Genomic DNA, 57,671 nt, shown 5'->3' with positions numbered 1-57,671 from the left:
TCGACGTCCGCCGCCAGCGGCTCTACCTCTACCTGCTGTCCGGACTGTGCTGCGGCATCGCCGCCTTCCTGCTGATCGTCCTGTCCGGCTCCGGCCAGAACACCAACGGCAACCTCTACGAACTCGACGCCATCGCCGCCGCCATCATCGGCGGCACCCTCCTCACCGGCGGCCGCGGCACCATCACCGGCTCCGTCCTCGGCGTCCTGATCTTCACCACGATCACCAACATCTTCGCCCTGAACAACCTGCAGAGCGACGTCCAGCAGATCGCCAAGGGCGCGATCATCGTCGCCGCCGTGCTGGTCCAGCGCCGTACCGCGAGCACGACCTGAGGAAAGGGTTCACCGCCATGCCAGAGATCACGAGCCGCAGAGGACTGCTCTTCGGGGCCGCCGCCGTCTCCGCCGGTGCCCTCATCACCGGGTGCACCAGCAACGAGCCGTCCGACTCCAAGGACGAGCCGGCGGGCGACAACCAGCCGGCCGCCGACGACAAGCCCGGCAAGCAGGTCACCATCGGCTTCGCCGGACCGCAGGCCGACCACGGCTGGCTCAACGCCATCAACGACAACGCCAAGAACCGCGCCGAGAAGTACTCCGACGTCACCCTGGAGATCACCGAGGGCTCCAACGACACCGCCCAGCAGATCGGCCAGATCGAGACCCTCATCAACAAGAAGGTCGACGTCCTGGTCGTGCTGCCCGCCGACGGCAAGGCCCTCACCCAGGTCGGCCTGAAGGCGATGCGCGCGGGCATCCCCGTGGTCAACCTCGACCGGATCTTCAACACCCCGCAGGCCTACCGCTGCTGGATCGGCGGCGACAACTACGGCATGGGCCTGAACGCCGGCCACTACATCGGCGAGAAGCTCAAGGGGAAGGCGAACGCCCGCGTCATCGAACTCGCCGGCCTCGACAACCTGGAGCTGACCAAGCAGCGCACCCAGGGCTTCGACGACGCCCTGAAGAACTACCCCAACATCAAGAAGGTCGCCCGCCAGGCCGCCGAGTTCACCGTCGAGTCCGGGCAGGCCAAGATGGCCCAACTGCTCCAGGCGCAGTCGAAGTTCGACGCGCTGTGGAACCACGACGACGACCAGGGCGTGGGCGCGCTGCGCGCCATCGAGCAGGCCGGCCGCGACGACTTCCTGATGGTCGGCGGCGCGGGCGCCCTGTCCGCCTTCCAGGCCATCGAGCAGGACAACGGCGTGCTCAAGGCGACAGTGCTGTACCCGCCGACCATGGCCGCCTCCGCGATCGACCTCGCCCGCGCCCTCGGCCAGGGCAAGGGCATCGGCGGCATGGCCGAGTTCGAGATCCCCGCGTCCATCACGCTCTACTCGGCCGTCGTCGACAAGACCAACGTCGGCCAGTACATGCCCACCGGCTTCAAGTGATCCGTCCCGCACCCCCCACGTGCGCCACACCGACCAGGACGAGGAGGACACCCGTATGGGACAGCCGCAAGCGCAGTCAGATGGGACCGAGGCAGGCAAGCCACCCTTGCGCGTGGGGATGGTGGGCTACGCCTTCATGGGCGCCGCCCACTCCCAGGGCTGGCGCACCGCGGGCCGCGTCTTCGACCTGCCGCTGAACCCCGTGCAGTCCGTGATCTGCGGCCGGGACGCCGCCGCCGTCCGGGCCGCGGCCGACCGGCACGGCTGGGCGTCCACCGAGACCGACTGGCGTGCCCTCGTGGAACGCGACGACGTCGACCTCGTCGACATCTGCACCCCCGGCGACAGCCACGCCGAGATCGCCCTGGCCGCCCTGGCCGCAGGCAAGCACGTCCTGTGCGAGAAACCCCTGGCCAACACCGTCGAGGAGGCCACCTCGATGGCCCGGGCGGCCGAGGAGGCCTACGCGCGCGGCCAGTTGTCGATGGTCGGCTTCAACTACCGCCGGGTGCCCGCCACCGCCCAAGCCCGCCGGATGGTCGCCGCGGGGCGGCTCGGCCGGCTGCGGCACGTGCGGGTCACCTACCTCCAGGACTGGCTGGTCGACCCCGAGTTCCCGCTGACCTGGCGGCTGCGCAAGGACCAGGCCGGCTCGGGCTCGCTCGGCGACCTGGGTGCGCACATCGTCGACCTCGCGCAGTACCTCGTGGGGGAGCCGCTGGCCGGGGTCTCCGCGCTGACGGAGACCTTCGTCCGGGAGCGGCCGCTGCCCACGGGCGCCACCAGCGGGCTGTCGGCCGTGTCGGCCGCAGGCAAGGGCGAGGTCACCGTGGACGACGCGGCCCTGTTCACGGCCCGCTTCCCCTCCGGCGCCATCGCCTCCTTCGAGGCCACCCGCTACGCCACCGGCCGCAAGAACGCCCTGCGCATCGAGCTCAACGGTGAGCGCGGCTCGCTCGCCTTCGACCTGGAGCGGCTCAACGAGCTGTCCTTCCACGACGCCACCGAGCCGGGCACCGAGGCGGGCTTCCGCCGCATCCTCGTCACCGAACCCGAGCACCCCTACCTGGAGGCCTGGTGGCCGCCGGGCCACGGCCTCGGCTACGAGCACACCTTCGTCCACCAGGCCCGCGACCTCGTCCACGCCATCGCCGAGGGCCGCCGCCCCGAACCCTCCTTCACCGACGGGCTCCAGGTGCAGCGCGTGCTCGCCGCGGTGGAGGAGAGCGCCGAGAAGAACTCCGTCTACACGCCGATCGCGGTCTGAGGAGGCCCCTTTCGATGCCGCGCACCTTCACGCTCTTCACCGGCCAGTGGGCGGACCTGCCCCTGGAGGAGGTCTGCCGCCTGGCCCGCGACTTCGGCTACGACGGCCTCGAACTCGCCTGCTGGGGCGACCACTTCGAAGTCGACAAGGCGCTCGCCGACCCGGGGTACCTCGACGGCCGCCGGGCGCTCCTCGACAAGTACGGCCTGAAGTGCTGGGCCATCTCCAACCACCTGGCCGGCCAGGCCGTCTGCGACGCCATCATCGACGAACGCCACCGGGCGATCCTGCCGGACGCGGTCTGGGGCGACGGGGACGCGGAAGGGGTCCGGCAGCGGGCCGCCGAGCGCATGAAGGACACCGCGCGGGCCGCGGCCGCCTTCGGCGTCGACACCGTCATCGGCTTCACCGGCTCCGCCATCTGGCACCTCGTCGCCATGTTCCCGCCCGCGCCCGACGCGATGATCGAACGCGGCTACCAGGACTTCGCCGACCGCTGGAACCCGATCCTCGACGTCTTCGACACCGAGGGCGTGCGGTTCGCGCACGAGGTCCACCCCAGCGAGATCGCCTACGACTACTGGACCACCCAGCGGGCCCTCGAAGCCGTCGACCGGCGCCCCGCCTTCGGCCTCAACTTCGACCCCTCGCACTTCGTGTGGCAGGACCTCGACCCCGTCGGCTTCCTGTGGGACTTCCGCGACCGCATCTACCACGTCGACTGCAAGGAGGCCCGCAAGCGCCTCGACGGACGCAACGGCCGGCTCGGCTCCCACCTGCCCTGGGGCGACCCGCGGCGCGGCTGGGACTTCGTCTCGGCCGGGCACGGCGACGTCCCCTGGGAGGACGTCTTCCGGATGCTGCGCTCCATCGACTACCAAGGCCCGATCTCCGTCGAATGGGAGGACGCCGGCATGGACCGGCTCCAGGGGGCGCCCGAGGCGCTGACCCGCCTCAAGGCCTTCGACTTCGAGCCGCCCAGCGCGTCCTTCGACGCCGCGTTCAACAGCTGAACCACGCACCCGGCCCAGGTCGGGGACGGGGACCGGCGCCATCGCCGGTCCCCCCTCCGACCTGCACGAATTCTGCTTCGTCCGGTGCCGGGAGAAAGCTCGACCGATCCTGACCCAAGGGGTGTTCGCCCCGGACGGACGCGGTTACCGTCCTTGAAGTGTTCAGGACACACATACCTCCGGGGTGACGGCGCACCCCGGCGTCCGCACCGCACGTCTTCGTACCCACCCGTACGGCCCACCCCCGTTCCCGGAGGGACTTCGTGCACAGAACCAGACTCAGAAGCACCCGCACCCCCAGACGCCCCGCGCTGCGCACCGCCGTCGCCCTGTTCACCGGCCTGCTCCTGGCCGTGGGCACCCCGGCCGGCGTCGCCGGCGCCCACCCCGGCCACCCCGAGCACGACGAACCGGTCGCCGCCGAGGGACAGTTCCAGCAGGTGCCGCTCGCCAAGGGCGAACCCGAGACGGGCGAGCCGATGTCGCTCGCCGTGCTCCCGGACCGCAGCGTCCTGCACACCTCGCGCGACGGCACGCTGCGCCTGACCGACCAGGGCGGCGTCACCAGGATCGCCGGCAGGCTCGACGTCTACAGCCACGACGAAGAGGGGCTGCAGGGCGTCGCCGTCGACCCGGACTTCAAGAACAACCGGGCGATCTACCTCTACTACGCCCCACCGCTCGACACCCCCGCGGGCGACGCCCCGGAGACCGGCACCGCCGAGGACTTCAAGAAGTTCGACGGCGTCAACCGCCTCTCCCGCTTCACGCTCAACGCCAACGGCACGCTGAACCGGGCCAGCGAGAAGAAGGTCATCGACGTCGCGGCCTCCCGCGGCACCTGCTGCCACGTCGGCGGCGACATCGACTTCGACGCGGACGGCAACCTCTACCTGTCGACCGGCGACGACACCAACCCCTTCTCCTCCGACGGCTACACGCCGATCGACGACCGGCCGAACCGCAACCCGGCCTTCGACGCCCGCCGCAGCTCGGCCAACACCAACGACCTGCGCGGCAAGATCCTGCGCATCAAGGTCGCCGAGGACGGCTCGTACACCATTCCGGAGGGCAACCTCTTCGCCCCGGGCACCGAGAAGACCCGCCCCGAGATCTACGCGATGGGCTTCCGCAACCCGTTCCGGATGAGCGTCGACGACAAGACCGGCATCGTCTACGTCGGCGACTACGGCCCCGACGCGGGCGCCGCCGACCCCAAGCGCGGCCCGGCCGGGCAGGTCGAGTTCGCCAAGGTGACCAAGGCGGCCAACTTCGGCTGGCCGTTCTGCACCGGCGACAACGACCCGTACGTCGACTACGACTTCGCCACCAAGGAGTCCGGCGAGACGTTCGACTGCGCCGCCCCGAAGAACACCTCGCCGCACAACACCGGCCTGGTCGACCTGCCGCCCGCGCAGGCCGCGTGGATCCCGTACGACGACGGCTCCGTGCCGGAGTTCGGCACCGGCTCCGAGTCCCCGATGGCCGGCCCGGTCTACCGCTACGACCCCGAGCTCGACTCCAGTGTGAAGTTCCCCGAGGCCTACGACGGAGACTTCTTCGCCGGTGAGTTCGGCCGCCGCTGGATCAAGCGGATCGAGCAGAACGACGACGGGTCCGTCGCGAAGATCAACGACTTCCCGTGGACCGGCACCCAGATCATGGACATGGAGTTCGGCCCCGACGGCGCGCTCTACGTCCTCGACTACGGCGTCTCCTGGTTCCAGGGCGACGAGCACTCCGCGCTGTACCGGATCGAGAACGCCGAGGACGGCTTCTCCCCGATCGCCGAGGTCAGCGCCGACAAGACGTCCGGAGCGGCCGGCTTGAAGGTCGCGTTCACCGCCTCCGCCAAGGACGCCGACTCCACGAACCTCACCTACAGCTGGGACTTCGGCGACGGCACCAAGGGCGAGGGCCTCAACCCCACCCACCGCTACAAGAAGATCGGCACCTACAGCGCCACCTTCACCGCCAAGGACCCCGAGGGCAACACGGGCAACGCCAGTCTCCGGATCGTGGTCGGCAACACCGAGCCCAAGGTACGGATCGACATCCCGGGCAACGGCAGCCTGGCCGAGTTCGGCAAGCCCGTGCCGTTCAAGGTGACCGTCACCGACCCCGAGGAGACCGTCGACTGCTCCAAGGTCAAGGTCGTCTACAGCCTCGGACACGACTCCCACGCCCACGAGCTGACCAGCGAGATGGGCTGCGAGGGCACCCTGAAGCCGCCCCCCGGTGACGGCGGCCACGACCCCAACGCCAACATCTACGGTGTCGTCGGCGCCGCCTACACCGACGGCGGCGCGAACGGCCAGGAGGAGCTGACGGGCACCGCCCGCACCGTGCTCCAGCCGCTGCACCGCCAGGGCGAGCACTTCACCACCCAGTCGGGCGTGTCGGTCATCGACAAGACCGGCGCCAACGGCGGCAAGACCGTCGGCAACATCGACGACGGCGACTGGATCTCCTTCACCCCCTACCGGTTCGACGGGCAGAAGAAGATGACCGTGCGGGCCTCCTCCGGCGGCGCGGGCGGTTTCGTCGAACTGCGCACCGGCTCGCCCGACGGTCCGCTGCACGGCTCGGCGTACATCCCGCCGACCGGCGGCTGGGAGACCTTCCAGAACGTCGACGTGCCGCTGCGGTCGCTGCCGAAGAAGACCACCGACATCTACCTGGTCTTCAAGGGCGGCGCGGGCGCGCTGTTCGACGTGGACGACTTCGAGTTCTCCAAGGAGCCGTTCAAGGGCGGCAAGAAGGTCCTGGTCTTCTCCAAGACCGCCGGTTTCCGGCACGACTCCATCCCGGCCGGCATCGCCGCGCTGAAGGAGCTCGGCGGCCCGGCGGGCATCACGGTCGACGCGACCGAGGAGGCCAAGCAGTTCACCACCACGAACCTCGCCAAGTACGACGCGGTGGCGTTCCTGTCCACGACCGGCGACGTTTTGAACGCCGAGCAGCAGAAGGCGTTCGAGAACTACGTCGCGGGTGGCGGCGGCTACATGGGCATCCACGCCGCCGCCGACACCGAGTACGACTGGGAGTTCTACGGCGGCCTCGTCGGCGCCTACTTCCACTCGCACCCGGCCATCCAGAAGGCCACCGTCCGCGTCGAGGACCACGACCACCCGTCGACCGCGCACCTCGGCGAGGCCTGGGAGCGCACCGACGAGTGGTACAACTACCGCACCAACCCGCGCGAGCAGGCCAAGGTCCTCGCCACCCTGGACGAGACCAGCTACCAGGGCGGCACCATGAAGGGCGACCACCCGATCGCCTGGTGCCAGAGCTACGGCGGCGGCCGCTCCTTCTACACCGGCGGCGGTCACACCAAGGAGTCCTACGCCGAAGAGGCCTTCCGCGCCCACCTGCTCGGCGGCCTCCAGTACGCCACCGGCCAGGTCAAGGCGGACTGCAAGCCGGACAAGGGCTACCGGAAGATCTTCAACGGCCAGACCCTGGACGGCTGGAAGCAGGCCGGACCCGGCAAGTTCGTCGTCAAGGACGGCGTGATGGAGTCCGAGGGCGGCATGGGCCTGCTCTGGTACCAGGCCAAGGAGCTGAAGTCGTACTCCCTCAAGCTCGACTGGAAGATGCGGGGCGACGACAACTCCGGGATCTTCGTGGGCTTCCCGGCCTCCGACGACCCCTGGTCCGCGGTGAACAAGGGCTACGAGATCCAGATCGACGCCACGGACGCGCCCGAGCGCACCACGGGCTCCGTCTACTCCTTCAAGTCGGCCAACATCAAGGCACGTGACCAGGTTCTGCGGCCGCCCGGCCAGTGGAACTCCTACGAGATCAAGGTCCAGGGCGAACGCCTCCAGGTGTTCCTCAACGGAGTCAAGATCAACGACTTCACCAACAAGGACCCCCAGCGGAGCCTGACCGACGGCTACCTCGGCCTGCAGAACCACGGCGCCGACGACCAGGTCTCCTTCCGCAACATCCAGCTCAAGGAACTGCCCGTCCAGGGCCAGTGAACGGCGGCGGGCGGGGGACGCCGGACCCCCGCCCGCCGTCTCCCCCCTCCCCCCGGGTTCGCGTACGACCAGGAGGCTGCCCATGTCCGCGTCCCTTCCCCGACCGCGTGTGGGGGTGTGGCTGATCGGAGCCCGAGGCTCCGTCGCCACCACCGTCGTCACGGGGTGTGCCGCTGTCACCGCGGGACTGCATCCGCCCACCGGCATGGTGACCGAGACCCCCGCCTTCACCGGCAGCGGCCTCCCGGCCCTGTCCGACCTCGTCTTCGGCGGCCACGACACCGTCGACTGCCCCCTGCCCAAACGCGCCGAGACGCTGACCGCCGGCGGCGTCCTGCCACCCGGCGTCGCCACCGCCGTCACCGCCGAACTCACCGCCGCCGACCGGGAGATCCGGCCCGGCGGCCCCACGCCCGGGGACACCAGGAGCGAGGCCGACCTGATCACGGCCTTCGCCGACGACATCCGCGACTTCACGCACCGCCACGCGCTGGAGCGGACCGTGGTGGTGAACGTCGCCTCCACCGAACCCGCCTCCCACGGCCCCGGCGCCCCGCTGCCCGCCAGCACCCTCTACGCGCTCGCGGCCCTGCGCGCGGGCTGCCCCTACGTCAACTTCACCCCCTCCGAGGGCATGCACCACCCCGTCGCCGCCCGCGAGGCCGAGCACAGCGGCCTGCCCTACGCCGGCCGCGACGGCAAGACCGGGCAGACCCTGCTGCGGGCCGTGCTGGGCCCGATGTTCGCGCAGCGGGCGCTGCACGTCCGCGCCTGGTCCGGCACGAACCTGCTCGGCGGCGGAGACGGCGCCGCCCTCGCCGACCCGGCCGCCGCCGCGGCGAAGAACGCCGGCAAGGAACGCGTCCTCGCCGACACCCTCGGCACCGTCCCCGAGGGCGAGGTCCACATCGACGACGTCCCCGCCCTCGGTGACTGGAAGACCGCCTGGGACCACATCGCCTTCGACGGCTTCCTCGGCACCCGCATGGTCCTCCAGACCATCTGGCAGGGCTGCGACTCGGCACTCGCCGCCCCCCTGGTGCTCGACCTCGCCCGCCTCACCGCCCGCGCCCACGAGACGGGCCTGTCCGGTCCCCTCGGTGCTCTCGGGTTCTACTTCAAGGACCCGGTGGGGGACGGGCCCGCCGGCCTGTCCGAGCAGTACGAGGAACTGGTCCGGTTCGGGCGCGGGCTGGGGCAGACCGGGGGAGAGGGCGGAGGCCCGCGGCCGGGGGAGCGGTCCGACGCCCCGGGGGAGACGCGGTGAGGCAGCGCCGGAACTCCTGTGCATGCGCCGGGGGCACGTCGACCGCATGCACCGGGGGCACGTCGACAACCGAGGCTGAGGCCGAGGGTGCTGTGCGGGGCGTGGCCCGCTGGGCGCCTGCGGGCGGTACGTCCACGTCCACGTCCACGTCCGGCGTCCAGGGCACCGCGCGTGACACCGCCCCCTGCGCGTGCGCCGGCCGCCGCTCGCGTCGCAGGCGCGCCTGGGCCGAACTCCTGCGCCTGCCCGCCCTGTTCAGCGTCCCCGGCGACGCCCTGGCCGGCGCGGCCGCGGCCGGGGCACGGCCCGACGCCCGCGCCCTGCTCGCCATCGGTTCCTCCCTCTGCCTCTACGAGGCCGGCATGGCCCTCAACGACTGGGCGGACCGCGACGTCGACGCCGTCGAACGCCCGCACCGCCCTCTGCCCTCCGGCCGCATCCGGCCGGCCGCCGCGCTCACCGCCGCCTGCGCGCTCACCGCGGCCGGACTGGCCCTGGCCGCCCGCGCCGGACGACCGGCCCTGACCGTGGCCGCACCCTTGGCCGCCACCGTCTGGGCGTACGACCTCGGCCTGAAGCACACCCCGGCCGGACCCGTGGCCATGGGCGCAGCCCGAGGCCTGGACCTGCTCATGGGAGCCGCGGCCACCACCGGCCGCACCGGCAGGGCCCTGTCCTCCGCGGCCCTCCTCGGCACCCACACCGTCGCCGTGACGACCGTCTCCCGCCATGAGGCCCGGGGCGGCTCACCCCTGGCCCCGCTGGCGGCCCTCGCGACGACCGCCCTGCTGACCCGTCAGGTGACACACCGGCTTACGGGCTCGGCGACCGGTCGCCCACCGGTGACCACGCGCGGGCCGAAGGACCCCCACTCCGTCCGGCCCGTCCCCGAGCCCCCGTCCGCGGCTGCTCTGCTCACCACCGCGTGCGCGGCCGCTTACGCCGCGACCACCGCCCGCCCCTATGTCCACGCCGCCCTGAACCCGTCACCTCCGCTCACCCAACGCGCCGTCGGCGCCGGCATCCGCGCCACGATCCCCCTCCAGGCCGCCCTCACCGCGCGCGCCCGGGGCACGGCCGGCGCACTTCTCATCGCCGCCCTCGCCCCGCTCGGAGCCAAGTTCGCGAAGAAGGTGAGCGTCACATGAGCCACGAAGCACCCCAGGCGCCGGCCGGCCTCGCGACGGCCACCTCGCCCGCCGAACCCGGCACTCGGGCCTCCCTCCGCTTCGGGTACGGCACCAACGGCCTCGCCGACCTCCGGCTCGACGACGCGCTCGCCCTCCTCGCCGACCTCGGCTACGACGGCGTCGGCCTGACCCTCGACCACATGCACCTCGACCCGCTCGCCCCCGACCTCGCCGCCCGCACCCGCCGGGTCGCGCGACGGCTGGACGCCCTCGGCCTGGGCGTCACCGTGGAGACGGGCGCCCGCTATGTGCTCGACCCGCGCCGCAAGCACGGCCCGTCCCTGCTGGACCCGGACCCCGACGACCGGGCCCGCCGCGTCGACCTCCTCGTACGGGCCGTCCGGGTCGCCGCCGACCTCGGCGCCCACGCGGTGCACTGCTTCAGCGGCATCGTCCCGGAGGGCACCGACACGGACACCGCGTGGAAGCGCCTCGCCGAGACGCTCACCCCCGTCCTGGACGCCGCCGCCTCCGCGGACGTCCCCCTCGCCGTCGAACCGGAGCCGGGCCACCTCCTCGCCACCCTCGCCGACTTCCACCGTCTGCGCCGCGCCCTCGGCGACCCCGAGCCGCTCGGCCTCACCCTGGACATCGGCCATTGCCAGTGCCTCGAACCCCTTTCCCCCGCCGACTGCGTCCGGGAGGCGGCCCCCTGGCTGCGGCACGTCCAGATCGAGGACATGCGGCGCGGCGTCCACGAGCACCTCCCCTTCGGGGACGGGGAGATCGACTTCCCGCCGGTCCTGGCGGCCCTCGCCGCCACCGGCTACCAGGGGCTGACCGTCGTCGAACTGCCCCGCCACTCCCATGCGGGCCCGCACTTCGCCGCCCGATCCCTGCCCTTCCTCCGCCACGCCGAGCGGGTCGCGGCCGCCGCGCCGCCGTCCCCCGCCCCGGCCCTCCAGCAGGCCGCGCCACCCCACGGCGCTCCCTCCGCCACCCCTGAAGGGAGCAGCACCAGATGACCCACCCCCGCGCCACGCCGACGGCGAGAACCGACAGCACCCCGGACGCCCCCAGCACCGAAACCCACCCCGACTCACCCACCCCCGACCCGCCCGCTCCCGACTCACTCGCTCCCGGAACGGCGCCCACCCCCGGCACGGCTCCCTCCACGCTCCCCTCCCTCACCGGCCTCCGCCACCGGTTGACCAGCGACCTCGACCCTGCCGCCCGCGCCTGGCTGGAGCACGCCCTCGACGAGGCCGCCGCGCACCCCGGCATCCACGGGCCCATCTCCGTGTGGGAACTGCGCCTCGCCGAGGCCGGCCGCCGCTGCGGCGCCGCCCACGCCGACGCCGCCCGCGTGCTCATCCTCGACGCGGCCCGCGCCGGCACCGACGCCCTGACCCGGGTCTACTTCCAGGGCACCGCCGACGAGCGCCGGGCCGTCCTGCACGCCCTGCCCCACCTCGTCTCCGGCCCCGGCGCACTCCCGCTCGTCGAGGACGCCCTGCGCACCAACGACACCCGGCTGCTCACCGCCGCCGTCGGCCCGTACGCCGCCCGGCACCTGGCCCCCCACGCATGGCGCCACGCCGTGCTGAAGTGCCTGTTCACCGGCGTCCCCGTCGACCATGTGGCCGATCTGCCCGGGCGCGCCCGCGGCGACGGCGAACTCGCCCGCATGCTGGCCGACTACGCCGCCGAACGCACCGCCGCCGGCCGCCCCGTCCCCGAGGACCTGCACCGCGTCCTGGACCTGACCGAGTCCGTGAACCCGGCCCCCGGAACGGACCACCCCCACGGCAAGGAGTCCTGATGCGCATCTTCGACCCCCACATCCACATGACGTCCCGGACCACCGACGACTACGAGGCCATGTACGCCGCCGGTGTCCGCGCCGTCGTCGAGCCCTCCTTCTGGCTCGGTCAGCCGCGCACCTCGCCCGCCTCCTTCCGCGACTACTTCGACTCCCTCCTAGGCTGGGAGCCCTTCCGCGCGGCCCAGTACGGCATCGCCCACCACTGCACGATCGCCCTCAATCCCAAGGAGGCGAACGACCCGCGCTGTGTGCCCGTCCTCGACGAACTGCCCCGGTATCTCGTCAAGGACAACGTCGTGGCGGTCGGCGAGATCGGCTACGACTCCATGACCCCCGCCGAGGACACCGCCCTCGCCGCGCAGCTCCAACTGGCCGCGGACCACGGCTTGCCGGCCCTCGTGCACACCCCGCACCGCGACAAGCTCGCCGGTCTGCGCCGCACCCTGGACGTCGTCCGGGAGTCGGCCCTGCCCGCGGAACGCGTCCTGGTCGACCACCTCAACGAGACCACCGTCAAGGAGGCCAGGGACAGCGGCTGCTGGCTGGGCTTCTCCGTCTATCCGGACACCAAGATGGACGAGGAGCGGATGGTCGCGATCCTGCGCGCCTACGGACCCGAGCAGGTCCTGGTCAACTCCGCCGCCGACTGGGGCAGGAGCGACCCCCTCAAGACCCGCAAGGTCGGCGACCTGATGCTCGCCGAGGGCTTCGACGAGGACACCGTCGACCAGGTGCTGTGGCGCAACCCGGTCGCCTTCTACGGGCTCAGCGGCCGCCTCGACCTGGACGTCACCGGCACCGAGGCCACCCACGAGGGCAACTCCATCCTGCGCGGGGTCCCGAAGGACCCGCACGAGCCGGACCCCGGCCCGGACGTGCCGGCCCGCGTCCCCGCCGCGGGGGCGTGAGCCATGCGCTTCCGCCACCCCGACGGCTCGATCGTCCACCTCGCCTACTGCACCAACGTCCACCCCGCCGAGACCCTCGACGGCGTCCTCGCCCAGCTCCGCGACCACTGCGAACCCGTCCGCCGCCGCCTGGGCCGCGACCGGCTCGGCATCGGGCTGTGGCTCGCCAAGGACGCCGCCCACGCCCTCGTCACCGACCCCTCCGCGCTGCGCGCCCTGCGCACCGAGCTGGACCGGCGGGGCCTCGAGGTCGTCACCCTCAACGGCTTCCCCTACGAGGGCTTCGGTGCCGAAGAGGTCAAGTACCGCGTCTACAAGCCCGACTGGGCCGACCCGGAACGCCTCGAGCACACGACGGCCCTGGCCCGCGTCCTCGCCGGGCTCCTCCCCGACGATGTCACCGACGGCACCATCTCCACCCTGCCCCTGGCCTGGCGCACCGCCTATGACGACGAGCGCGCCCGGAGCGCCCGCACCGCCCTGCGCACCCTCGCCGAACGCCTCGACGCCCTCGAGGAGCTGACCGGTCGCTCCCTCCGCGTCGGCCTGGAACCGGAACCCGGCTGTGTCGTCGAGACCACCCGCGACGCCATCGCCCCGCTCACCGCGATCGGCCACGACCGCATCGGCATCTGTGTCGACACCTGCCATCTCGCCACCTCCTTCGAAGACCCGCACACCGCCCTGGACGCGCTCACCGACGCCCGCGTGCCCGTCGTCAAATCCCAGCTCTCGGCCGCCCTGCACGCCGAGCACCCCCATCTGCCGGAGGTCCGCGAGGCCCTCGCCGCCTTCGCCGAACCCCGCTTCCTGCACCAGACCCGCACCTCCACCGCCGCCGGCCTGCGCGCCACCGACGACCTCGACGAGGCCCTCGCCGGCCACGCCCTGCCGGACGCCTCACCCTGGCGCGCCCACTTCCACGTCCCCCTGCACGCGGCGCCCGCCGCACCCCTCACCTCCACACTCCCGGTCCTGAAAGCCGCACTGACCCGCCTCGTCGGCGGCCCGGCCCCGCTCACCCGCCACCTGGAGGTCGAGACCTACACCTGGCAGGCCCTCCCGCCCGAGCTGCGCCCCAAGGGCCGTGCCCAGCTCGCCGAGGGCATCGCCGCCGAACTCACCCTCGCCCGCGACCTGCTGACGGACCTCGGCCTGAAGGAGCTGCCATGAGCACCCCTGAGCACCCGGCCCCGGCCGGTGCCGACCGGCCCACCCCGCTGCTCGTCCTGGACGTCGTAGGCCTCACCTCCCGTCTCCTCGACCACATGCCCCACCTCAAGGCCCTCGGCCGGTCCGGCTCCGTCGCCCCGCTGGGGACCGTCCTGCCCGCCGTCACCTGCGCCGCCCAGTCCACGTTCCTCACCGGCACCATGCCCTCGGAGCACGGCGTCGTCGGCAACGGCTGGTACTTCCGCGAACTCGGCGACGTCCTGCTGTGGCGCCAGCACAACGGGCTCGTGGCCGGCGACAAGCTCTGGGACGCCGCCCGCCGCGCCCACCCCGGCTACACCGTGGCGAACATCTGCTGGTGGTACGCCATGGGCGCCGACACCGACATCACCGTCACCCCCCGTCCGATCTACTACGCCGACGGCCGCAAGGAACCCGACTGCTACACCCGGCCGGCCGACCTCCACGACGAACTCACCACGAAGCTCGGCACCTTCCCCCTGTTCCACTTCTGGGGCCCCGGAGCGGACCTCGTCTCCAGCCGGTGGATCATCGACGCGACCCGCCACATCATCCGCACCCGGCACCCCGACCTGACGCTCTGCTACCTCCCGCACCTCGACTACGACCTGCAGCGCTTCGGCCCCGACGACCCGCGCTCCCTGAAGGCGGCCGCCGATCTCGACCGCGCCCTGGCGCCGCTCCTGGACGACGCCCGCGCCGAGGGCCGCACGGTCGTCGCGCTGTCCGAGTACGGCATCACCCGCGTGAACCGGCCCGTCGACATCAACCGCGCCCTGCGCCGCGCCGGCCTGCTGGAGGTGCACACCCAGGACGGCATGGAGTACCTCGACCCGATGGCGTCGCGTGCCTTCGCGGTGGCCGACCACCAGATCGCCCACGTCTACGTACGCCGCCCCGAGGACCTCGACGCCACCCGGGCCACCCTCGACGGCCTGCCCGGCATCGAGCAACTCCTCGACGACGAGGGCAAGAAGACCCACCACCTCGACCACCCGCGCGCGGGCGAACTCGTCGCCGTGGCGGAGCCCGACGCCTGGTTCACGTACTACTACTGGCTCGACGACGACCGCGCACCCGACTTCGCGCGGCTCGTCGAGATCCACCGCAAACCCGGCTACGACCCGGTCGAACTCTTCATGGATCCCCTCGACCCCTACGTCAAGGTCAAGGCGGCCACCGCTCTGGCGCGCAAGAAACTCGGCCTGCGCTACCGCATGGCGGTCGTGCCCCTGGACCCCTCACCTATTCGCGGCAGCCACGGCCGCCTCCCGGCGAGCGACGACGACGGTCCGCTCCTCATCTGCTCCACCCCCCGCGCTGTCGGCGACCGCGTCGCGGCCACCGATGTGAAGTCACTGCTGCTCCGACTCGCCGGTCTCACCTGAGGTCGTCACCCTCGGTCACCGACTGGTCACAAGTGAAGCACTCACCACTGACAACGCCCCGCGATCACGAGGAGTTCCACCCATGAGCCGCTTCTCCCAGCCCGACCCCGAACTCACCCACCGCCTCAGCAGACGAGGCATGCTCGGCGTGGCGGCGGGCGCCACCGCCGCCGCCCTGCTCGGCGCCGCGGCCCCGGCGACGGCCGCCACGGGCGACACCGGGGCCGCCACCGCGTCCGGCGCCAAGGGCCGCGGCCGGCCCGTCCTGCCGCCCGGCCGCCTCGGCATCCAGCTCTACAGCCTGCGCGACAAGGTCTCCACCCTCGGCTTCGGCCCCGTCTTCGCCGAACTGGAGAAGTACGGCTACGACGAGGTCGAGTTCGCCGGCTACACCCAGGGCTCGGCCGGCCCCATCACGCTCGCCCAGCTCAGGCGACTGGCCCGCAGCCACGGCCTGAACCCGATCGGCAGCCACGTCGGCTACTACTCCAGCGACCCGAACGCCTACACCTTCGCCCAGAACCTCACCAAGGTCCTCGACGACGCCCAGGCCCTCGGCCTCAAGCACATCGGCACGGCCGCCGGCCCGTTCCGCTACGGCTCGACCGTCGACGCCTGGAAGCGCGCCGCCGAGGACTTCAACACCTACGGGGCCGCGGCGAAGGCCCGGGGCATGAAGTTCTACCAGCACAACCACTCCGAGGAGTTCTCCTTCGCCACCGACAACCCCAAGGTCCGCCTCTACGACGTCCTGCTCAAGGAGACCGACCCCGACCTCGTCTACCTGGAGATGGACATCTACTGGGCGTACGTCGGCCAGTTCCGGTTCTCCAAGCGGCCCGACGGCACGCCCGCGCCGTTCGAGCCGCTGAACTACGTCCTGCGGCAGCCCGACCGCTACCCGCTGTTCCACGTGAAGGACGGCGAGAGCGACCCGTCGAACCCGTACGGCTACCGCATGGTCGACGTCGGCGACGGGGACATCGACTACCAGCGGTTCATCTCCGCCGTCACCCGGCTGCGCGGCCACCGCCTGGCCCACCACTGGCAGGCCGAGCACGACAACCCGGCCGAGTCCCTCACCTTCGCGCGCCGCTCCAGCGCGCACCTGCACTCGCTGCGGGAGAAGTGCTGAGGGCCGTACGGGCATGAGGAGGCCCCTCCCCGGCCGGGGAGGGGCCTCCTCACGTGGGGGGAACGCTCAGCCCACGGGGCGTGCCTCGGCGCGTCCCGGCGGGCGCAGGAGCAGCGCGAGGGCCGCCGCGAGCATCGACACGCCCCCGGCGAGCGCGTACGCCCCGTTGTAGCCCCAGGCCGCGACCACCATGGAGCCCAGTCCGCCGCCGAACAGGCCGCTGATCAGCTTGCCGCTGTAGACCAGCCCGTAGTTGGTGGCGTTGTAGTTCTCGCCGAAGTAGTCCGGCGTGAGCGCCGCGAACAGCGGGTAGAACGCGCCGCCGCCGAAGCCGGAGAGGAACGCGAAGAACAGGAACAGCCACTCGCTCCTGAGGTCGCCCGCCCAGATCACACCGAACTGGGCGAGCCCCAGCACGACGATGACGACCACCAGGGTGGACTTGCGGCCCCACCGGTCGGACAGCCAGCCCACGACCCCGCGGCCGACGCCGTTGACGACCGCCATCACGCCCATGGACGACGCCGCCACCAGCGGGCCGAAGCCCACGTCCTTGGCGAAGTCGACCTGGAACGAGATGCCGAAGATCGACACGCCCGCGGTCATCACCACCGAGATCCACATCAGGGGCAGCATCCCGGTCCTGATGGCTTCCTTCGGGGTGTACTGCCGTACCGCGGGAGGATTCTTGGCGAGGCTCGCGGCGTTCTTCCGGTCGCCGGAGAAGGTCAGCGGGTCGATCTCGGCCGGCCACCAGTTCTTCGGCGGGTCCTTGAAGAAGAACGCGCAGGCCAGCACCACGATCATGACGTAGCAGCCGATGAGGTCCAGGACGCGGTGGTAGTTCGCGGTGTCGAAGCCGTAGTTGAAGATGAAGATGAACGGCAGCGACCCGTACGCGAACCCGCCGTTGACGAAGCCCGTGCGGGCGCCCCGCCGTTCCGGGAACCACTTGCCCACCATGTTGATGCAGGTGGCGTAGACGAGCCCGGCGCCGATCCCGCCGACCACGCCGAAGCCGAGGATCGCCAGCAGCACGTTGCTCAGGTGCGACAGGGCGAGGAACCCCAGCAGGCACAGGCCGGACCCGACGTACATGGCCGTACGGGCGGTCAGGATGCCCTTCTCGCGCAGCCAGCCCGCGGGGAAGGCGATGCCGGCCTGGAAGAACACCCAGACGCTGAGGATCCAGAACGTGTTGCTCTGCGTCCAGCCGTGCGCGTGGGACAGGGTGTCCTCCGCGGAGCCGTACGCGTACTCGAAGACGCTGATGGCCATCATGGCGACCCACGGCAGGTACACCATGAGCTTGCGCGAGTGGCCGAGGATGTCCCGGTCGCTCTCGCCGACGCGGTAGACGCGGCCGTGGACGTCGATGACCTCGCGGTAGGGACGGTGTGCGGCGTCGGTGGGTGCGGGGGAGTCGCTTGCTGCGTACGGATCTGCCGTCATGTCAGGCCGTGTCCTCGCCGAGCGGTTGCGGGTTGGGATCGATGCGGCGCTTTTCCTTGTCGCGTCCCGGCGGGCTCAGGAACAGCGCCACACACCCGGCGAAGAGCGAGATGGAACCGGCCAGGACGAAGGCACCGGAGTGCCCCCAGGCGCCGACGACCACGGCACCCATGCCGGCGCCCAGACCGGAGACGAGCTTGGCGCTGTAGACCATGCCGTAGTTGGACGCGTTGTTGTTCTCACCGAAGTAGTCGGCGGTGAGCGCGGCGAACATCGGGAAGATGGCACCGCCGCCGAAGCCGGAGATCGAGGAGAAGACCAGGAACAGCGGGAGGTTCTCGGCGTTCGCCGACCAGAGGATGCCGTACTGGGACAGGCCCAGGATGACGCACACCACGAGCAGGCACCGCTTGCGGCCGTACAGGTCGGAGAGCCAGCCGATGACACCGCGGCCGGTGCCGTTGACGATCGCCTTCAGGGACATGGCCGTGGCGACGATCCCGCCCGCGAACCCGGCCTCCTCGCCGATCTCCACCTGGAAGGCGATGCCGAAGATGTTCACGCCGGACGTACAGGCCAGACAGAACCACATCAGCGCCACCCGGCCGGTCTTCCAGGCCTCCTTGGGGGAGTACTGGCGCACCGCCGGCGGGTTCATGCGCAGCGAGCGGGCCGCGCGCGGGTCGGCCGGCGGGTTGAGCGGGTCGATGTCGGCGGGCCACCAGTTCTTCGGCGGGTCCTTGAAGAAGTAGCCGGAGCACGCGACGATCCCGGCCAGGAACACACCCACCGACACCAGCACCCAGCGGAAGTTGGTGAGGTCCATGTAGCCGTTGAAGAGGAAGACGAAGGGCACCGAGCCGTAGGCGAAACCGCCGTTGACGAAGCCGGTCTTGCCGCCCTTGCGCTCCGGATACCACTTGCCGACCATGTTGACGCAGGTGGCGTACACCATGCCCGCGCCCATGCCGCTGAACATGCTGAAGCCGATGTAGGCGAAGACGACGTGCGGTGCGAAGGCCAGCGACAGGTAGCCCAGCAGGGTGCCCGTCGCCCCGAGCATCATCGCCCAGCGGGCCGGAAGTTTGCCGCTCTCACGCAGTTTGCCCGCGGGGAAGGCCACCGCGGCCTGGAAGAAGACCCACACGGTCATCATCCAGAAGATGTGCATGCTGTTCCAGCTGTGCGCCGTGTGCAGGGTCTCCTCGGCGGACGCGAACGCGTACTCGGCGGAGGAGATGCCCATCATGCCGATCCAGGGCAGGATCACCATCCACTTGCGTTTGCGCCCCATGATGTCGATGTCGGTCTCACCCAGGCGGTAGACGCGTCCGTTCGCGTCGGTGACCTCCCGGAAGGGAACCGTGGTGGGCAGATCGGTCGTTGTCATGTCGTGTCGCACCCCTTGCGTCGAAAGATCTGGCCAGCGCCCCCTGTCCCATGCCTTTCGTGCGCGTGCGGGTCCCGGGGCCGGCCGACGCGCACCGTCGGCCGGCCCCCCGCTGCCTCACCTCATGTACCGCCCCCCAGCAGCCCCGCCTCCCGCGCCCAGCGGTACTTCGCGCCGAGCACGGCCACCGGCTTCTCCGTCGTGTACGGGTACGCCACGACCCCTCGCTCGAAGAGGTACTGGCAGGCCTCCTCGACCTCCACGTCCCCGGCGAGCGACGCCACGACGGGCTTCTCGATCCCCCGCTCCCGGAACTCGGCCACCACGCGCGCGGTGAGCTCCGCGAAGACCATGGGAGGGGTGACGATGGTGTGCCAGTAGCCGAGGACGAGCGCGTGGATGCGCGGGTCCTCCAGCCCCAGCCGGATCGTCGCCTCGTACGTCGACGGCGGCTCGCCCCCGGTGATGTCCACCGGGTTGCCCGCCGCCCCGAAGGGCGGGATGAACTTCCGGAACGCCTCGTCGAGGTCGGGCGGGATCTCCATCAGCGACAGCCCGTTGTCCGTCACCGCGTCCGACAGCAGCACCCCGCTGCCGCCGGCGCCCGTGATGATCACGACGTTGTCGCCCTGGGGAGCGGGCAGCACGGGCAACGCGCGCGCGTACTCCAGCATGTCGTTCAGGCCCGGCGCCCGGATGACCCCGGCCTGCCGGAGGATGTCGTCGTACACGGCGTCGTCGCCCGCCAGGGCACCGGTGTGCGAACCGGCCGCCTTGGCACCCGCCGCCGTCCGCCCGGCCTTCAGCACGACCACCGGCTTCTTCGGCACGGTCGCCCGCGCCGCCTCCACGAAGGCGCGCCCGTCCTTGAGGTCCTCCAGGTGCATCGCGATGCACTGCGTGTTCGGGTCCTCGCCGAACCAGGTCAGCAGGTCGTCCTCGTCGAGGTCCGACTTGTTGCCGAGCCCGACGATCGCCGACACGCCCGTCTTGGTGGTGCGCGCGAAGCCCAGGATGGCCATCCCGATGCCGCCGGACTGCGAGGTCAGCGCGACCCCGCCCTTGACGTCGTACGGCGTGCAGAACGTGGCGCACAGGTCCTGCCACGTCGAGTAGTAGCCGTAGATGTTCGGCCCCAGCAGCCGGACGCCGTGCCGCTCGGCGATCGCCACGATCTCCGCCTGGAGTGCGTGCTCGCCGGTCTCCGCGAACCCGGAGGGGATCAGCACGGCGTTCGGGATGCCCTTGCGTCCCACCTCCTCCAGGGCCGAGGCCACGAACTTGGCGGGGATCGCGAAGACCGCCACATCCACCTCACCGGGAACGTCGGTGACACTCTTGTACGCCTTGCGGCCCAGAATGTCATCGGCCTTGGGGTTCACCGGGTGGATGTCGCCCGCGAAGCCTCCGTCGACGAGGTTGCGCATCACGGAGTTGCCGATCTTGCCCTGTTCGTTGGAGGCGCCGATCACGGCGACCGCGCGCGGCTGCATCAGCCGGCGCATCGAGGCGAGGATCTCGTCGCGGGAGTACTTCCGGCGCGGCGCGGGCTGGGACTCGGCGAGGATGACCCGGATGTCGGCCGCGACGGCCCCCTCCGCCGTCGCGATCACCGGGTTGAGGTCCACCTCGGCGATCTCCGGGAAATCCGCGACGAGTTCGGACACCCGCCGGATCTGCTCGGCGACGGCCCACCGGTCCACGCCCGCCTGGCCGCGCACCCCGCGCAGGATCTCCGCCGACCGGATCGAGTCCAGCATCGACAGCGCCTCGTCGGCGTCGACCGGCGCGAGCCGGAAGGTGACGTCCTTGAGGACCTCGACGAGCACGCCGCCGAGCCCGAAGGCGACCACCTTCCCGAACGTCGGGTCCGTGACCGCCCCGACGATGACCTCCTGCCCCTTCGGCAGCAGCTCCTGCACCTGCACACCCGAGATGCGGGCGTTCGCGTCGTAGGCACGCGCGTTGTCGATGATGGTGTGGAACGCGGCGCGGACGTCGGCGGCGCCCTCGACACCGACGATCACCCCGCCCGCGTCGGTCTTGTGCAGGATGTCCGGCGAGACGATCTTCATGACGACGGGCCCGCCGAAGCGCGCGGCGAACGCCACGGCCTCGTCGACGTCGGTCGCCAGCTCCTCGCCCGGTACGGCGATCCCGTACGCGTCGGCGATCACCTTGCCCTCGGGCGCGGTCAGCGCGGTCCGCCCCTCGGCCCGCACGGATTCCAGGAGGGAGCGCACCCGCAGGACCCGGTCTTCGGCCATCACGTCAGATCACCCCGTTCGACTTGAGCAGGCGCACTTCCTCGTCGCCGAGGCCGAGTTCGCCGACGTAGACCTCTTCGTTGTGCTCGCCGAGCAGGGGTGAGCTGGTCACCTCCACGGGCGAGTCGGACAGCTTGAGCGGGCTGCCGACGGTCACGAACTCCCCCCGCTCGGGGTGGGGCACGGTGACGACCATCTCGTTGGCGACCAGCGACCGGTCCTCGATGATCTCCTTGGTGGACAGGATCGGCCCGCACGGGATGTTGTGCGCGTTGAGCCGCTCCAGCACCTCCCACTTGGGCAGCGTCGAGGACCACTCCTCGATCAGCTGGAACATCTTGTTGAGCTTGGGCAGCCGGGCCTCGGGCGTCGCCCACTCGGGGTCCTCGGCCAGCTCGGGCCGGCCGATGAGCTCGCTGATCGGCCGCCAGCCGACGGGCTGCACGATGACGTACACATAGTCGTTCGGGCCGCCCGGCGCGCACTTGACCGCCCAGCCGGGCTGGCCGCCGCCGGACGCGTTCCCGGACCTGGGAACCTCGTCGCCGAAGTCCTCGTTGGGATATTCAGCGAGCGGCCCGTGTGCCAGACGCTGCTGGTCCCGCAGCTTCACCCGGCACAGGTTCAGTACAGCGTGCTGCATGGCCACGTTGACCCGCTGCCCGCGACCGGTGCGCTCCCGTTGGTAGAGCGCGGCGAGGATGCCCGCCACGGCGTGCACGCCCGTCCCCGAGTCCCCGATCTGGGCCCCCGTCGCCAGCGGCGGCCCGTCCTCGAAACCGGTGGTCGACATCGACCCGCCCATGGCCTGCGCGACGACCTCGTACGCCTTGAAGTTGGTGTACGGGCCCTCGCCGAACCCCTTGATGGAGGCATAGACGATCCGCGGATTGATCTCCTGGATGCGGTCCCAGGTGAAGCCCATCCGGTCGACCGCGCCCGGTCCGAAGTTCTCGACCATGACGTCGGAGCGCCGGATCAGCTCGGTGAGGATCTCCTTGCCGCGCTCGGTCTTGGTGTTGAGGGTGATGCTCCGCTTGTTGCAGTTGAGCATCGTGAAGTAGAGGGAGTCGACGTCCGGCAGATCACGCAGCTGCTTGCGCGTGATGTCGCCGGTCGGCGCCTCCAGCTTGACGACGTCCGCGCCGAGCCAGGCGAGCAGCTGGGTCGCCGACGGCCCGGACTGGACATGGGTCATGTCCAGGACGCGAATGCCTTCGAGGGCCTTGGTTCCTGTCATCGGGGGCACCTCACTTGTACATGGTCTGGTTCATGGTTCCGGGGGCGTACGCGTCGGGATCGACCCAGACGTTGATCAGCGACGGCTTGCCCGACTCGCGGGCGCGCCTCAGGGCCGGGCCGATGTCGGCGGGGTCGCGGACCTCCTCGCCGTAACCGCCGAGCATCTGGGCGAACTTGTCGTAGTGGACGTCGCCGAGGGTGTTGCCGACCCGTTCGCGGTCCTTGCCGTACTTGGCGGCCTGGCCGTAGCGGATCTGGTTCATGGAGGAGTTGTTGCCGACGATGCCGACGAAGGGGAGGTCGTAGCGGACCAGCGTCTCGAAGTCCCAGCCGGTCAGGGAGAACGCGCCGTCGCCGAAGAGCGCGACGACCTCCTTGTCGGGCCGCGCCTGCTTGGCCGCGAGCACGAAGGGGACGCCGACGCCGAGCGTGCCGAGGGGACCCGGGTCCATCCAGTGCCCCGGGGACTTGGGCTGTACGACCTGCCCGGAGAAGGTGACGATGTCGCCGCCGTCGCCGATGTAGATCGAGTCCTCGGTGAGGAAGTCGTTGATCTCGCTGACCAGGCGGTACGGGTGGATCGGTGAGGCGTCCGACTTCAGGCTGGGCAGCCGCTTCTCCAGGGCGGTCTGCTCGGCCGCCCGCAGCTCGTCCAGCCACTCCTTGCGCTTGGACGCGCCGCCGTTGACGCGTCCGGAGGCCGCCTCGGTCACCGACTTCAGCACGAGCCCGGCGTCGCCGACGATGCCGAGGTCGATGTCGCGGTTCTTGCCGACCGTGCGGTAGTCGAGGTCGATCTGCACGACGGTCGCGTTCTGCGACAGCCGCTTGCCGTAGCCCATGCGGAAGTCGAAGGGCGTGCCGACGATGACGATGACGTCGGCGTTGGAGAAGGCGTACCGGCGCGAGAGCTGGAAGTGGTGCGGGTCGCCGGGCGGCAGGGTGCCGCGGCCGGCGCCGTTCATGTACGCCGGGATGTTCAGCGTGCGCACCAGCTCGATGGCCGATTCGGTGCCCCGCGTCGTCCAGACCTGGCTGCCGAGCAGGATGGCCGGTTTCTCGGCGTGCACCAGCAGGTCGGCGAGCCTCTCGACGGCCTCGGGGTCGCCGGCCGAGCGGGTCGAGGCGCGGTAGGCACCGGCCTGGGGCACGCGTGCCTTCTCGGCCGGCACCTTGGCGTCGAGCACGTCGCGCGGGATCTCCAGGAAGGAGGGGCCGGGTGCGCCGTGGAAGCACTCGCGGAACGCCATGGACACCATGTCCGCCGCGCGCGCCGTGTCCGGCACGGTCGCCGCGAACTTGGTGATGGGGTTCATCATGTCGACGTGCGGCAGGTCCTGCAGGGACCCCATCTTGTGCTGGGTGAGGGCGCCCTGGCCGCCGATCAGCAGCATCGGCGACTCCGCACGGAAGGCGTTGGCGACACCGGTGACGGCGTCGGTCGTCCCCGGGCCCGCGGTGACCACCGCGCAGCCGGGCTTGCCGGTGATGCGGGCGTAACCGTCGGCGGCGTGGGCGGCGACCTGCTCGTGGCGTACGTCGACGACCTCGATGCCCTCGTCGACGCAGCCGTCGTAGATGTCGATGATGTGGCCGCCGCACAGCGTGTAGATGCGCTCGACCCCCTCGGCCTTGAGCGCCTTGGCTACGAGATGACCACCGGAGATCACGTCCTGGGTGTCGTCGGGCATGGCGAAGTCCTGTCCCTTCGTAGGGGGTTGGAGCGGCTCGCGGTACATTGCATACAGTCGACGAATACTGTATGAAGCTTGTTATCCCGCATCCGGTGGGTGGTGTCCAGGGGGCGTGCGGCACTTTCAGACAGGAGCCGGAATGGACCTGTACGAACACCAGGCAAGGGAACTCTTCGAAGAACACGGCATCTTGGTGCCGCGGGCCGAGGTGACCGATTCACCCAAGGCGGCCCGCGAGATCGCACGCCGACTCGGTGGCCGGGTCGTGGTGAAGGCCCAGGTGAAGACCGGTGGGCGCGGCAAGGCGGGCGGGGTGAAACTCGCCGCCGACCCGGCCGCCGCCGAGCTCACCGCCCGTCAGATCCTCGGCATGGACATCAAGGGACACACGGTCGGCAGGGTGATGCTGGCGCAACCCGTGGACATCGAGACCGAGTTCTACGTGTCCTACGTACTCGACCGCGCGGTGGGCCGCTTCCTCGCCATCGCCTCGGCCGAGGGCGGCATGGACATCGAGGAGGTCGCCGCCACCCGTCCCGAGGCCGTGGCCCGCGTGCCCATCGACCCCACCGAGGGTGTCACCTCCGCGAAGGCGGGTGAGATCGCGGAGGCCGCCGGGCTGCCCCCGCAGACCGTCGACGTCCTCGTACGGCTCTGGGAGGTCCTGGTCCGCGAGGACGCCCTCCTCGTCGAGGTGAACCCGCTGGTGCGCACCCGGCAGGGACAGATCCTCGCCCTCGACGGCAAGGTCACCCTCGACGACAACGCCCGCTTCCGGCAGACCCGGTGGGGCGCCGACGACGTGAAGCACGACGACTCGCTGGAGGCCACGGCCGCCGCCAAGGGCCTCAACTACGTCAAGCTCGACGGCGAGGTCGGCATCATCGGCAACGGCGCGGGCCTCGTCATGTCGACCCTCGACGTGGTCGCGGGCTGCGGCGCCCGGCCCGCAAACTTCCTCGACATCGGCGGCGGCGCGAGCGCCCGGATCATGGCCGACGGACTGTCGGTCATCCTCTCCGACCCGGCCGTGAAATCCGTCTTCGTCAACGTCTTCGGCGGGATCACCGCCTGCGACGCGGTCGCCGACGGCATCGTCCAGGCCCTGGACAGCGTCCGCCTGACCAAGCCGCTCGTGGTGCGCCTCGACGGCAACAACGCGGCCCGCGGCCGGGCCATCCTCGACGAGCACGCGCACCCGCTGATCGAGCAGGTCACCACCATGGACGGCGCCGCCGCCCGTGCCGCCGAACTCGCCACCACGGCCTGAGGAGAGGGAACCCATGGCCATCTACCTCACCAAGGAGAGCAAGGTCCTCGTCCAGGGCATGACCGGCGGCGAGGGCATGAAGCACACCCGGCGGATGCTCGCGGCCGGCACGAACGTCGTCGGCGGCGTCAACCCGCGCAAGGCGGGCCGCACCGTCGACTTCGACGACCGGGCCGTACCCGTCTTCGGCTCGGTCGCCGACGGGATGAGCGCGACCGGGGCGGACGTCACCGTCGTCTTCGTGCCGCCGGCCTTCGCCAAGGCGGCCGTCGTCGAAGCCGCCGACGCCGGCATCGGTCTCGCCGTCGTCATCACCGAGGGCATCCCGGTCCACGACTCCGTCGCCTTCACCGCGCACGCCAGGGACAAGGGCACGCGCGTCGTCGGCCCCAACTGCCCGGGGCTCATCACCCCCGGCCAGGCCAACGCGGGCATCATCCCGGCCGACATCACCAAGCCCGGCCGCATCGGGCTGGTCTCCAAGTCGGGCACGCTGACGTACCAGCTCATGTACGAGCTGCGCGACATAGGCTTCTCGACGTGCGTCGGCATCGGCGGCGACCCGGTCGTCGGCACCACGCACATCGACTGCCTCGCCGCCTTCCAGGACGACCCCGACACCGAACTGATCGTCATCATCGGCGAGATCGGCGGCGACGCCGAGGAACGGGCCGCGGCCTACATCCGCGAGCACGTCACCAAGCCCGTCGTCGGCTACATCGCCGGGTTCACCGCGCCCGAGGGCAAGACCATGGGGCACGCGGGCGCGATCGTCTCCGGCTCGTCCGGGACGGCCCGGGCGAAGAAGGAGGCCTTGGAGGCCGTCGGGGTGAGCGTGGGAAGCACACCGACCGAGACCGCGAAACTCGTGTTGTCGCGCCTCGCAGAGCAGCGGTAGCGAGCCAGGTTTTCCCGCCCCCGACCGTGCACCGAGAGCGGAGCAACCCCATGGCACCCACCCTCACCCTCAAGTCCGGCACGTCCTGGCCCGACGCCTGGCGGCGCTGCCTCACCGTCGCCCCCGAGGCCTTCCGCGACGACCGGGTCCTCAACCTCTGGAACGCCGCCTGGCAGCCCGACGGCCGCGTCCTGCCCGCCGTCAGCCCGGTCGACGGCAGCCCGATCGCCGGCCCGCCGCGCCTGGACGAGGCGACCGCGCGGCAGGCCGTGCGCACATCCCTCGATCAGCACCGGGCCTGGCGGCACGTCCCGTTGGAGGAGCGCCGGGCCCGCGTGGCGGCCACCCTCGACGCCCTCGCCGAACACCGGCGGCTGCTCGCGCTGCTGCTCGTCTGGGAGATCGGCAAGCCCTGGCGGCTCGCCCAGGCGGACGTCGACCGGGCCATCGACGGGGTCCGCTGGTACGTCGACGGCATCGAGCCGATGCTCGCCGACCGGGCCCCGCTGGACGGCCCGGTGTCCAACATCGCCAGCTGGAACTACCCGATGAGCGTGCTCGTTCACGCCATGCTGGTACAGGCACTGGCAGGCAACGCGGTCATCGCCAAGACCCCGACCGACGGCGGTGTCGCCTGCCTCACCCTGGCCGGCGCGCTCGCCGCCCGCGAGGGGATTCCCGTGACCCTCGTCAGCGGCAGCGGAGGCGAGCTGTCCCAGGCGCTGGTGCGGGCGCCCGAGATCGGCTGCGTCTCCTTCGTCGGCGGCCGCGACACCGGCGCCGCGGTGGCCACGGCCGTCGCCGACCTCGGCAAGCGACACGTACTCGAACAGGAAGGACTCAACACCTGGGGCATCTGGAACTACTCGGACTGGGACGCGCTCACCGCGGTGATCCCCAAGCTCTTCGACTACGGCAAGCAGCGCTGCACGGCGTACCCGCGTTTCGTCGTCCAGCGGCAGCGGTTCGACGCGTTCCTGGCGGCGTACCTCCCGGCGGTCCGCACGCTCAGGGTCGGCCATCCGCTCGCCGTCGAGCAGCAGGACGACCCGTACCCGGAGCTGGACTTCGGGCCGGTGATCAACGCCGCCAAGGCGAAGGAACTGCAGGACCAGGTCGCCGAGGCGATCGAGCGCGGAGCCGTGCCCCTGCACCGCGGCAGCGCGGCCGACGCCCGCTTCCTGCCCGGCCAGGACACCTCGGCCTACGTCCAGCCGGTCACGCTCCTCAACCCGCCGTCGTCCTCTCCGCTGCACCACGCGGAGCCGTTCGGCCCGGTCGACACGATCGTCCTGGTCGACACGGAAGCGGAACTGCTGGCCGCGATGAACGCCTCCAACGGCGCGCTGGTGGCCACGCTGTCCACGGACGACCGGGCCACCTACGAGCGGCTCGCCCCGCACATCCGCGCGTTCAAGGTCGGCCACGGCCGGCCCCGCTCGCGCGGCGACCGCGACGAGCTGTTCGGCGGACTCGGCGCGTCCTGGCGCGGCGCGTTCGTCGGCGGCGAACTGCTGGTGCGCGCGGTGACGCGGGGACCGGCGGGGGAGCGGCTCCCGGGGAACTTCCCGGAGTACCAGCTCGTGCCGTGAGAAAGGTGCGGCCCGGCGTGCCGCGGTCACCCGGGCAGGCCGGGCCGCGTCCGTGCCCCGGTCGCGGCGCGTCGTCGTCGGCGTGCGGCTCAGCCGATGCCCTGCCGGTCCGGGTGCAGGGCGAACGCGCGGTCCGCCGGGGCAGGCGTGGCCCGGGCGACCGCCTGGCGGAGCAGTTCCCGGTGGCGCAGCAGCGGCTCGCGCCGCTCCGGCGGTGCGAGCAGGAGCAGGTCGTCCAGCCCGGCCAGCATGCGCCGTGACACCTGCGGGTTCCCGGCGGCACACCCCCGCGCCTCGGCGAACCCGAGATCCACCAGCTCCGTCCACCCCGGCACGGGCTGCACCAGCCGCACCGCCCCACGGCGGTCCCGGTGCGTCACGGCCTCCAGCGGATGCCGGCTCAGCGCGGCCAGGAACTGCACGACACGGTCCAGCGCCTGGACGGCGGTCGTCGGATCGTTGATCGCGGACGACAGGGCGCGCAGCGCGATGTCGGACAACTGCCGCAGCCCGAAGCCGAGATCCTGGTGGTAGGTCCGCTCCACTCCCACCGCGACCGTGTAGCGCAGCGCCCTGCGCGGCGGAGCGGACCCGCCGTGCACCGCCAGGAGGGGGGTACCGGGCACCACGAAGTCCCCGATCCGCGGGATCAGCCGCAACACCACGCCGTGCGTGCGCGCCACCCGCACCAGCCGCGCGATGTGCACGTCCCGCAGCACCCCCGCCCGGCCCTCGTGCGCCACCCACGCGGTCACGGAACCGAGCGGGGCCGCGTCCTGTCCGTCCGCCGGTACCGGCATGGCGGCGGCCACCCGGAAGGACTCCGTGGCGATCCGCGCGATCACCTGGCTGATCCGCATCAGCCGCAGGGTGGTGTTCACGTACAGCACGAAGAGCAGCAGGCTGAGCGCGACCATGCCGAGCGTGAGGACGGACTGCACCAGCGGCACGGACCTGACGGCGCGGGGGTCGCCGGCCGTGTCGAAGGAGGTCAGGACCAGCAGGGTCAGCACGAAGGTCGCCAGGAAGACCGCGAAGGTCGCCTTGGTGATCCGGCTCCGCACGAAGAGGCGCACCACGCGCGGCGTGAACTGCCCGCTCGCCATCTGCACGGCGACCAGCGAGATGCTGAAGACCACACCGATGAAGGTCATCATCGCCGAGCCGACCGCGCTCACCACGGCCTTCGCGTCCTCCGAGAACCGCAGCAGCTCCTCGAGCGTCTCGTAGTCGCCGTCCTGCCTGAGCGCGTCGACGAGGGCCGTGTCCAGCGACTGCGCGCCCAGCCAGACCACGAAGACGCCCGCCATCGCCGCGGTGGGGGCGAACCAGAACGTGTCCCGCAGATGCTCCCTGAGCGGCGACAGCGCACGCGGGCGACGCCCCGCAGAGGTGCTCGGCGTAACCATCCAGTCACTCATGGTGCGACCCTAGGCGCATCGGACGCCGAGGTCCCGGACCCCCGCCCAGCAGACGGAAACGCAGGTGAAAGGCACTCCGAAACCTTGGTATTGTTGTCCCTGTCGCCGCGGGGAACACCCCTGGCAAGGCGGCAGACACCTGGTCCGGGTGGCGGAATGGCAGACGCGCTAGCTTGAGGTGCTAGTGCCCTTTATCGGGCGTGGGGGTTCAAGTCCCCCCTCGGACACCAGTGACACGAAGGGTGCCGACCAGATCATGGTCGGCACCCTTTCTCGTGCGCAGAACGCGCGCTACTGCGCAGAACGCGCGCTACGTCCCCGATCCCTCCCGCCCGGCGACCCGGCGCGCGGCGATCGCCATGACGACCGTCGACGCCAGGGCGATGCCGGCACCGACGTACAGCGGTGAGGTGTAGCCGAGGCCCGCGCTGATGGCCAGACCCCCGAGCCAGGCGCCCAGGGCGTTGCCGACGTTGGACGCCGACACGTTGGCACTGGCGGCCAGCGCCGCCCCGTGGGCGTAGTCGGTGACGCGAGTGATCATCCCCGGCACACTGGCGAACCCCGTCACCCCCAGCACGAACACCAGGACCACCGAGGCGACCGCGCTGTCGGCCAGCAGACCGAACAGGACCAGGGTGAGGGTGAGCGCCAGCAGGGCGAGGACCAGGGCCCGGTCGCGATCGCGGTCGGCCGCGCGCCCGCCCACCAGGTTCCCGACGACCAGACCGACGCCGTACACCATCAGAAGCCAGGCCACATCGCCCGGGGCGAAGCCGCTGACCTCGGTGAACGTATAGGCGATGTAGCTGAACGCGCCGAACATCCCCCCGTAGCCGAGCGCCGTGGCGATCAGGGTCAGCCAGACCTGCCAGGACCGGAACGCCCGGAACTGGGCCGCCAGGCCGAGCGGCGGCACCGGACCGGCGCCGTCCCGCGGACCGCCCGCCGGCACCCGGCCCGCCCGGGCCGGGACCAGGGCGGTGATGCCGGCCAGCGCGAGCACGCCGATCGCGGTCACCGCCCAGAACGCCGCCCGCCAGCCCCACTGCTCACCGACCAGCGCGCCGAACGGCACACCCAGCACGTTCGCCAGGGTCAGTCCGGCGAACATGACCGCCACGGCCTGGGACCTCTTCTCCGGCGCGACGAGAGCGCGCGCGACCAGCGAGCCGATCCCGAAGAACGAACCGTGGCACAGCGCCGCGACGATCCGCCCGAGCAGCATCACCGGGTAGTTCGGCGCGACCGCGGACAGCAGGTTGCCGATGACGAACAACGCCACCAGGCCGATCAGGACCTGCTTGCGGGGCAGCCGTGCCGTCGCCGCGGTCAGTGCGATGGCCCCGACCGCGACACTCAGCGCGTACCCGGAGATCAGCCGGCCGGCCGCCGCCTCGGACACGGCGAAGCTCGACGCCACCTGGGGCAGCAGACCGGCGATCAGGAACTCGGTCAGCCCGATGCCGAACCCCCCGAGCGCCAGCGCGACAAGCCCGCCCGGGACCCGCCGCCGCGCGGAGTCGGTCCCCTGTAACGCGAGTACGGAGTTGTCGTCGTTCATGCGCGGGTGGCCTTTCGGGAGGGATCGGATGAGTCCGTCACACGGCTCCTCAACCTCGGTACCCCCGCAGCTTCCGGTACAGCGTCGCCCGGCCTATCCCCAGTGCCGCCGCCGCGCGGGCCTTGTTGCCGCCGTGGCGGCGCAGTGCCTCCAGGATCGCGGCGCGCTCGGCGTGCTCCATCGGGCTGAGGGGCCGCGCGGCCGGTCCGTCCCGTACGGTGTCCGGCAGTTCCGAGCGGCGGACAGGGCCGGACGCGCGGCGGTGCTCCGCCAGGGCCCGGACGACGTGGGCCAGCTCGGTGACGTTCCCGGGCCACGGGTACCGCTCCAGCGCGCGCAGGGCGTCCAGGGTCCAGGTCAGCGGCGGCAGCCCGGGCGCCGGGCGGGGCGCCAGGGCCGACAGCAACTCCCTGATGTCCTCGGTGCGTTCCCGCAGCGGGGGCAGGGTCACGGAGCGGGCGGACAGTTTGTCCAGCAGGCGCTGCAGACAGGGGCCGGCCGGCGCGCCGGGCGTGTAGGTGACCAGCAGCGGGGCGTCCGGGTGCGTGTCGAGCAGGGAGTTGAGCGCCGCCACGCCGGGCTGGGCGAGGCGCTCGGCGTGCCGGAGCAGGAGCGGCCGGTCCGCCTGCCAGGCGGACAGCACCCGGTCGAGCCCGGCGTCCCGCGCGGCATCGGCGACCCGGGCGTCACCCGGCCCCAGCAACTCCCGTGCCAGCGCGGACTTGCCCGTCCCGCGCTCACCGGTCAGCAGCAGCGGCTCCCGCGTGCGCGCCAGCTCGACCGCACGTCCGACGGCGTGCCGCCACGGCACCGAGGAACCGGCCAGGGCGACCGGCGGCAACGGCGAGCCCGACACCGAGGGCGCCGGATCTTCACGCGGTTCCAGGACCGCCACGACCCCGATGACGCCGCCGTCCAGACGCACCGGGGTGACCCGCGCGGTGCACCCGGCGCTCTCGGGCAGCTCCACGGACTCGCCTGACGCCAGGGCATCGTCGGGCAGCACTGCTGACGCGTCCGGCACCACTCTCTCCGTCCCGGCGGACGGCCCCACCTCCCCGGCCACCTCCCCCGAGCCCGGGAGATCCGCATGCCGCGCCGCCACCGCCGTACGCTCCAGCGCCCCGAGCACCTCAGGCGTCAGCAGCCCCTGCGCCGCGCCGCTGATCAGCCGGTTGCGGCCGTCGAGGGCGGCCACGGCACGGTCCTTGCCCCGCGCCGCCCGCAGGTACGCGTCCAGCAGCACCCGCTCGGCCCGCCCCGCCCGCGCGCGCAGCTCCGTCTCGACCGCCGCGGCGGCGGCCTCGGCGAGTGCCGCCTGCGGGTGCGGCGGACGCGCGGCGCACGGCCGCGACGCGACGGTCAGGGTGCCGAGCACCTGGCCGTTCTCCGGGGCGAGCACCGGGACGCTGACGGCGGACACGTCCTGCCACCGGTCGAGGAAGTGCTCGGGCCCGTGCACCTCGGCCCGCCGCCGGGCGCGCAGGGCGAGAGCCGCGCTGTTGTTGCCGACCTCCCGCTCCGACAGGACGGGGCACGCACCGAGCCCGGGCACGCTCCCCGCCGTCCACAGCACCCGCAGCCGCTCGTCGGTCAGCACGAGCAGTGAGCGGCCGGTGCCCAGGGCGGGGACGATCCGGTCGAGCACCGGCCGGGCGGCGACGAGCAGCGCCGACTCCACCGGCCGTACCGGGTCCGTGGCCGGGGCCTCCAAGTCGTGCGGCACGCCGAAGAACCGGGCCCGCCGCCACGCGGCGACGACCTCCTCCGGCACGCCCAGCGGCAGCTGACCTCCCGACAGGAACCGCTCGCGGGCGTCTCGCAGCGAGGGCCGGGCGGTGGCTGCGGCAGAGGGCTCGATCGTGGTCACGGCAGGCACCACCGTATCGGGTTCGGTTGAACCGGCAACAACTGGTGGCCGCGGCACCCCACCCGGACCACCGGGTGTCTCGTATTGAGACACCCACCGCCCGCCCGGCCACTCCATGATCATGAACGCTCGATGTCCGTCCCCATGTCCCCCGCAGGAGCGCCCCGTGGCCACCGTCGTCGACACCGACGTCCTGATCGTGGGCAGCGGCCCGGCCGGTGCCTCCGCCGCGCTCGCCCTGAGCACCTACGGCGTGCCCAACCTCGTCGTCACCCGCTACGCGAGCCTCGCCGACACCCCCCGCGCGCACATCACCAACCAGCGCACCATGGAGGTGCTGCGCGACCTCGGCGTGGAGCAGGAGGTCGTCGCCCAGGCGACCCCGCAGCACCTGATGGGCAACACCACCTTCTGCACCAGCCTGGCGGGCGAGGAACTGGGCCGCGTCCGCTCCTGGGGCAACGACCCGCTCGTGCAGGCCGAGCACGAACTGGCCAGCCCCACCCGCATGTGCGACATGCCGCAGCACCTCATGGAGCCGGTCCTCGTGAACGCGGCCTTCGCCCGCGGCACCCGCCTGCGCTTCGAGACGGAGTACCTCTCCCACACCCAGGACGCCCACGGCGTCACGGCCACCGTCCGCGACCGGCTGCGCGGGGACACGTACGAGATCCGCGCCAAGTACCTGATCGGCGCCGACGGCGGACGCTCGAAGGTCGCCGCGGACGCCGGGCTGCCGATGGGCGGCCAGATGGGCGTGGCCGGCAGCATCAACATCGTCTTCGAGGCGGACCTGGCGAAGTACACCGCCCACCGCCCCTCGACCCTCTACTGGGTCCTCGCCCCCGGCGCGACGGTCGGCGGCATCGGCGCCGGTCTGGTCCGCTGCGTCCGCCCCTGGAACGAGTGGCTGATCGTCTGGGGGTACGACGTCGGCGCGGGCGTGCCCGACCTGACGACCGAGTACGCCGAGTCGGTCGTCCGCAAGCTCGTCGGCGACGACGACGTCCCGGTGACGATCAAGTCGTCGTCCGCGTGGACCGTCAACGAGATGTACGCCGAGCGGTACGCGAACGGCCGGGTCTTCTGCGCCGGCGACGCCGTGCACCGGCACCCGCCGTCCAACGGCCTCGGCTCCAACACCTCGATCCAGGACGCCTACAACCTGGCCTGGAAGCTCAAGCTCGTCCTCGACGGCACCGCCCACCCCCGGCTGCTCGACAGCTACACCGCCGAGCGCGCCCCGGTCGGCCGGCAGATCGTCACGCGCGCCAACCAGTCGATCCGCGAGACCGCCCCGGTCTTCGAGGCCCTCGACGGGCTCGCCCCGCAGACCCCCGAGCAGCTGTGGGCCAACATCGCCGCCCGCAAGGACGCCACCGAGGCCGCCGAGAAGCAGCGCACCCGGCTGCGGGAGGCGATCGCCTTCAAGGCGTACGAGTTCAACGCGCACGGCGTCGACCTCAACCAGCGCTACGCCTCCGACGCGATCGTCCCGGACGGCACGCCCGACCCCGGCTTCACCCGCGACCCGGAGCTGCACCACCAGCCGTCCTCCCGCCCCGGCGCGCGGCTCCCGCACGCCTGGATCACCTCCGGCGCACGCACCCTCTCCACCCTCGACACGGTCGGCCGGGGCCGCTTCACCCTGCTGACCGGCATCGGGGGAGAGGACTGGGTGCGGGCGGCCGAGGCGCAGGACGTCGAGATCGCCATCGTGGTGATCGGCCCGGGGCAGGAGTACGAGGACCCGTACGGCGACTGGGCACGCCTGCGCGAGACCTCCGACGCGGGCGCCCTGCTCGTACGCCCGGACGGCTTCGTCGCGTTCCGGCACGCGACCGCCGCCCCGGACGCCGGGGAACGGCTCGCCGACGCGCTGCGGCGGATCCTCGGACACGCCTGAGCGCGCGCCATCATGGAAGAAGCGCACGTCGACGACGAGGAGCGGGCATGACCACCGACGCGACCGGGTCCGACGTCACCGAGCAGGCCCTGGCCAGCCTGCGCACGACGGCCGATCCGCGGCTGCGCGAACTGCTCACCGCGCTCGTCCGGCATGTGCACGACTTTGCCCGCGAGACGCGCCTCACCCAGGAGGAATGGGAGCAGGCGATCGGCTTCCTCACCGCGACCGGGCAGACCTGCACCGACACCCGGCAGGAGTTCATCCTGCTGTCGGACGTGCTCGGCCTCTCCATGCTCGTCGAGACCCTCCACGGCCACCGCGCGCCCGGCGCCACCGAGTCGACCGTGCTCGGCCCCTTCCACATGACCGAGTCGCCGGTCCGCGAACTCGGCGCCGACATCGACCTGGTCGGCGGCGGCGAACCCTGCGTGGTCAGCGGCCGGGTGCGGTCCGAGGACGGCACGCCGCTGCCCGGCGCCCTCGTCGACGTCTGGCAGGCCGACGACAAGGGCTTCTACGACGTCCAGCAGCCCGGCGTGCAGCCCCCCGGCAACGGACGCGGCCTGTTCACCGCCGACGCCGAGGGCCGCTTCTGGTTCCGCACCTGCGTCCCGGCGGCGTACCCCATCCCCACCGACGGACCGGTCGGCGGCCTGCTGCGCGCGACCGGACGGCACCCCTACCGCCCCGCGCACATCCACTTCATCGCCACGGCCGAGGGACACGCGCCCGTCACCACGCACATCTTCGTCGCCGGCGGCGAATACCTCGACTCCGACGCCGTGTTCGCGGTGAAGCAGAGCCTGGTCCAGGACTTCGCGGAGACCGACGATCCCGCGCTCGCCCGGGAGTTCGGTGTGCCGAACCCCTTCCGGCACGCCGCCTTCGACCTCGTCCTGGAGCGCACGGCATGACGTTCCAGGAGGAGTTCACCTACGAGACCCGGCCCGTGCGGGTCGTGTTCCGGCCCGGCGCGGCCGTCACCGCGACGCCGGGCGAGGCCGCGCGCCTGGGGTTGCGCAGGTTGCTCGTGGTGTGCGGCAGCCGGGGCGAGACCGTCGCCCGGGCGGTCGCCGACGCGCTCGGCGACAGCTGCGTGGGACTGCACGCCGAGGCCCGGATGCACGTCCCCGTCGAGGACGCGGACCGTGCCGTCGCGGCGGTCCGGGCGGCCGGGGCGGACGGCTGCGTCGCCGTCGGCGGCGGCTCCGCGATCGGACTCGGCAAGGCCATCGCCCTGCGCACCGGACTGCCGCTGATCGCCGTGCCGTCCACCTACTCCGGCTCCGAGATGACCCCGGTCTGGGGCCTGACCGAGCACGGCACCAAGCGCACCGGGCGCGACCCGGTCGTCCAGCCCCGCAGCGTCGTCTACGACCCCCGGCTCACCCTCTCCCTGCCTCTGTCGCTGACCGTGACCAGCGGCGTCAACGCGCTCGCGCACGCCGTCGAGGCGCTGTACGCCCCGGACGCCTCGCCGCTGGTCTCGGTCATGGCCGAGGAGGGAGTGCGGGCGATGGCCGAGGCGCTGCCGCTGCTGGCCGCCGACCCCGGGGACCTGGACGCGCGCGGCAGGGCGCTGTACGCGGCGTGGCTGTGCGGCGCGTGCCTGGGCGCCACCACGATGGGGCTGCACCACAAGGTCTGCCACGTGCTGGGCGGCAGCTACGGACTGCCGCACGCCGAGACGCACACCGTGGTCCTGCCGTACGCCCTCGCCTTCAACGCCCCCGCCGTGCCGCGGGCGTTGACCGTGCTGCGCCGGGCCCTCGGCGCCGAGGACGTGCCCCGCGCCCTGTGGGAGCTGTCCGGTCGCCTCGGCGCACCGCGGTCCCTCGCCGGACTCGGCCTCGCGGAAGGCGACGTGGCCCCGGCCGCGGACCGGGTCGCCGGCGAGCCGTACGCCAACCCGCGCCCGGTGACGGCGGACGGGGTGCGGTCGGTGCTGCGCGCGGCGTACGAGGGCGGCCCTCCGGAGGACGCGGAGGGGACTGCCGTATAGCCGGCAAGGGCGGAGTACAGCCCGCACAGCCTTGCGGACAGAAGGTGACCGCAAGGCTTCCTACGGTCGTGGCATGACTCAGACGCAGAAGATCCTCGTCACCGGTGCCACCGGAACCGTCGGCCGCCAGGTCGTCGCCGAACTGCTCGCCCGGGGCCACCAGGTCCGCGCCCTCACCCGGGACGCCGCGAAGGCCGTCTTCCCCGCCGGTGTCGAGACCGTCGAGGGCGACCTGACCGCACCGGACAGCCTGGTCCCGGCCCTGGAGGGCATCACCGGCCTCCACCTGATCACCTTCGGCGGGGCCGCCCTGACCCCGCTGGAGACCGGCCCGCGCATCCTGGAGCTGGCCCGCTCGGCCGGCGTCCGCCGGATCACCGTGCTGCACGGCGGCGGGCCCACCCCGCTGGAGGACGCGGTGCGCGCCGACGACGAGGTGGGCTGGACCGTGCTCATGCCGGTCGAGTTCATGGCCAACGCCCTGGAGTGGGCGGACGGGATCGCGGCCTCGGGCGAGGTCAGCGAGCCGTTCGTCGACCGGCTCAGCGCGATGGTCCACGAGGGCGACATCGGTGCCGTCGCCGCGGTCGCGCTCACCGAGGAGGGGCACTCAGGCCAGGAGTACGTGATCACCGGCCCGGAGGTGCTCACCGTCGGCGACAAGGTGAAGACGATCGCGGCCGCCGCCGGCCGGGAGATCGCCCTGGTCGAGCTGACCGAGGAGGAGGCCGTCGCGCGGTGGCGGGCGGCGTACCTCCCGGAGGACGTCATCGGCTTCCTGCTGGAGGCGTACGGCAACACCCCCGAGGTGGGCCGCACGGTCGCCGGAACCGTCGAGAAGGTCACCGGCCGCCCGGCGCGGACCTTCGCCCAGTGGGCCGCCGAACACGCGGACGTCTTCCGGGAGCGGTCCTGACTGTCTCGTAATGAGACACCCGGGCCGGAACCCGGTCCGTCAGGATCGACGAGGGGGTGTGACCGCAGCAAGGTGCGGCCGTGCGGCGTGCGCTGAATCGCCGCCGTACGGGCGCACACCCGAAGAAAGGTGAACCACATGGCCCTCGCACTGCTCCGGCGCCGGTGGCTCAAGAACACCTCCGCCGCAGCGGCGGGCCTCGCCCTCCCCCTTCCGTCCGGTGCCGGTGCCGTGGCCCGCGAGGTCGTCGACCCGATGGGCTCGCCCCTGGCGGCCGCGGACGTCACCGTCACCGCCCTGGACACCCACCGTGTCGCCGCCCGCGGGACGACCGACCCCTACGGCTACTTCCTCGCGGCGCTGCCGCCGGGCCGTTACAGCCTGCTGATCTCCGCGGAGGGCCTGCGGCCGCACCGCGAGACGATCGAGGCCGTGGCGGGCGCGTCGACGCCCACCGAGCGCGTCTGGCTCGCACCGGCCGAGGCCCTCCAGCTGCCGACCCCCGGGACCTGGCTCTTCGACCCGCCGCACACCGCGATCCGGTTCATCGCCAAGCACGTCGGCATGGCGAACGTCCACGGCCGTTTCGAACGCTTCGAGGGCGGCATCCAGATCGCCCAGGACATGACGGACTCCCGCGTGCACGTCCGCATCGACGCCTCCAGCATCACCACCGGCAACACCACCCGCGACAACCACCTGCGGTCCGCCGACTTCCTGGACGTCGAGCGCTTCCCGTACATCGACTTCACGAGCGCGCGCTTCGCCTACCGGGGCGGCAGCAAGTGGACGCTGCAGGGCTCGCTCACGATGCACGGCGTGAGCCGCTCGGTCGCGCTGGACACGACGTACCTGGGCACGGTGAACGGCGGCTACGGACAGGAACTGCGCTGCGCGGCCCTGGCCACGGCGGAGCTGCACCGCGAGGACTACACCCTGAACTGGCGTTCGATGCTGGCCCGGGGCATCGCGGTGGTCGGCCCGACGGTGCAACTGGAGCTGGACGTCCAGGCGATGTACCGCACCCACGACACCCCGACCCCGCCGGAATAATCCCTGGCCCGGTGCCTCCGGGTCTCCCTACACTCACGCACGTACCCGCGCCGCCCACGACCCGGGCGGTGCGCCGGCGTGACGAACGAAGGGAGACGGCCGTGCGTGATCACACCGCTGCCGCCGTCTCCCAGCCGCGCTACGAGGTGATCCTCGTGTCTTCGTCCCCCCGGTGCCCGCTGCGCGGCGGCACCGGCTGACCGGGACGAACACCGGGTACTCAGCGCTTATCTGACGTGCAGTCAGACCCGTGTCTCTCTTGTGCCCTCTCTCCCGGAAATCGCGCTGCCCTTTCCCGATCGCACCGAAAGGCCCCGGGCCGTGCGCACCACCCACAACCCGCTCGCCGTCGTCCGCAACCTCGGCATCCTCGCCCACGTCGACGCCGGCAAGACCACCGTCACCGAACGGATCCTGTTCGCCACCGGAACCACGCACAAGCGCGGCGAGGTCCATGACGGCACCACCGTCACCGACTTCGATCCGCAGGAGCGGGACCGGGGCATCACCATCTTCTCGGCGGCGGTGAGCTGCGCCTGGGACGGCCACCGGATCAACCTGATCGACACCCCGGGGCACGTCGACTTCGCCGCCGAGGTGGAGCGCGCGCTGCGGGTGCTCGACGGGGCGGTGGCCGTGTTCGACGCGGTGGCCGGGGTGGAGCCGCAGAGCGAGTCGGTGTGGCGGCAGGCCGACCGGCACGGCGTGCCGAGGATCGCGTTCGTCAACAAGATGGACCGCGCCGGCGCGAACCTCGACGCGGCCGTGGCGTCGATCCGGGAGCGCCTGCACCCGGCCCCGCTGCTGGTGCAGCTGCCGATCGGCACCGAGGACGCCTTCGCCGGCGTCGTCGACCTGGTGCGCATGCGCGCGCTGCGGTGGCCCGGCGGCGACGCCCTGGAGGAAGGGCCCGTGCCCGACGACCTGCGGGACGAGGCCGGCGCCCGCCGCCGGGCGCTGGAGGAGGCCGTGGCGGAACTCCACCCGGGCGCGCTGGAGGAGTTCTGCGACACGGGCGCGCTCCGCGAGCGGACCCTCGCCTCGGCGCTGCGGGACCTGACCCGCAACGGCGACGGCGTGGTCGTGCTGTGCGGCTCCGCCTACCGCGACCGCGGAGTCGAGCCGCTGCTGGACGCCGTCGTGGCCTACCTGCCGTCGCCGCTGGACGTGCCGCCGGTCCGTGGCACGCAGGGCGGCGAGGTGCGGGAACGGCCCGCCGACCCGGCGGCGCCGACGGCCGCGCTCGCGTTCAAGGTGCACGCCACGCCCACCGGGCGGCTGACGTATCTGCGGATCTACTCCGGGACGATCGAGAAGGGAGACACGCTGTGGGACGCGAGTGCGGGGCGCGCCGAGCGGATCGGCCGGATCCTGCGCGTCCAGGCCGACCGGCACGCACCCCTGGACCGGGCGGTCGCCGGTGACATCGTCGCCGTCGTCGGGCTGAAGTCGGCCCGGGCCGGCTCGACCCTGTGCGCGCCGGACGCCCCGCTCGTCCTGGAACCCCCGGGTGTGCAGGAGCCGGTGGTGTCGGTCGCGGTCGAGTCCCGCCGGGCCGGCGACACCGACCGTCTGGCGTCGGGGCTGGCCCGGCTGTCCGAGGAGGATCCGTCGCTGGTCGTGCGGACCGACCCGGAGACCGGGCAGACGCTGCTGTCGGGCCTGGGCGAACTGCACCTGGAGGTGGCGGTGGAGAAGCTCCGGCGCGACCTCGGGCTGGAGGTCGGCGTGGGCCGGCCCCGGGTCAGCCACCGGGAGACCGTCGGCCGGGGTGTGTCCGGGCTGGTGTTCCGGCACGTCAAACAGGACGGCGGGGCCGGGCAGTTCGCCCATGTCGTCCTCGACGTGGAGCCGTACGCGGAGGGAGGCTTCGACTTCCGCTCGGCCGTCGTCGGCGGGCGCGTGCCGCAGGAGTACGTCCGGGCGGTCGAGGCCGGCTGCCGGGACGCCCTCGCCGAGGGACCGCTGGGCGGGCACCCGGTGACCGGGCTGCGCGTGACGCTCACCGACGGGGCTACCCATGTGAAGGACTCCTCGGACGCGGCGTTCCGCACGGCCGGCCGGCTCGGACTGCGTGCGGCCCTGCGTGCCTGCGTGATGGTCCTGCTGGAGCCGGTCGCCGAGGTCACGGTCACGGTGCCCGAGGACGCGGTGGGCGGTGTGCTCGGCGACCTCGCCGCCCGGCGCGGGCGGGTGACCGGCTCGGTCACCCGCGCGGGCGCGGCGGTCGTCACCGCCACCGTGCCGCTGGCCGAACTGTTCGGCTACGCGACCCGGTTGCGTAGCCGCACCCAGGGCCGCGGCACGTTCACGGCCCGGCCCACGGGCTACGCGCCGGCGCCCGCGGCCGCCGCGGTGCGGTGAGACCGCGGCCGGCTCCTCCCCTTTCGCGTGGGGGAGGGGCCGGCCCTTCCTACGGGCCCGACTTCTATGGGTACGACACCACCGTCGACGGCACGGTGGACGTCCCCGACGTGGGCGCTCCCGTGTCGTTGATGACGCACTCGTACTGCCCGTTGCCGCCCAGCGAGACCACGAGCAGGTCGTGGAAGCGCACCCCGGGTCGGTTCGGCGCGGCGAAGCCGTGGTGCTGCACGATCGTCGGGTCGACGTTGTAGTAGCAGTAGCTGCCCAGGCCCGCGTGGTCCCTGCTGGACAACTTCGAGTGGGCGTACGGCTACGAGAAGCGGTTCGGTCTCGTCCACGTGGACTACGCGATCCAGCAGCGCACGATCAAGGGCACAGGCCACCGGTACGCCGAGGTGATCCAGGCCCATCGGAGCCGGGGGCGCAGGGCTGCCTGATCCGACGATGCCGGGGGACGGGCGGGGGCGGAGCGACGGGGGCGGTACGGGCAGCCTCCGCCTCCCAGGTAACCTCGGAGGCGTAGTCATCGCGGCCCGACGGGCTTCCGCTCCACCTCGGTGGAGTCTCGAAGGACATGCCCCCACCCGCACGAGTCAGTTCGTGCTGCCCGGGGGAAGTCCTTGCTGTTCCGCGCGTCTGCCGCATCGGTCGCCGCCATGGCGCTCGACCACTCTCTCTATCTCCATCTCACCGAGCAGTTCACCCACGTGCACGGCTACCGGCCCGGACCCTCGGAGGCGCGCTCCTGGGAGCGGAGCATCCCCGCCCTGGCGGCCGCGCTCAACGACGCCGGGCTCGGTGGCGTGGAGGTCATGCTGGAGTACGCGCTCCCGCTGAACAGCAAGCGCGCCGATGCCGTACTCGCCGGTGTCCACCCGGAGACGGGCGAGCCGTCGTACGTCGTGGTGGAGCTGAAGCAGTGGAGCCAGGCCGAGCCGGACGAGGAGGACCCGGCGCTGTGTCACGTGGACGCTTACGCGCATCCTGTCCTCAACCCCATCGAGCAGGTACGCCGCTACTGCGAGTACCTGGTCAACTTCAACGGTGCGGTGGCCGAGTATCCAGGTCGGGTCAGCGGAGCCGCGTTCCTGCACAACGCGACCGAGTTCGGGGTGGGTGGCCTGCGCGCCATCGAGTCCGACGAGCACGGCCTGCTGTTCACCGGGGACCGGCGCGGCGAGTTCCTCGACCATCTCCGTACGAGGCTCAGCGACCGGCGGCCCGGCGCCGGGGCAGCCGACGAACTGCTGGCGGGGAAGACCGTACCGTCCAAGCAGCTCATGTCGGTGGCGGCGCAGGAGGTACGCGAGCGTGAGCAGTTCGTCCTCCTCGACGAACAGCAGGTCGCCTACCGCATGGTGCTGAACGCCGTGCGCCGGGCCAAGCGGTCCGACCACAAGGAGGTCGTGGTCGTCACCGGCGGCCCCGGCACCGGCAAGAGTGTCATCGCCCTCTCCCTGCTCGGAGAGCTGTACCGGCAGGGTGTCCCCGCCCTGCACGCCACCGGGTCACAGTCCTTCACCAAGACCATGCGGAAGGTGGCCGGTTCCCGCAAGCGGGAGGTACAGGAGCTGTTCAAGTACTTCAACAGTTTCATGACGGCCGAGAAGAACAGCTTGGACGTCGTGATCTGCGACGAGGCACACCGCATCCGGGAGACGTCCGCCAACCGGTACACACCGGCCGCGCACCGGACCGGGAAACGGCAGATCGACGAGCTGCTGGACGTCGCCAAGGTGCCCGTCTTCCTCCTCGACGAACACCAGGTCGTCCGTCCCGGGGAGATGGGCCGGGTCGACGAGATCAAGGCGGCGGCCGCGCGCAGAGGACTGACCTGTCACCTTGTACCGCTCGACAGCCAGTTCCGCTGCGGCGGGAGCGATGCCTACCTGCGCTGGGTCGTACGCCTCCTGGGACTGGAGCCCGGCGGGCCGGTGGTGTGGGACCCCGACGACCGCATGCAACTGGTGATCGCCGAAAGCCCGCAGGAGATGGAGTACTTCCTGGACGGCCGGCGCGGCGAGGGCTACGGAGCCCGGATGTCGGCGGGCTACTGCTGGCCCTGGTCTCCCGAGCCCAAGCCCGGGGAGCCCCTTCCGGCCGACGTGCGCATCGGGGACTGGGCCCGCCCGTGGAACCTACGGGGCGACCGCTCCGTGTCCGGGGCACCGCCCTCCGCCCTGTGGGCGACGGACCCGGCGGGTTTCGGTCAGATCGGCTGTGTCTACACCGCTCAGGGATTCGAGTACGACTGGTCCGGCGTCATCATCGGACCCGACCTGGTGTGGCGCGGTGACCGCTGGATCACCGACCGCACGGCCTCCAAGGACCCGGTCTTCAAGCGGTCGACTCCGGACGCGGACATCGACCGCCTGATCCGCAACACCTACAAGGTTCTCCTCACCCGCGGCATGGTGGGCACGGTCGTCCACTCCACGGACGCGGAGACCCAGGACAAGCTGCGCGAGCTGGTGGGCCGGCCACGACTCACAGCCGTGGGGGCGTGACCGGGTCCGCGGCCTCGCGAAGACCCGTCCATGACGTGGGCACCGTGGCTTGGAAACGGCTGCCGGGGAGACCACACACCTACGATCACCCTACCGATCGCGGCCCGACGGGCTTCCTCCGCACGAGGACAGGCCCCCACCCGCACGAGTCACTCGTGCCCTGGGGGAACGTCCTCGTGTCCATGCTCCTGCTGAGGTTGTCCGCGCAGGACCTGCTCGCCCTGAACTCCCGGCGCCGGATGGTGCCCCATCTGGCAGCCAGATGGAAGCTCTTCCGGGGCACGGAAGCCTCGCTCTCCGAACGGACAGCGTGGGCGGAGAGCCTGGTCGAGCTGGCGAAGGACCTCGTGGCGGCGGACCGCGGCGGTGTGGAGATGATCGTCGAGTGCGCGGCGACGGTCGAGGAACCGGAGAACCGCAACGACCAGCGCCTGATCGACGTCGTTCTGGTCGGCCGCCACCCGGAGACCCATCACCCGTCGTTTCAGCTCGTGGAGCTGAAACGCTGGTCGACGGTCACCCGGGTCGAGGCCGCAACGGCCGAACTGGTTCACGTACCGGGAATCATCGAGCCGAAGCGACACCCTGCCCTGCAACTGCGCGAATGCTTCGACCTCTTCACCGGCGAGAAGGGGCCGCTGGACGGGCTCGAGGTCGAATGCGGCGGATTCGCCTATCTCCACAACGCCACGGAGGAATCCGCGAAGCCCCTGCTCGACACCGAGGCGCCCACCGGGATCTACGCGCGCACGTACACCAAGGACCGCCGCCAGAGACTGCTCGCCGACCTTCGGGGACATTTCGCGGAGAACGGCGGTGACCACGCTGCCGAGCTGTTGCTGAAGAGCATGAATCTCCGTAACACGCCCCTGCTCGACGCGATGATCAGGTCCCGGGGCGAAGACACCGTTTTCACTCTGCGGAGGAGGCAGAAGGAGATCGCCGACGATGTCATGGAGAAGGCGTCCCGGATACTTGGGGACCCGGATCGGCCGACCCTCGTCCCGGACGAGCGGAGGGCCGTGTTCGTCGTGACCGGCGGCGCGGGCACAGGCAAGAGCGCTGTCGGACTACAGCTCAAAGCCCGGTTCGAGGCCGACGGACGGACGGTCCGATACGCCAGCGGCAGCAGGGCCTTCAACGGGGCGCTCCAAGAGCACGTGGGGTACGGCGACAGGGAGTTCAAGGAGAGCTTCACCTACTTCAGCAGCTTCGTCACGCCGCCCGACCCGCCGCTCGACGTCCTCATCTGCGACGAGGCACACCGGCTGCGGGACAGGACCACCAACCGTTACCTGCCGGCCGAGGCGCAGGGGACGAAACCTCAGGTGGACGAGTTGCTCGACGCCTCCCGACTCACGGTGTTCTTCCTGGACGGAAGCCAGTCGGTACGACCGAACGAAGTGGGCACGGCTGACCTCATCGCGAACGCGGCCAAGGCTCGTGGCATCACCCCCGCACGCTACGAGTTGCCCACCCAGTACCGATGTGGAGGAAGCGACGGGTACGTGCACTGGGTGCGCGATGTCCTGGGGCTCACCGAGAACGAGCCGGAGCCCTGGACCCCTGACGGGCTCATGCACGTCGAGGTCGCCGACAGCCCCGAGGACATGGAGCGGATCATCAGGGCGGAGGCGGAGGCAGGGGCCTCCGCCCGCATGGTCGCCGGGTTCTGCTGGCCTTGGACCAAGCCGCAGGGCAAGGGGGCAGGGCGGTGGCTGGAAGACGATGTCCGCATCGGTGGCTGGCACAAGCCGTGGAACGCCTACAGTGAGAGTTTCTGCGAGGACGGAACCGTGCCGCCCTCCAAGATCTGGTCCGTGCACCCTGCCGGGATCAACCAGATCGGCTGCGTCTACACCGCACAGGGACTCGAATGGGACTGGTGCGGTGTGATCATCGGCGAGGACATGGTGCGCCGCGACGGTCGCTGGGTCTTCCAGAAGGGCAAGGCGCGCAAGGACCCGGAAACCGGGGTCAAGCGAGTGGCGGCCCCCGGCTCCTTCGACCCCAGTTTGCGGGGCAGGAAGCCGGACGACGAGGACTTCGCCCGGTGCATCCGGCACGCGTACCACGTGCTCATGACCCGGGCCAGCCGGGCGACCGTCCTCTACTCCCCCGACGAGAAGACCCAGACGTATCTGAAGCAGATCGTCGGAGACGTGCGGATCGACGGTCTGCGTCCCACGTGGGAGAACCTGCCGCCCGTGGCGCGGACAGCGCACCTGCCCCGGCCCAAGCGGGGGCGCAACCGCTCGCGCAACAGGAAGAAGCAGAACAAGCCCGACCAGGGGCAGCGGCCCCTCTTCTGAGAGCACTCCCGGCGACCCAGCCGGAGAGTGACGGGAGAGAGGAGAGTGGCGGGTTCACCGGACCCGCCACATGCCTGCCTCAGACGAGGAGGCGCGCTGCCGCCGTCAGCAGCTCCCACACAAGGTTGGAGGCAACTCCGGCTGCGGCGCCGACCAGGATCTCGCGAATCCAGGAACGGCGCGCGGGCTTGTACTCGACCGGTTCCATGAAGAGCCACTCCAGGTTGTGAGTTCGGAATGGCAGGGATCGCCCTACCGGGCATCCGCCCTCACAGAAGTGAGGTCCACGTGGTGGATTCACCGTTCGTCACTCACGACCAGCGGACTGGACCGTGGACACCGCCTCGTACCCTCCGGGAAGGTGCGCAGCGGGTGTGAGCGTAGTGACAAGCGCGGGATCATGCCAACTGGCAGACTGGTCATAGGCGTTCAGGGTCCTGTCGATATCCGGTTGTCTCGCGTGCCGTCGGCTGTCAGTCTCGCCCCCATGCCCTCCTTCACCGCCCCCGACGGCACCACCCTCGCCTACCACCTGACCGGAGACGGCCCGCCCTTGGTCTGTCTCCCGGGTGGTCCCATGCAGGACTCCGTCTATCTGGGGGACCTCGGCGGTCTGGGCGCCCGTCGCACCGTGGTCCGGCTGGACCTTCGGGGGACCGGCCGGTCGGCGGTGCCGCGGGACGTGGGCTCGTACCGGTGTGACCGGCAGGTCGACGACGTCGAGGCGCTGCGGGAAGAGTTGGGGCTGGAGCGGCTGGATCTGGTCGGGCACTCCGGCGGCGCCAACCTGGCCGTTCTGTACGCGGCCCGTCATCTCGACCGCGTGGGGCGCCTCGCTCTCGTCACGCCCAGCGTCTTCGCGGTGGGGCTCGGCGCCACTGCCGAGGACCGGCTGGAGACCGCGCGCCTGCGCCGGGGCGAATCGTGGTTCGCCCCGGCGTTCGCGTCCCTGGAGGCGATCACGGCCGGCCGGGCGGCGGACGGGGACTGGGACGCCGTCGCGCCATTCTGGTACGGGCGGTGGGACGACGAGGCACGCGCCTTCCGCGCGGCGGAGGAACACCAGCGCAACGCCGAGGCGGCTGCTCGGTACGCCTCCGACGGTGCCTTCGAACCCGACGCCACCCGGGCCGCCCTCGCCGCGTTCCCCTCACCCGTCCTCGTCCTGGCCGGGGAGTACGACGTGGCGGCACCCGCGCGCGTGATGAAGGAGTACGCGGCGCTCTTCCCGAAGGGTGAGGCGGTGGTGCAGAGCGGGGTGGGGCATTTTCCGTGGCTGGACGATCCGGGGCCGTTCGCGGCAGCCCTGCTCGCTTTCCTGGACGGCGTCAGCAGTCCCTGAACTCCGGTGACTGGTTCAGGATCTGCGCGCGTGCGGACGTGAAGCGGGCGTACGTCTCGCCGTCCCGCGACTCGGGGCGGAACGCCGCCACGCGGTGGCAGTTCTGGAAGGCCAGGGCGATGCCGAAGTGGCGCTCCAGGCTGGTGCGGATCGCGTCGCTGGCGAGGGCGCGCAGGAGCTGGCCGCGTTCCCGTTCGGACGGGGGAGGGGTCTGGTTGTCCGTGAACTCCGCCCGGCCGGCGTTCAGGTCGGCGGCGAGGGAGGCGATCAGGTCGTAGGCGTAGGGGAGGGACGTGCGGACCGTGTCCACGAAGTCCTCCTCGCGGATGTCGCCGCGTTCGGCTTCGGCGAGGAGTCGGTCGGATACGTCGAGGGACATGAGGGGCGTCCTGTCTGGTCGTCGGTGAGGTGAAGAGGGCTCAGGCGTTCGCCGGGCCGCCGGGGACGTAGTCGGGGTCGATCTGGGCCGCCAGGTCCTCGCCGGTGCGGGCGTCCGCCCAGGCGCGGGCGTTGCGCAGGTGGAACTCGACCGCGTGGCGGTGGAGCCGGGTCCAGTCGCGCGGGTGGGAGTCGACCGTCTCGCGCAGGACGTTCAGGGCGTGCCGGTTGTGCGCTTCCAGTTCGCCCCGCTCCCGGCCCTGTTCCGCCGCGCGGACCCAGGAGGACTGCTCCAGGTGGGTCAGGAGGTCGTCCCCCACCTGCTCCTTGAGGAAGAGGAGGTCGTCCTCGCAGGTCACCTTGTTGCCGACGACAGCGATGCGGATGCCGAACTGTTCGGCGTGGTCGCGGTACTGGCGGTAGACGGAGACGCCCTTGCGGGTGGGTTCCGCCACCAGGAAGGTGATGTCGAAACGGGTGAAGAGGCCGGAGGCGAAGGCGTCCGCGCCCGCCGTCATGTCGACCACGACGTATTCGCCGGGCCCGTCCGCCAGGTGGCCCAGGTACAGCTCGACCGCGCCCAGCTTGGAGTGATAGCAGGCCACGCCCAGGTCGGACTCGTCGAACTCGCCCGTGACCATCAGCGGTACGCCGCCCGCGCGGCCGACGTGCCGCGCGTGCAGTTCGTCGTCGCCGAGAGGGCGCAGGAGGCGGGAACCGCGCCCCGGGGGAGTCGTTTTGATCATCGCCTCGGGGGAGGGGATGCGCGGGTTCGTGCCCCGCAGGTAGTCCTTGATCCCGGGCAGGTGCGCGCCCAGGGGAGGAGCGGACTTCTCCTCGCCGCCGAGGGCCTCGGCCAGGTGCTGGTTGATGTCGCCGTCGATGGCGAGGACCGGGGCGCCGGACCGCGCCAGGTGGCGGGAGAACAGCGCCGACAGCGTCGTCTTGCCGCTGCCTCCCTTGCCGACGAACGCGACCCTCACGACCCACCCGCCTTTTTGAAAATGGATGTCATGTGGCTAGATTCGATCAGTGCGCGCCGGACTGTCAAATCGCTTGAGCCGTATGGGTTTTGGCGGGGGCCGCCTGGTCGTCGTCCCCGGTCGACCGGCGGCTCCGGCTTGATGCATATGCTGTGCAAGTGCGTGACCTCAGCATCAAGCCCCGATCCCGGATCCTCAGCTTCAAGCCCCGCTCCCGGATCCTCGCCGCCCTCGCCCTCGTCCCTTGCCTGGCCGGCTGCTTCGCCTCTCCCCAAGGGGCGTCGTCGTCGGACGACGGCCGGTCGGGCTCGCGGCTGCGCGTCGCCCTCGCCTTCCCGCCCGCCGAGAACTTCTCGCCGTACGGGGCCGACGCCACGCTGCTCAGCCGTCTCGGCGTCACCGAGGGCCTGACCGCCCTGGACGCCAACGGCGCCGCGACCCCCGCGCTCGCCTCCTCCTGGCGCCGCGAGAACGACCGCACCTGGCACTTCACCCTGCGCGACGCCACCTTCCAGGACGGCACGGACGTCACCCCCTCCGCCGTGGCCGCCGCCCTCACCCACGCCACGCGCGCGAAGCCCGCGCCCGCCGCCCTCGCCGGCGTCACCCTCAGCGCACGGGCCGACGGCGACCGCGGCCTGCGCGTCACCACCGGAGCCCCCGACCCCGTCCTGCCCCTGCGCCTGTCCAGCCCGAGCCTCGCGATCCTCTCCCCGAAGGCGTACCGGAAGGCGGACCGCCCCGATCCGGTCGGCACCGCCACCGGGCCCTTCGAGCTCACCGAGGCCGACGGCGGCGGCTCCGCCACCCTCGACCGCTACGACGACTACTGGGGCGGCCGCGCCCAGGCCGCCGGCATCGACGCGCGCTTCGTCAAGGACGGCACCGCACGCGCCAACGCCGTACGCACCGGCGACGTCGACATCGCCGAGGCGATCCCCGTCGCCCAGGCCGCCACGCTCGACCGGGACACCCTCAAGGAAGCCGGCACCACCCGGACCACCAGCCTGCAGCTCAACACCAGGACCGGCCCCTTCAAGGACCCGGAGCTGCGCGCCGCCGCCCGCACCGCGATCGACTCCTCCACCCTCGTCAAGGGCGTCTTCGAGGGATACGCCGACCCGGGCGCGGGCATCTTCGGCCCCGCCGTCACCTGGGCCGAGAGCAAGCGGGTGAAGCCGGCCGGACGCGCGAAGCCCGCCCGGCCCGACGGCACGCGGATCACCCTCGCCACCTACGACAACCGGCCCGAACTCCCCGAGGTCGCCCAGGTCGTGCAACAGCAGCTCCAGAAGGCCGGCTTCACGGTGAAACTGGAGGTGCGCGAGTACTCACGCCTGGAGAGCGACGCCCTCGGCGGGAAGTTCGACGCGTTCATCGGCGCCCGCAACAGCCTCCTGGACACCGGCGACCCCGTCGGCATCCTCGCCAGTGACTACACCTGCGACGGCGGCTACAACCTCGCCCTGCTGTGCGACAAGAAGGTCGACCGGGCCGTCGCCGAGGCCGACAGGGCGGACGGCACCGGGGAGCGCCAGGACGCCGCTATGGCCGCGGAGGCCGCCGTCCTCGGTACGGACGCGGTCGTGCCCCTGGCGCACCAGCGGATCATCGCCGGCGTCTCCACCAAGGTCCGGGGCGTGCTCCTCGACCCCTACGAGCGGACCCTGGTCGGGGCCGGAACGCGACGCTGAGCGGCCGGTTCAGGCGGGCAGCCGCGTGTCGGCCACGCAGCTGATCTCGACGAGCTGCCCGGGGAAGGTCAGTTCGGTGACGCCCAGGGCCGTGCTGACCGGGCGGTGGGTGCCGAAGTACGCCCGGTTGCCCTCCGCCACCACCTCGGCGTGGCGCACCAGGTCCACCACGTACAGCGTCTGGGACACGATCTGGTTGCGCGTCACGCCGTAGTGGGCCAGGACCCTGTCGATGTTCACATAGGTCTGCTTGAGCTGGGCGGCGACGTCGTCCGCGGGGTCGAAGCCGCCCGCCTCGTCGAAGGAGAGCTGGCCGGAGACATGGATCAGATCGCCGGACCGGATCGCCTGCGCGTAGCCGAACCGGCCCTCCGCCGGCACACCGTGGTCGTAGACGTCGAGGGTGGTCATGGTTCCCGTCCTTCCGTCGAGCGCGTACCAGCGCTCTCTTGCGGTTACCCGGAAACCGTAGGAGAGTGACGGCCGACCTGGAAGAACGCACTTTTCAGTGACTGGGGAACCAGATGGTGACCAAGCAGTTGAGGGACCTGCCCGAGAACGCGGACCTCCGGCGGGCGGACTCCCTGGCCCGGGAGATCTTCTCCGACGTCGCCAACAAGTGGGCGTTGCTGATCATCGAGGCCCTCGGCGAACGCACCCTGCGCTTCACCGAGTTGCGCGGCGAGGTGGAGGGCGTCAGCCACAAGATGCTGACCCAGAACCTGCGGATGCTGGAGCGCAACGGCCTGGTCGACCGGAAGGTGCACCCCACCGTGCCGCCCAAGGTCGAGTACACCCTGACCGAACCGGGCCGGGCCCTGCGCGCCACGGTCGACGCGATCTGCGGCTGGACCCACCGGTACCTCGGGCACATCGAGTCGGCGCGCGGGCGCTTCGACAGCTGACCGGCCCGGGGCCGCCTACGAGCTGACCGGCCCGGGGCCGCCTACGAGCTGACCGGCCCGGGGTCGCACAACCTGCGAACCCGCTGGGCTCTCAGCCCGCGACCAGCTCCCGCACCTGCCGGGGAGCCGGGGCCTGCTCGACCCGCGAGGTCCGGTACAGCCACAGCACGTCCCGCCCGAACGACCACACCAGCAGGCCCAGCGCCAGGGCCGCGACCCCGAAGTTGGCCGCGTAAGGCAGCAGATCGGCGCCCGCGAGCAGCAGGAGCACGCCCTGCAGCGCGGCGACCGTCTTGCGGGCGGTGCTCGGCGGGAGCGCGGCGGTCAGCCAGGGCCAGACGCGGGCGGCGGCGACGAAGACGTACCGCATGCCGCCGATCAGCAGCACCCACAGGCCCAGTTGCATGGACACGTACACGCTGAGCACGAGGATCAGGAACGCGTCGACCTCCATGTCGAAGCGCGCGCCCAGCGGGGTGGAGGTACCGGTGCGGCGGGCCACCTTGCCGTCGACGCCGTCGAGGATCAGCGCCACCGCCGTCAGCCCGACGAACAGCGACACGGGCGGGGAGCTCTGGAAGGAGTCCGCGACGAGCGCGGTGACCCCGCCGACGAGGGTGGCCCGGCCCAGGGTGACCCGGTTCGCCGCGCCGAAGGAGCGCAGCCGGGAGCGGTGCAGGGCCCGGGAGAGCACCGCCCAGGTGGCGAACGCGAACGCGAGGCCGGTCAGCCAGCCCGCCGGGCCCATCCCGATCGCCGTGCCGATCAGGGCCAGCAGCAGGACCTGCACACCCGCCCCCAGGGCGGTCTCCTGCTGTACGAGCCTCGCGTCGTAAGTGTTGTTCAGGGCCACCGAACACCCTCCGGCCGTGTGACAGAGTCGATCAACGCCGCTACCTTGTGCGCGGCCTGTGCACCCCTCGGTACGCAAGCAGCTTCCCGATCGTTCAGGAGGACTTCGATGAAGCACACCGGACGCGCGTTCTGGATCGACTCGCCTGGGCGAGGCGCGATCCGGGACGTCGAGCTGCCGGAGCCCGGCGAGGGCGAGGTGCTGGTCCGCACGCTGTTCTCCGGAGTCAGCCGCGGCACCGAGACGCTCGTCTTCCGCGGCGGCGTGCCCGTCAGCCAGCACACGGCCATGCGGGCGCCGTTCCAGGAGGGCGACTTCCCGGGCCCGGTGAAGTACGGCTACCTCAACGTCGGGGTGGTGGAGGAGGGGCCCGGGTCGCTCGCCGGCCGTACGGTGTTCTGCCTGTATCCGCACCAGACCCGGTACGTCGTCCCGGCGAGCGCCGTGACGCCCGTCCCGGACACCGTGCCCGCCGAACGGGCCGTGCTCGCCGGGACCGTGGAGACCGCGGTCAACGCCCTGTGGGACGCCGCACCCCTGATCGGCGACCGGATCGCCGTGGTCGGCGGCGGCATGGTCGGCTGCTCGGTCGCCGCCCTGCTCGCGCGCTTCCCCGGCGTCCGCGTCCAGTTGGTCGACGCCGACCCGTCCCGCGCCGAGACCGCCGAGGCGCTCGGCGTCGGCTTCGCCACCCCGCGGGACGCCGACGGCGACTGCGACCTGGTCGTCCACGCCAGCGCCACCGAACAGGGCCTCGCCCGGTCCCTGGAACTCCTCGGCGCCGAGGGCACCGTCGTCGAACTGAGCTGGTACGGCGACCGGAAGGTGAGCCTGCCGCTCGGCGAGGCCTTCCACTCCCGGCGCCTGGCCATCCGCTCCAGCCAGGTCGGCACCGTCTCCCCGGCCCGCCCCGACCGGACCTACGCCGACCGGCTCGCCGTCGCCCTCGACCTGCTCGCCGACCCGGCGCTCGACGCCCTCGTCACCGGCGAGTCCGCCTTCGAGGACCTGCCCGAGGTGCTGCCGGGACTCGCCTCGGGCGAGATCCCCGCCCTGTGCCACCGCGTCCGCTACGACGAGAGCGATTGACACATCGGCTGACGATTCGTTCCATCAGGTACGACATCGGCCATGACAAGAGCGCCTGACCTGAGAAAAGACGTACCCGAGGCTGAACAGGGGAAGGCAGACAGCCGTACTACACGGCATCCCCGGCAGCCATGGCGGGGGAGCAGACGCGCCGCACCTGGAGGGTCGTCCGTTGTTCAGCATCACCGTCCGCGATCACATCATGATCGCCCACAGCTTCCGCGGCGAGGTCTTCGGCCCGGCGCAGCGCCTGCACGGCGCCACGTTCCTGGTGGACGCCACCTTCCGGCGTGAACAGCTGGACGAGGACAACATCGTCGTCGACATCGGGCTGGCCACGCAGGAACTCGGGGCGGTCGTCAGCGAGCTGAACTACCGCAACCTCGACAACGAGCCCGACTTCGCCGGGATCAACACCTCCACGGAGTTCCTCGCCAAGGTCATCGCCGACCGGCTCGCCGAGCGCATCCACAAGGGCGCGCTGGGCGAGGGCGCCAAGGGCATCGCCGGCCTCACCGTCACCCTGCACGAGTCGCACATCGCCTGGGCGAGTTACGAGCGTGCGCTGTGACCGACACGACCATCGAGCGGCCCGAGCAGACCGGACCGGTACCGGCGCGGCTGAACTACGTCCCGGTGCAGCACGCCGCCCTGAGGAACGCCGAGATCATCCCCATGTCCCTGCGCACCGTGCACTTCGTGCTGCCGGGCGGCGTCGACGACCCGGCGACGCCGAGCGGCGGCAACGCCTACGACCGGCGCGTGTGCCTGGACCTGCCCGGCTTCGGCTGGCAGGTGACCAAGCACCCCGTCGCCGGTGACTGGCCCCGGCCGTCGCCGGCCGCCCGCACGGAACTCGCCCGCGCCCTGGCCGGATTGCCGGACGGCGCCGCCGTCCTGCTCGACGGGCTGGTGGCCTGCGGCGTCCCGGAGATCGTGGTGCCGGAGGCGGAACGGCTGCGCATGGCCGTGCTCGTCCACCTCCCGCTCGGCGACGAGACCGGGCTCGAACCGGCGGTCGCCGCCGAACTCGACGCCAAGGAGCGGGCGGTGCTGCGGGCCGTGCCCGCGGTGATCGCCACCAGCGACTGGGCGGTCCGCCGCCTGGTCTCCCACCACGGCCTGCCCCCCGAGCGCGTCCACGTCGCCGCGCCCGGTGCCGACATCGCGCCCCTCGCGCCCGGAACCGACGGTGTGTCGCGGCTGCTGTGCGTGGCCGCCGTGACCCCGCGCAAGGGCCAGCACCGGCTGGTGGAGGCGCTGGCCACGGTGACCGACCTGCCGTGGAGCTGCGTGTGCGTCGGCGGCCTCACCCAGGACCCGGAGTACGTCGCCCATCTGCGGTCCCTCATCCGCGAGCACGGCCTGGAGGACCGGCTGGAGCTGGCGGGCCCGCGGTCCGGCGCCGCGCTCGACGCCACGTACGCCACCGCCGACCTGATGGTCCTCACCTCGTACGCCGAGACGTACGGCATGGCGGTGACCGAGGCGCTGGCCCGCGGCATCCCCGTGCTGGCCACGGACGTCGGCGGCGTGCCCGAGGCGGTCGGACGCGCCCCCGACGGCGGGGTGCCCGGCATCCTCGTCCCGCCGGAGAACCCCGCCGCCATCGCCGCCGAACTGCGCGGCTGGTTCGGCGAGGCCGACGTACGGCGCCGCCTCAAGGCCGCCGCCCGCGGCCGCCGCGCCGCCCTCGACGGCTGGGCGACGACCGCACAGAGCCTGGCGGCGGTATTGCGCCGGCTGCCGACCGAACCCCGGAGGGCCGCATGACGAACCCGGTGACGACCCAGCAGAGCGGCACGATCCCGGCCCAGCCCGGACCGAGGCAGCCCGCCGAGCCCATGAACGGCGTGATCCCCGGCGCGGGCCCCCGCGGCTCGTCCGTGTCGGGACGGGCTGCCGGCGCGGTGGTGGGGGCCGTGGGCTCCGGCGGCTCGTCCGCGACCGTGCAGGCCGGTGGCCCGGTGGTCGCGGGGGCGGGTACCGACGGCACGTCCGCGGCCGTGCCGGCTGCCGCCGGTGCGGTCATCCCGGGCGCCGGGCCCAGTGGCGGGGCAGCGGGAGCGCGGCCCACCGTGAAGCTGCGTGAGGCCGGGCCCGACGATCCGCCCCGCTACGCGCCCGAGTGGCTGGAGCTGCGGGAGCCGGCCGACGCCGCCGCGCGGGCGCACGACCTGCTCGACCCGCTGCGCATCCGGCTCGCCAACCTGCCGGGCAAGTCGGGCGGCGTCGTCATCCACGACCTGGGCTGCGGCACCGGCTCGATGGGCCGCTGGCTCGCCCCCTGCCTGGACGGCGCCCAGCACTGGATCCTGCACGACCGCGACCCCTATCTGCTGCACTTCGCCGCCGTCGCCTCCCCGCGCTCCGCCGCCGACGGCAGCCGGGTCAGCGTGGAGACGCGCCGCGGTGACGTCGCCCGCCTCACCCCGGACGCGCTGCAGGGTGCGTCCCTGGTGACGGCCTCCGCCCTGCTGGACGTCCTCACCCGCGAGGAACTCGACACCCTCGCCGCCGCCTGTGCCGGAGCCGGCTGTCCCGCCCTGCTGACGCTGTCCGTCGCCGGGCGCGTGGAGCTGACCCCGTCGCACCCGCTGGACGCGGAGATCGCCCAGGCGTTCAACGACCACCAGCGCCGCGACGGCCTGCTCGGCCCCGACGCGGTCACGGCGGCGGCCGAGGCGTTCTCCGAACAGGGCGCGACGGTACGCCTGCACCCGAGCCCCTGGCGGCTCGGCCCCGAGCAGGCCGCGCTGACCGAGCAGTGGCTGCGCGGCTGGGTCGGCGCCGCCGTGGAACAGCGCCCCGACCTGCGCGTCCCGGCCGAGGCCTATCTGGCCGAGCGCCTGGCCGCCTGCGCCGCGGGCGAGTTGCGCGTCACCGTCCATCACACCGACCTCCTGGCCCTGTGCCGTCCGGTGGGCGGAGCGTCATGAGCCCGCAGGCGACGGGGACGCGGGCGGCTCCGCGGGGTGTGGTGACTCCGGTGCGCGAACGGCCGACGCCGGCCGGCGCACCGTGGGCGGCAGTGGCGCAGGCGCAGGCGATGGCACCGACGTCGGCTCCGGCCACCGCGTCGGTTCCGGCCACCGGATCGGCACCGGCCACCGGCAACGGCTCGGGACATCCCGCCGGGGCCACCGCCGCCCAAGGCCCCGCGACCGCCGCGGAGTCCGACCGCACCCCGGCCGGCTCCCCGTCGCCCGGCCCCCTCCGTGCGGCCCTCGCCCGGCTCGGCTCCCGGCAGGTCCGCACGCACCTCGGGACCGTCGCCGCAATCGCCATCGTCGCCGTGCTGTTCTGGCGGCTGGGTACGGGCGTCTTCCTGGACGGGCTGCGCCGCATCGACGCGGTGACCCTGCTCCTCGCGCTCGGGATCGGGCTCGTCACCACGGTGTTCAGCGCATGGCGCTGGGCGCTGGTGGCCCGGGGGCTGCGCATCCGGCTGCCGTTCGGCCCGGCCGTCGCCGACTACTACCGCGCGTTGTTCCTCAACGCGGCCCTGCCCGGCGGCGTCCTCGGCGACGTGCACCGGGCCGTGCGGCACGGGCAGAGCGAGGGGGATCTGCGGCGGGGCGTGAAGGCCGTCGTCCTCGAACGGGCCGCCGGGCAGCTCGCGCTGTTCGCCGTCGGGGCCGTGGTCCTGCTGACCATGCCGTCGCCGGTGTTCTCCCAGGCCCGGCACATCGCCCCGCTCGCGGCCCTGGGCGCCCTGGGTGCCGTCGCCGTCGTCCTCGCCCTGCGCATGAACCGGGCGGCACCCTCCGCCCGGGGCCGCAAGCTGCGGGCGACCCTCGCCGAGGCGCGCGAAGGGCTGCTGTCCCGGCGCAACGGGCCCGGGGTGGTCGTCTCCTCCGTGGTCGTCCTGGCAGGGTACGTCGCCATGTTCGTCCTCGCCGCCCGCGTCGCCGGAGCCGCCGCCTCCGTGGCCGTCCTGGTGCCGCTCGCGGTGCTCGCGCTGCTGGCGATGGGGCTGCCGCTGAACGTCGGCGGCTGGGGACCCCGCGAGGGCGTCACCGCCTGGGCGTTCGGCGCCGCCGGTCTCGGCGCAGGCCGGGGACTCGCCGTCGCGGTCGTCTACGGGGTGCTCAGCCTCGTGGCGAGCCTGCCCGGCCTGATCGTGCTCGTCGCCCGCTGGTACGCGGGCCTGCGCGCCGGGCCCCGGGCCGTCGCACCGGCCCCCGGA

Annotated in this window: 44 protein-coding genes, 1 tRNA gene and 3 pseudogenes (1 of these 48 cut by a window edge); 34 read left to right on the top strand and 14 right to left on the bottom strand. The window is 72.1% G+C overall.

The window, feature by feature from the left end; translation table 11 throughout:
- The 13 genes from ABZ948_RS13085 to ABZ948_RS13025 form a co-directional block, all read left to right on the top strand.
- A protein-coding gene (locus tag ABZ948_RS13085; RefSeq protein WP_359758985.1) for an ABC transporter permease crosses the window boundary here: on the top strand, positions 1-335 show its 3' end. 685 nt of this gene lie to the left of the window's left edge; only the last 335 of its 1,020 coding nucleotides appear in the window; the start codon falls outside the window, past its left edge; it ends in the stop codon at positions 333-335.
- Positions 336-352: 17 nt separating this feature from the next.
- Entirely contained in the window at positions 353-1,399 is a 1,047-nt protein-coding gene (locus tag ABZ948_RS13080) for a substrate-binding domain-containing protein (protein ID WP_359758984.1), read from the top strand.
- A gap of 55 nt (positions 1,400-1,454) precedes the next feature.
- Positions 1,455-2,666 carry a Gfo/Idh/MocA family protein gene (locus ABZ948_RS13075; protein WP_359758983.1) on the top strand — a complete coding sequence of 404 codons (1,212 nt, stop codon included), beginning with the start codon at positions 1,455-1,457 and terminating at the stop codon, positions 2,664-2,666.
- A gap of 14 nt (positions 2,667-2,680) precedes the next feature.
- A complete protein-coding gene (locus tag ABZ948_RS13070) occupies positions 2,681-3,679 on the top strand; it encodes a sugar phosphate isomerase/epimerase family protein (protein ID WP_359758982.1) in 999 nt (332 codons plus the stop codon).
- Positions 3,680-3,942: 263 nt separating this feature from the next.
- Positions 3,943-7,665 carry a ThuA domain-containing protein gene (locus tag ABZ948_RS13065; protein WP_359758981.1) on the top strand — a complete coding sequence of 1,241 codons (3,723 nt, stop codon included), beginning with the start codon at positions 3,943-3,945 and terminating at the stop codon, positions 7,663-7,665.
- Positions 7,666-7,747: 82 nt separating this feature from the next.
- Positions 7,748-8,932, top strand: coding sequence for an inositol-3-phosphate synthase (locus tag ABZ948_RS13060; RefSeq protein ID WP_359758980.1), 1,185 nt, complete (start codon positions 7,748-7,750; stop codon positions 8,930-8,932).
- Between the two features lie 236 nt (positions 8,933-9,168).
- Positions 9,169-10,080, top strand: a complete 912-nt coding sequence (locus ABZ948_RS13055) for an SCO3242 family prenyltransferase (protein WP_359759012.1) — start codon at positions 9,169-9,171, stop codon at positions 10,078-10,080.
- The gene (locus ABZ948_RS13050) at positions 10,077-11,087 is read left to right on the top strand and encodes a sugar phosphate isomerase/epimerase family protein (RefSeq protein WP_359758979.1); all 1,011 of its coding nucleotides are present in this window, start codon (positions 10,077-10,079) and stop codon (positions 11,085-11,087) included. Before ABZ948_RS13055 ends, ABZ948_RS13050 begins: the two co-directional genes overlap by 4 nt.
- Entirely contained in the window at positions 11,084-11,884 is an 801-nt protein-coding gene (locus ABZ948_RS13045; RefSeq protein ID WP_359758978.1) for an EboA domain-containing protein, read from the top strand. The genes ABZ948_RS13050 and ABZ948_RS13045 overlap by 4 nt, the downstream gene beginning before the upstream one ends.
- Positions 11,884-12,795 carry a TatD family hydrolase gene (locus ABZ948_RS13040; protein ID WP_359758977.1) on the top strand — a complete coding sequence of 304 codons (912 nt, stop codon included), beginning with the start codon at positions 11,884-11,886 and terminating at the stop codon, positions 12,793-12,795. The genes ABZ948_RS13045 and ABZ948_RS13040 overlap by 1 nt, the downstream gene beginning before the upstream one ends.
- A gap of 3 nt (positions 12,796-12,798) precedes the next feature.
- The gene (eboE, locus tag ABZ948_RS13035) at positions 12,799-13,968 is read left to right on the top strand and encodes a metabolite traffic protein EboE (protein ID WP_359758976.1); all 1,170 of its coding nucleotides are present in this window, start codon (positions 12,799-12,801) and stop codon (positions 13,966-13,968) included.
- Positions 13,965-15,377 (top strand): alkaline phosphatase family protein, encoded by a 1,413-nt coding sequence (locus ABZ948_RS13030; RefSeq protein WP_359758975.1) that lies wholly within the window; start codon positions 13,965-13,967, stop codon positions 15,375-15,377. The genes eboE and ABZ948_RS13030 overlap by 4 nt, the downstream gene beginning before the upstream one ends.
- 82 nt (positions 15,378-15,459) lie before the next feature.
- Positions 15,460-16,512 (top strand): sugar phosphate isomerase/epimerase family protein, encoded by a 1,053-nt coding sequence (locus ABZ948_RS13025; protein ID WP_359758974.1) that lies wholly within the window; start codon positions 15,460-15,462, stop codon positions 16,510-16,512.
- Between the two features lie 66 nt (positions 16,513-16,578).
- Here the strand turns inward: ABZ948_RS13025 and ABZ948_RS13020 are convergent, their stop codons facing one another.
- From ABZ948_RS13020 to ABZ948_RS13000, 5 genes are all read right to left on the bottom strand, one after another.
- The gene (locus tag ABZ948_RS13020) at positions 16,579-17,964 is read right to left on the bottom strand and encodes an OFA family MFS transporter (RefSeq protein WP_359758973.1); all 1,386 of its coding nucleotides are present in this window, start codon (positions 17,962-17,964) and stop codon (positions 16,579-16,581) included.
- Between the two features lies 1 nt (position 17,965).
- Entirely contained in the window at positions 17,966-19,354 is a 1,389-nt protein-coding gene (locus ABZ948_RS13015) for an OFA family MFS transporter (protein WP_359758972.1), read from the bottom strand.
- Between the two features lie 122 nt (positions 19,355-19,476).
- Positions 19,477-21,621: an acetate--CoA ligase family protein gene (locus tag ABZ948_RS13010; protein WP_359758971.1), complete on the bottom strand. Its 2,145-nt coding sequence runs from the start codon at positions 21,619-21,621 to the stop codon at positions 19,477-19,479.
- A 4-nt stretch (positions 21,622-21,625) separates the two neighbouring features.
- On the bottom strand, positions 21,626-22,861 hold the full coding sequence (gene frc, locus ABZ948_RS13005) for a formyl-CoA transferase (RefSeq protein ID WP_359758970.1): 1,236 nt from the start codon (positions 22,859-22,861) through the stop codon (positions 21,626-21,628).
- Positions 22,862-22,871: 10 nt separating this feature from the next.
- Positions 22,872-24,554 carry a thiamine pyrophosphate-binding protein gene (locus ABZ948_RS13000; RefSeq protein WP_359758969.1) on the bottom strand — a complete coding sequence of 561 codons (1,683 nt, stop codon included), beginning with the start codon at positions 24,552-24,554 and terminating at the stop codon, positions 22,872-22,874.
- 142 nt (positions 24,555-24,696) lie between these two features.
- On the opposite strand from ABZ948_RS13000, the gene sucC reads away from it, so the two are divergent.
- From sucC to ABZ948_RS12985, 3 genes are read left to right on the top strand one after another with little or no spacing between them, the layout of a single operon-like run.
- On the top strand, positions 24,697-25,827 hold the full coding sequence (gene sucC / locus ABZ948_RS12995) for an ADP-forming succinate--CoA ligase subunit beta (protein WP_359758968.1): 1,131 nt from the start codon (positions 24,697-24,699) through the stop codon (positions 25,825-25,827).
- Positions 25,828-25,840: 13 nt separating this feature from the next.
- Positions 25,841-26,725 (top strand): succinate--CoA ligase subunit alpha, encoded by an 885-nt coding sequence (sucD, locus tag ABZ948_RS12990; RefSeq protein ID WP_359758967.1) that lies wholly within the window; start codon positions 25,841-25,843, stop codon positions 26,723-26,725.
- A gap of 50 nt (positions 26,726-26,775) precedes the next feature.
- Positions 26,776-28,317, top strand: coding sequence for an aldehyde dehydrogenase family protein (locus ABZ948_RS12985; protein WP_359758966.1), 1,542 nt, complete (start codon positions 26,776-26,778; stop codon positions 28,315-28,317).
- Positions 28,318-28,406: 89 nt separating this feature from the next.
- On the opposite strand, the gene ABZ948_RS12980 is transcribed toward ABZ948_RS12985, so the two are convergent.
- Complete coding sequence (locus tag ABZ948_RS12980) at positions 28,407-29,738, bottom strand: DUF2254 domain-containing protein (protein WP_359758965.1); 1,332 nt, start codon at positions 29,736-29,738, stop codon at positions 28,407-28,409.
- Positions 29,739-29,880: 142 nt separating this feature from the next.
- On the opposite strand from ABZ948_RS12980, the gene ABZ948_RS12975 reads away from it, so the two are divergent.
- Positions 29,881-29,968, top strand: a tRNA-Leu gene (locus ABZ948_RS12975).
- An 80-nt stretch (positions 29,969-30,048) separates the two neighbouring features.
- Here ABZ948_RS12975 and ABZ948_RS12970 read toward each other — a convergent pair.
- Together ABZ948_RS12970 and ABZ948_RS12965 are read right to left on the bottom strand one after the other, a co-directional pair.
- Entirely contained in the window at positions 30,049-31,302 is a 1,254-nt protein-coding gene (locus ABZ948_RS12970; protein WP_359758964.1) for an MFS transporter, read from the bottom strand.
- Between the two features lie 49 nt (positions 31,303-31,351).
- Positions 31,352-33,172 (bottom strand): sigma-54-dependent Fis family transcriptional regulator, encoded by a 1,821-nt coding sequence (locus tag ABZ948_RS12965; protein ID WP_359758963.1) that lies wholly within the window; start codon positions 33,170-33,172, stop codon positions 31,352-31,354.
- Between the two features lie 121 nt (positions 33,173-33,293).
- Between ABZ948_RS12965 and ABZ948_RS12960 the strand changes: the two genes are divergently transcribed.
- The 6 genes from ABZ948_RS12960 (at position 33,294) to fusA (ending at position 41,416) form a co-directional block, all read left to right on the top strand.
- Complete coding sequence (locus ABZ948_RS12960) at positions 33,294-35,078, top strand: FAD-dependent oxidoreductase (protein ID WP_435857483.1); 1,785 nt, start codon at positions 33,294-33,296, stop codon at positions 35,076-35,078.
- A 47-nt stretch (positions 35,079-35,125) separates the two neighbouring features.
- Positions 35,126-35,995 (top strand): intradiol ring-cleavage dioxygenase, encoded by an 870-nt coding sequence (locus tag ABZ948_RS12955; protein ID WP_359758961.1) that lies wholly within the window; start codon positions 35,126-35,128, stop codon positions 35,993-35,995.
- Complete coding sequence (locus ABZ948_RS12950) at positions 35,992-37,083, top strand: maleylacetate reductase (RefSeq protein WP_359758960.1); 1,092 nt, start codon at positions 35,992-35,994, stop codon at positions 37,081-37,083. The genes ABZ948_RS12955 and ABZ948_RS12950 overlap by 4 nt, the downstream gene beginning before the upstream one ends.
- Positions 37,084-37,156: 73 nt before the next feature.
- Positions 37,157-37,999 (top strand): NmrA family NAD(P)-binding protein, encoded by an 843-nt coding sequence (locus ABZ948_RS12945; protein ID WP_359758959.1) that lies wholly within the window; start codon positions 37,157-37,159, stop codon positions 37,997-37,999.
- 138 nt (positions 38,000-38,137) lie between these two features.
- Positions 38,138-39,052 carry a YceI family protein gene (locus ABZ948_RS12940; protein ID WP_359758958.1) on the top strand — a complete coding sequence of 305 codons (915 nt, stop codon included), beginning with the start codon at positions 38,138-38,140 and terminating at the stop codon, positions 39,050-39,052.
- A 321-nt stretch (positions 39,053-39,373) separates the two neighbouring features.
- Positions 39,374-41,416, top strand: coding sequence for an elongation factor G (gene fusA, locus ABZ948_RS12935; RefSeq protein ID WP_359758957.1), 2,043 nt, complete (start codon positions 39,374-39,376; stop codon positions 41,414-41,416).
- A gap of 64 nt (positions 41,417-41,480) precedes the next feature.
- Here fusA and ABZ948_RS12930 read toward each other — a convergent pair.
- Positions 41,481-41,690: pseudogene (locus ABZ948_RS12930) on the bottom strand (coagulation factor 5/8 type domain-containing protein); the annotation flags it as partial.
- Between the two features lies 1 nt (position 41,691).
- Here ABZ948_RS12930 and ABZ948_RS12925 point away from each other — a divergent pair.
- The 3 genes and pseudogenes from ABZ948_RS12925 to ABZ948_RS12915 form a co-directional block, all read left to right on the top strand.
- A pseudogene (locus tag ABZ948_RS12925) lies at positions 41,692-41,856 on the top strand (family 1 glycosylhydrolase); the annotation flags it as partial.
- Between the two features lie 183 nt (positions 41,857-42,039).
- On the top strand, positions 42,040-43,926 hold the full coding sequence (locus ABZ948_RS12920) for a DNA/RNA helicase domain-containing protein (protein ID WP_359758956.1): 1,887 nt from the start codon (positions 42,040-42,042) through the stop codon (positions 43,924-43,926).
- Between the two features lie 182 nt (positions 43,927-44,108).
- On the top strand, positions 44,109-46,238 hold the full coding sequence (locus ABZ948_RS12915; RefSeq protein WP_359759011.1) for a DUF2075 domain-containing protein: 2,130 nt from the start codon (positions 44,109-44,111) through the stop codon (positions 46,236-46,238).
- 79 nt (positions 46,239-46,317) lie between these two features.
- Here the strand turns inward: ABZ948_RS12915 and ABZ948_RS12910 are convergent, their stop codons facing one another.
- Positions 46,318-46,446 (bottom strand): DUF6408 family protein, encoded by a 129-nt coding sequence (locus tag ABZ948_RS12910; RefSeq protein ID WP_232840675.1) that lies wholly within the window; start codon positions 46,444-46,446, stop codon positions 46,318-46,320.
- 279 nt (positions 46,447-46,725) lie between these two features.
- On the opposite strand from ABZ948_RS12910, the gene ABZ948_RS12905 reads away from it, so the two are divergent.
- Positions 46,726-47,580: an alpha/beta fold hydrolase gene (locus ABZ948_RS12905; RefSeq protein WP_359758955.1), complete on the top strand. Its 855-nt coding sequence runs from the start codon at positions 46,726-46,728 to the stop codon at positions 47,578-47,580.
- On the opposite strand, the gene ABZ948_RS12900 is transcribed toward ABZ948_RS12905, so the two are convergent.
- Together ABZ948_RS12900 and ABZ948_RS12895 are read right to left on the bottom strand one after the other, a co-directional pair.
- Positions 47,567-47,959 carry an SCO5389 family protein gene (locus ABZ948_RS12900; RefSeq protein WP_359758954.1) on the bottom strand — a complete coding sequence of 131 codons (393 nt, stop codon included), beginning with the start codon at positions 47,957-47,959 and terminating at the stop codon, positions 47,567-47,569. The genes ABZ948_RS12905 and ABZ948_RS12900 overlap by 14 nt on opposite strands.
- Before the next feature lie 40 nt (positions 47,960-47,999).
- Positions 48,000-48,941: an ATP-binding protein gene (locus ABZ948_RS12895; protein WP_359758953.1), complete on the bottom strand. Its 942-nt coding sequence runs from the start codon at positions 48,939-48,941 to the stop codon at positions 48,000-48,002.
- A 158-nt stretch (positions 48,942-49,099) separates the two neighbouring features.
- Between ABZ948_RS12895 and ABZ948_RS12890 the strand changes: the two genes are divergently transcribed.
- Positions 49,100-50,635 carry an ABC transporter substrate-binding protein gene (locus ABZ948_RS12890; protein ID WP_359758952.1) on the top strand — a complete coding sequence of 512 codons (1,536 nt, stop codon included), beginning with the start codon at positions 49,100-49,102 and terminating at the stop codon, positions 50,633-50,635.
- Positions 50,636-50,644: 9 nt separating this feature from the next.
- Here the strand turns inward: ABZ948_RS12890 and ABZ948_RS12885 are convergent, their stop codons facing one another.
- Positions 50,645-51,046, bottom strand: coding sequence for a RidA family protein (locus tag ABZ948_RS12885; RefSeq protein WP_359758951.1), 402 nt, complete (start codon positions 51,044-51,046; stop codon positions 50,645-50,647).
- A gap of 113 nt (positions 51,047-51,159) precedes the next feature.
- On the opposite strand from ABZ948_RS12885, the gene ABZ948_RS12880 reads away from it, so the two are divergent.
- Complete coding sequence (locus ABZ948_RS12880) at positions 51,160-51,540, top strand: winged helix-turn-helix transcriptional regulator (RefSeq protein ID WP_359758950.1); 381 nt, start codon at positions 51,160-51,162, stop codon at positions 51,538-51,540.
- 91 nt (positions 51,541-51,631) lie between these two features.
- Here ABZ948_RS12880 and ABZ948_RS12875 read toward each other — a convergent pair whose 3' ends face one another.
- Entirely contained in the window at positions 51,632-52,393 is a 762-nt protein-coding gene (locus ABZ948_RS12875) for a CDP-alcohol phosphatidyltransferase family protein (RefSeq protein WP_359758949.1), read from the bottom strand.
- A 108-nt stretch (positions 52,394-52,501) separates the two neighbouring features.
- Here ABZ948_RS12875 and ABZ948_RS12870 point away from each other — a divergent pair, with 108 nt between their 5' ends.
- The 5 genes and pseudogenes from ABZ948_RS12870 to ABZ948_RS12850 all read left to right on the top strand — a co-directional run.
- Positions 52,502-53,482 (top strand): zinc-dependent alcohol dehydrogenase, encoded by a 981-nt coding sequence (locus ABZ948_RS12870; RefSeq protein ID WP_359758948.1) that lies wholly within the window; start codon positions 52,502-52,504, stop codon positions 53,480-53,482.
- A 172-nt stretch (positions 53,483-53,654) separates the two neighbouring features.
- Positions 53,655-54,053: a 6-pyruvoyl trahydropterin synthase family protein gene (locus ABZ948_RS12865; RefSeq protein WP_031118546.1), complete on the top strand. Its 399-nt coding sequence runs from the start codon at positions 53,655-53,657 to the stop codon at positions 54,051-54,053.
- Positions 54,050-55,255 carry a glycosyltransferase family 4 protein gene (locus ABZ948_RS12860; protein ID WP_359758947.1) on the top strand — a complete coding sequence of 402 codons (1,206 nt, stop codon included), beginning with the start codon at positions 54,050-54,052 and terminating at the stop codon, positions 55,253-55,255. Before ABZ948_RS12865 ends, ABZ948_RS12860 begins: the two co-directional genes overlap by 4 nt.
- Positions 55,252-56,421, top strand: coding sequence for a class I SAM-dependent methyltransferase (locus tag ABZ948_RS12855; RefSeq protein ID WP_359758946.1), 1,170 nt, complete (start codon positions 55,252-55,254; stop codon positions 56,419-56,421). The genes ABZ948_RS12860 and ABZ948_RS12855 overlap by 4 nt, the downstream gene beginning before the upstream one ends.
- A pseudogene (locus tag ABZ948_RS12850) lies at positions 56,418-57,536 on the top strand (lysylphosphatidylglycerol synthase transmembrane domain-containing protein); the annotation flags it as partial. The gene ABZ948_RS12855 and the pseudogene ABZ948_RS12850, both read left to right, overlap by 4 nt.
- Positions 57,537-57,671: the final 135 nt, after the last annotated feature.

The organism is Streptomyces olindensis, assembly GCF_040645895.1.
In the GTDB taxonomy this organism is placed as follows: domain Bacteria; phylum Actinomycetota; class Actinomycetes; order Streptomycetales; family Streptomycetaceae; genus Streptomyces; species Streptomyces olindensis.
The sequence above is the reverse complement of the archived record's forward strand: the minus strand, read 5'-3'. Positions and strand labels throughout refer to the sequence as shown.

Coding starts and splice junctions, on each gene's coding strand:
- ABZ948_RS13045 (WP_359758978.1), top strand. CDS start 11,084: ATGACCCACCCCCGCGCCACGCCGACGGCGAGAACCGACAGCACCCCG.
- ABZ948_RS12960 (WP_435857483.1), top strand. CDS start 33,294: ATGAACGCTCGATGTCCGTCCCCATGTCCCCCGCAGGAGCGCCCCGTG.
- ABZ948_RS13030 (WP_359758975.1), top strand. CDS start 13,965: ATGAGCACCCCTGAGCACCCGGCCCCGGCCGGTGCCGACCGGCCCACC.
- ABZ948_RS13075 (WP_359758983.1), top strand. CDS start 1,455: ATGGGACAGCCGCAAGCGCAGTCAGATGGGACCGAGGCAGGCAAGCCA.
- ABZ948_RS12900 (WP_359758954.1), bottom strand. CDS start 47,959: ATGTCCCTCGACGTATCCGACCGACTCCTCGCCGAAGCCGAACGCGGC.
- ABZ948_RS12905 (WP_359758955.1), top strand. CDS start 46,726: ATGCCCTCCTTCACCGCCCCCGACGGCACCACCCTCGCCTACCACCTG.
- ABZ948_RS12955 (WP_359758961.1), top strand. CDS start 35,126: ATGACCACCGACGCGACCGGGTCCGACGTCACCGAGCAGGCCCTGGCC.
- ABZ948_RS12885 (WP_359758951.1), bottom strand. CDS start 51,046: ATGACCACCCTCGACGTCTACGACCACGGTGTGCCGGCGGAGGGCCGG.
- sucD (WP_359758967.1), top strand. CDS start 25,841: ATGGCCATCTACCTCACCAAGGAGAGCAAGGTCCTCGTCCAGGGCATG.
- ABZ948_RS13040 (WP_359758977.1), top strand. CDS start 11,884: ATGCGCATCTTCGACCCCCACATCCACATGACGTCCCGGACCACCGAC.
- ABZ948_RS13020 (WP_359758973.1), bottom strand. CDS start 17,964: ATGACGGCAGATCCGTACGCAGCAAGCGACTCCCCCGCACCCACCGAC.
- eboE (WP_359758976.1), top strand. CDS start 12,799: ATGCGCTTCCGCCACCCCGACGGCTCGATCGTCCACCTCGCCTACTGC.
- ABZ948_RS13015 (WP_359758972.1), bottom strand. CDS start 19,354: ATGACAACGACCGATCTGCCCACCACGGTTCCCTTCCGGGAGGTCACC.
- ABZ948_RS12950 (WP_359758960.1), top strand. CDS start 35,992: ATGACGTTCCAGGAGGAGTTCACCTACGAGACCCGGCCCGTGCGGGTC.
- ABZ948_RS12985 (WP_359758966.1), top strand. CDS start 26,776: ATGGCACCCACCCTCACCCTCAAGTCCGGCACGTCCTGGCCCGACGCC.
- ABZ948_RS13050 (WP_359758979.1), top strand. CDS start 10,077: ATGAGCCACGAAGCACCCCAGGCGCCGGCCGGCCTCGCGACGGCCACC.
- ABZ948_RS13070 (WP_359758982.1), top strand. CDS start 2,681: ATGCCGCGCACCTTCACGCTCTTCACCGGCCAGTGGGCGGACCTGCCC.
- ABZ948_RS12980 (WP_359758965.1), bottom strand. CDS start 29,738: ATGAGTGACTGGATGGTTACGCCGAGCACCTCTGCGGGGCGTCGCCCG.
- frc (WP_359758970.1), bottom strand. CDS start 22,861: ATGACAGGAACCAAGGCCCTCGAAGGCATTCGCGTCCTGGACATGACC.
- ABZ948_RS12880 (WP_359758950.1), top strand. CDS start 51,160: ATGGTGACCAAGCAGTTGAGGGACCTGCCCGAGAACGCGGACCTCCGG.
- ABZ948_RS12940 (WP_359758958.1), top strand. CDS start 38,138: ATGGCCCTCGCACTGCTCCGGCGCCGGTGGCTCAAGAACACCTCCGCC.
- sucC (WP_359758968.1), top strand. CDS start 24,697: ATGGACCTGTACGAACACCAGGCAAGGGAACTCTTCGAAGAACACGGC.
- ABZ948_RS12915 (WP_359759011.1), top strand. CDS start 44,109: ATGCTCCTGCTGAGGTTGTCCGCGCAGGACCTGCTCGCCCTGAACTCC.
- ABZ948_RS13060 (WP_359758980.1), top strand. CDS start 7,748: ATGTCCGCGTCCCTTCCCCGACCGCGTGTGGGGGTGTGGCTGATCGGA.
- ABZ948_RS12945 (WP_359758959.1), top strand. CDS start 37,157: ATGACTCAGACGCAGAAGATCCTCGTCACCGGTGCCACCGGAACCGTC.
- ABZ948_RS12970 (WP_359758964.1), bottom strand. CDS start 31,302: ATGAACGACGACAACTCCGTACTCGCGTTACAGGGGACCGACTCCGCG.
- ABZ948_RS12855 (WP_359758946.1), top strand. CDS start 55,252: ATGACGAACCCGGTGACGACCCAGCAGAGCGGCACGATCCCGGCCCAG.
- ABZ948_RS13025 (WP_359758974.1), top strand. CDS start 15,460: ATGAGCCGCTTCTCCCAGCCCGACCCCGAACTCACCCACCGCCTCAGC.
- ABZ948_RS12910 (WP_232840675.1), bottom strand. CDS start 46,446: ATGGAACCGGTCGAGTACAAGCCCGCGCGCCGTTCCTGGATTCGCGAG.
- ABZ948_RS13000 (WP_359758969.1), bottom strand. CDS start 24,554: ATGCCCGACGACACCCAGGACGTGATCTCCGGTGGTCATCTCGTAGCC.
- ABZ948_RS13010 (WP_359758971.1), bottom strand. CDS start 21,621: ATGGCCGAAGACCGGGTCCTGCGGGTGCGCTCCCTCCTGGAATCCGTG.
- ABZ948_RS13080 (WP_359758984.1), top strand. CDS start 353: ATGCCAGAGATCACGAGCCGCAGAGGACTGCTCTTCGGGGCCGCCGCC.
- ABZ948_RS12870 (WP_359758948.1), top strand. CDS start 52,502: ATGAAGCACACCGGACGCGCGTTCTGGATCGACTCGCCTGGGCGAGGC.